Source organism: Pseudomonas sp. NBRC 111132 (assembly GCF_001320565.1).
Classification (GTDB): Bacteria; Pseudomonadota; Gammaproteobacteria; order Pseudomonadales; family Pseudomonadaceae; genus Aquipseudomonas; species Aquipseudomonas putida_P.
This window is the reverse complement of sequence record NZ_BCBI01000030.1, coordinates 1-57,671: the sequence shown is the minus strand read 5'-3', so window position 1 is coordinate 57,671 and position 57,671 is coordinate 1. Positions and strand designations below refer to the sequence as shown.

Here is a 57,671-nt window from a genome sequence, read left to right as displayed (position 1 = left end):
TGCAGTTCGGCATTTGCCCGAACACTGGCCGTATGGTCGTGATCGAGATGAACCCGCGCGTTTCGCGTTCGTCCGCCCTGGCTTCCAAGGCTACCGGCTTCCCGATCGCCAAGATCGCCGCCAAGCTGGCCATTGGCTACACCCTCGACGAGCTGCAGAACGACATCACTGGCGGCCGCACCCCGGCTTCCTTCGAGCCGTCGATCGACTACGTCGTTACCAAGCTGCCACGCTTCGCCTTCGAGAAATTCCCGAAAGCCGACGCCCGCCTGACCACCCAGATGAAATCCGTGGGTGAAGTCATGGCCATCGGCCGTACCTTCCAGGAATCCCTGCAGAAAGCCCTGCGCGGCCTGGAAGTCGGTGCTTGCGGCCTCGACCCTAAAGTCGACCTGGCCAGCCCGGAAGCTGCCAGCATCCTCAAGCGCGAGCTGACCGTGCCGGGTGCCGAGCGTATCTGGTACGTGGCTGACGCCATGCGTTCGGGCATGACCTGTGAAGAAATCTTCGCCCTGACCGGCATCGACATGTGGTTCCTGGTGCAGATGGAAGATCTGATCAAGGAAGAAGAGAAGGTCAAGACCCTGGCCCTGTCGGCGATCGACAAGGACTACATGCTGCGCCTCAAGCGCAAGGGCTTCTCGGATCAGCGTCTGGCTGTGTTGCTGGGCATCACCGACAAGAACCTGCGCCGTCACCGCCACAAGCTGGAAGTGTTCCCGGTGTACAAGCGCGTCGACACCTGCGCCGCCGAGTTCGCCACCGACACCGCCTACCTGTACTCCACCTATGAGGAAGAGTGCGAGGCCAACCCGTCGACCCGCGACAAGATCATGATCCTGGGTGGCGGCCCTAACCGTATCGGCCAGGGTATCGAGTTCGACTACTGCTGCGTGCACGCTGCCCTGGCGCTGCGTGAAGACGGTTACGAGACCATCATGGTCAACTGCAACCCGGAAACCGTCTCTACCGACTACGACACTTCCGACCGTCTGTACTTCGAGCCGCTGACCCTGGAAGACGTGCTGGAAGTCTGTCGCGTCGAGAAGCCGAAAGGCGTGATCGTTCACTACGGCGGCCAGACCCCGCTGAAACTGGCCCGCGCTCTGGAAGAAGCTGGCGTACCGATCATCGGTACCAGTCCTGACGCCATCGACCGCGCCGAAGACCGTGAGCGCTTCCAGCAGATGGTTCAGCGCCTGAGCCTGCTGCAGCCGCCAAACGCCACCGTGCGCAGTGAAGAAGAAGCCATCCGCGCTGCGGGCGGCATCGGTTACCCGCTGGTTGTGCGCCCATCCTATGTACTGGGCGGCCGCGCCATGGAAATCGTCTACGAGCTGGACGAGCTGAAGCGCTACCTGCGTGAAGCGGTTCAGGTGTCGAACGACAGCCCGGTACTGCTCGACCACTTCCTCAACTGCGCCATCGAGATGGACGTGGATGCGGTGTGCGACGGCACCGACGTGGTCATCGGCGCGATCATGCAGCACATCGAACAGGCCGGCGTTCACTCCGGTGACTCGGCGTGCTCGCTGCCTCCTTACTCGCTGAGCAAGGAAGTGCAGGACGAAGTCCGCGTACAGGTCAAGAAAATGGCCCTGGAGCTGGGCGTGGTCGGCCTGATGAACGTGCAGCTGGCCCTGCAGGGCGACAAGATCTACGTGATCGAAGTCAACCCGCGTGCCTCGCGTACCGTGCCGTTCGTGTCCAAGTGCATCGGCACTTCCCTGGCCATGATCGCCGCCCGCGTCATGGCTGGCAAAACCCTGAAAGAGCTGGGCTTCACCCAGGAAATCATCCCGAACTTCTACAGCGTCAAGGAAGCCGTCTTCCCGTTCGCCAAGTTCCCAGGGGTTGACCCGATCCTCGGCCCTGAGATGAAATCGACCGGTGAAGTCATGGGTGTCGGTGACAGCTTCGGTGAAGCCTTCGCCAAGGCTCAGATGGGTGCGAGCGAAGTGCTGCCGACCGGCGGTACCGCGTTCATCAGCGTGCGTGACGACGACAAGCCACAAGTGGCAGGCGTTGCTCGCGACCTGATCGCCCTGGGCTTCGAAGTGGTTGCAACTGCTGGCACCGCCAAGGTTATCGAGGCGGCTGGCCTGAAAGTACGACGTGTGAACAAGGTGACCGAAGGTCGCCCGCACGTGGTCGACATGATCAAGAACGACGAAGTGTCGCTGATCATCAACACCACCGAAGGCCGCCAGTCGATCGCCGATTCCTACTCGATTCGTCGCAATGCGCTGCAGCACAAGATTTACTGCACCACGACCATTGCGGCCGGTGAAGCCATCTGCGAAGCGCTGAAGTTTGGTCCGGAAAAGACCGTTCGTCGCTTGCAAGATCTGCATGCAGGACTGAAAGCATGAGCATTACCAAGTACCCGATGACCGTCCAGGGCGCTCGCGCCCTGGAAGAGGAGCACCTGTTCCTGAGCAAGACCGAGCGCCCACGCCTGAGCCAGGCGATCGGTGAAGCACGTGAGCTGGGTGACCTCAAGGAAAACGCCGAATACCATGCTGCCCGTGAAGAGCAGGGCATGGTCGAGGCGCGTATCCGCGATATCGAAGGCCGTCTGCAGAATTCGGTCGTGATCGACGTGACCACGATCCCTCACACCGGCAAGGTGATTTTCGGTACCACCGTGGTACTGGCCAACACCGAAACCGATGAAGAGGTGACCTATCAGATCGTCGGCGAGGATGAAGCCGACGTGAAACAGGGCAAGCTCTCGAGCGGTGCGCCGATTGCCCGTGCCATCATCGGCAAGGAAGAAGGTGATACTGTCGTCGTCAAGACGCCTAGCGGCACGGTCGAGTACGAGATTGTCGAAGTCAAGCACATCTGACCGGCGCCTGCGGGCGCCATCCCTCGAGGGGATCCTCTGGCAATTGGCCCAGGTGTTCTGGGTCGGTGGCCTGTGGGTGTTCCATGTGGGGCTGGTGCCTGCGCTCAAGGTCAGTGGCCTGGCGCCGCTGCTGGTGCAGGATATCGCCGGGCAGATCGACCGCTGGTTGATCGGCGTGGCGTTGCTTGGTTTGTTGACCCAGCTTGCGGTGCTGGCGAGGGTGGACGGCCTGGCGGCCTGGTGGCGGCAGTTTCGTGGCCAGATGTTGTTGCTCGGTTTCGGTGCGTGCGTGGGGTATTACACCTTGCGCTACGGTATTTCCGTAGGCGAGCGCTGGCAGATGTTCTGTTTCCTGGTGCTGGGTTTTTCCGGCATCGTGCTGGTGGCCCAACCGGTCCCGGTCAGGGCGCGTTCACCGCGCCACTGATCGGAGCTACCGTTACTTGTAACGGTGGATGTTGGACAGCTGCTTGTTCGGCTGTGGGTTCTTGCGGTAGATCAGGGCTTTCTTGCCGATGGTCTGCACCAGCTCGGCACGGCCGGCCTTGCACAGTTCTGCAATGGTTTCGGCACGTTCTTCGCGGTCTTCCGAGCGAATTTCGACCTTGATCAGCTCATGGTCGACCAGCGCGCGCTCCAATTCGGCGATGACGCCTTCATTCAAACCGTTGCCAGCAACGATCAGGACCGGCTTCAGGTCATGACCAATGGACTTGTATTGCTTCTTCTGCTCGTTATTGAGCGGCATAATCTGACCCTTTCCGTCTGATTCTGTAAAATTGACCGGCATTTTACCCGAGGGCCACCGGCTCCGCCCAGTCAATCACGACGCATATCATCGAGGTGCCCCGTGGTACAACGTTCCAAAAGCAGCGCCAACTGGCTGCGAGAGCATTTTAACGACCCTTTTGTGAAGCAGGCGCAGAAGGATGGCTACCGCTCGCGTGCGAGCTACAAACTGCTGGAGATCCAGGAGAAGGACCGTCTGATCCGCCCTGGCATGAGTGTGATCGACCTCGGCGCCGCGCCTGGTGGCTGGTCCCAGGTGACCAGTCGTCTGATTGGTGGCCAGGGTCGCCTGATCGCTTCCGACATTCTGGAAATGGACTCGATCGCTGATGTGACCTTCATTCAGGGTGACTTCACTCACGATGAAGTGCTGCAGCGCATTCTCGAGGCGGTCGGCGATTCGCACGTAGACCTTGTGATTTCCGACATGGCCCCCAATATGAGTGGTACGCCCGCGGTGGACATACCGCGTGCCATGTTCCTCTGTGAGCTGGCCCTCGATCTGGCGACCCGCGTACTCAAGCCCGGCGGCGACTTCCTGATCAAGATTTTCCAGGGCGAAGGTTTTGACGTGTACCTGAAGGACGTGCGCAGCAAGTTCGACAAAGTGCAAATGCGCAAGCCATCTTCGTCGCGGGATCGCTCCCGTGAGCAATACCTGTTGGGCAGAGGCTTCAAAGGGGCATGAAAGGTGTGAAGCGGGGTGGCCGATAGTTAATTCCAATCGGCCACTGCGTCAGGATCGTCCGAACTTCGTGTAGTCTAGCTTTCACAAAGGGTTACAGACGGTGCCTGCGGCTGCGTAGGTAATGTAGTAAGTTAGGGCGATGAATATCATGCGAGGCACGGCTGCGTCGTGCGCCGGCCTCAGAGGGTAGCGAATTGAACGACATGGCAAAGAATCTGATCCTGTGGTTGATCATCGCAGCTGTCCTGGTGACAGTGATGAACAACTTCTCCAGCCCTAACGAGCCGCAGACCCTCAACTACTCCGACTTCATCCAGCAGGTCAAGGATGGCAAGGTCGAGCGTGTGACCGTAGACGGCTACATCATTACCGGCAAGCGCGCCGACGGCGACAGCTTCAAGACCGTGCGTCCGGCCATTACCGACAATGGCCTGATCGGCGACCTGGTCGACAACCATGTGGTTGTCGAAGGCAAGCAGCCTGAGCAGCAGAGCATCTGGACGCAGCTGTTGGTGGCGAGCTTCCCGATCCTGGTGATCATTGCCGTGTTCATGTTCTTCATGCGCCAGATGCAAGGCGGCGCAGGCGGAAAGGGCGGGCCGATGAGCTTTGGCAAGAGCAAGGCGCGCCTGCTGTCCGAAGACCAGGTCAAGACCACGCTGGCCGACGTTGCCGGCTGCGACGAAGCCAAGGAAGAGGTTGGCGAGCTGGTCGAGTTCCTGCGCGATCCAGGCAAGTTCCAGCGCCTGGGTGGCCGCATTCCACGTGGTGTGCTGATGGTTGGCCCGCCCGGTACCGGTAAGACCTTGCTGGCCAAGGCCATTGCTGGCGAAGCGAAAGTGCCGTTCTTCACCATTTCCGGTTCGGACTTCGTGGAGATGTTCGTCGGTGTCGGTGCCAGCCGTGTGCGCGACATGTTCGAGCAGGCCAAGAAGCACGCCCCGTGCATCATCTTCATCGACGAGATCGACGCCGTTGGTCGCCACCGTGGCGCCGGCATGGGCGGCGGTCACGACGAGCGTGAGCAAACCCTCAACCAGTTGCTGGTGGAGATGGACGGCTTCGAGATGAACGATGGCATCATCGTTATCGCTGCTACCAACCGTCCGGACGTACTCGACCCTGCGCTGCTGCGTCCGGGTCGCTTCGACCGCCAGGTGGTGGTCGGCCTGCCGGATATCCGTGGTCGCGAACAGATCCTCAAGGTGCACATGCGCAAAGTACCGGTTGGCGAGAACGTCAACCCGGCGGTCATTGCCCGTGGTACCCCAGGCTTCTCCGGTGCCGACCTGGCCAACCTGGTCAACGAGGCTTCGCTGTTTGCCGCACGCTCCAACAAGCGCCTGGTCGAAATGAAAGAGTTCGAACTGGCCAAGGACAAGATCATGATGGGCGCCGAGCGCAAGACCATGGTCATGTCCGAGAAAGAAAAACGTAACACTGCCTACCACGAGGCTGGCCATGCCATCGTTGGTCGCCTGGTGCCAGAGCACGACCCGGTCTACAAGGTTTCGATCATTCCGCGCGGTCGTGCCTTGGGCGTGACCATGTTCCTGCCGGAAGAAGACCGTTATAGCCTGTCCAAGCGCGCGCTCATCAGCCAGATCTGTTCGCTGTACGGTGGTCGTATCGCCGAAGAAATGACCCTGGGCTTCGATGGCGTGACTACCGGTGCGTCCAACGACATCATGCGTGCCAGCCAGATCGCCCGAAACATGGTGACCAAGTGGGGCTTGTCGGAAAAACTTGGCCCGCTGATGTACGCAGAAGAAGAGGGTGAGGTATTCCTCGGTCGTAGCGCCGGCAGCCAGCACGCCAGTGTGTCCGGCGAGACTGCCAAGCTGATCGACTCCGAAGTGCGCAGCATCATCGATCAGTGCTACGCCACTGCCAAGCAGCTGCTGATCGAGAATCGCGACAAGCTTGAAGCGATGACCGAAGCGTTGATGAAGTACGAAACCATCGATGCCGATCAGATCGACGACATCATGGCTGGGCGTACGCCACGCGAGCCGCGTGACTGGGACGATGACAAGGACTCGGGTACGCCTGCGGCCCAGAATGATCGTCCGGAATCGCCAATCGGCGGCCCAGCAGCTCAACACTAAGGGCATCTATGAGCTCAGTGCAGTACCCGACCCGGTTGCCTTGCGGCAACCGGGTTCTTGATTTGTCACGTACCCATGTCATGGGTATTCTCAATATCACCCCCGATTCCTTCTCCGATGGCGGGCGCTTCAGTCAGCGTGACGAGGCCCTGCGCCATGCCGAGGCAATGGTTGCCGCCGGCGCTACGCTGATCGACATCGGCGGCGAGTCCACGCGGCCGGGCGCACGCGCAGTATCGGTGACCGAAGAGCTGGAGCGGGTGGCGCCAATGGTTGAGGCGATCAATAGTCGCCTTGACGTGGTCATCTCGGTCGATACCTCGACGCCTGCCGTCATCCGCGAGTCCGCGCGTCTAGGCGCCGGGCTGATCAATGACGTGCGCGCCCTGGAGCGCGATGGCGCTCTGGACGCCGCGGCCGATACTGGCCTGCCGGTGTGCCTCATGCACATGCGTGGCGAGCCGGGTAACATGCAGGATGACCCGCATTACGAAGATGTGACCGCCGACGTTGCGCGTTATCTTGAGCAGCGGATGGCCGCCTGTTCGGCGGCGGGCATCGATTCAAACAGAATCATTCTTGATCCGGGCTTTGGTTTCGCCAAGACACTGGCGCACAACCTGAGCCTGTTCAAGCACATGGAAGCGCTCTATCGCCTTGGGCGCCCACTGCTGGTGGGTGTTTCACGAAAGAGCATGATCGGCCTGACGCTGGAACGTCCGGTCGGCGAGCGCTTGTACGGCAGCCTTGCGCTGGCGGCGTTGGCCATGACCAAGGGGGCGAGCATACTTCGTGTCCATGACGTGGCTGAAACTGTCGATGTAGTGCGCATGATCGCTGCAGTGCAAAACGCCGAATAAGAACATTGGAGTCCCTATGAGCAGAAAATACTTTGGTACCGACGGCATTCGTGGCCGCGTCGGCGAATACCCGATCACGCCTGACTTCATGCTGAAGCTTGGCTGGGCGGCCGGCATGGCGTTCCGCAAGCAGGGCCATTGCCGGGTGCTGGTGGGCAAGGACACGCGTATCTCCGGTTACATGTTCGAGTCCGCGCTCGAAGCCGGCCTGGCCGCCGCGGGTGCCGATGTCATGCTGCTGGGGCCAATGCCTACACCGGCCATCGCCTACCTGACGCGCACATTCCATGCCCAGGCGGGCATTGTCATCAGTGCCTCGCACAACCCGCACGAAGACAACGGCATCAAGTTCTTCTCCGGTCAGGGCACCAAGCTGCCTGACGAAGTCGAGCTAATGATCGAGGAACTGCTTGACCAGCCGATGACGGTTGTCGATTCGAGCAAGCTGGGCAAGGTGTCGCGCATCAACGACGCGGCGGGCCGCTACATCGAATTCTGCAAGAGCAGCGTGCCGAGCAGCACCAGCTTCGATGGCCTCAAGCTGGTGGTCGATTGCGCCCACGGCGCCACCTACAAGGTCGCGCCAAGCGTGTTCCGCGAGTTGGGTGCCGATGTGACCGTGCTGCATGCGCAACCAGACGGCCTGAACATCAACGAAGGCTGCGGCTCGACCCACATCGAATCGCTGCAGGCTGCCGTGCTGGTGGGCCATGCCGACCTTGGCATTGCCTTCGATGGCGACGGTGATCGGGTGCTGATGGTCGACCACACCGGCGCCATCGTCGACGGTGACGAACTGCTGTTCATCATTGCTCGCGACTTGCACGATCGTGGCAAGCTGCAAGGTGGGGTGGTCGGCACGCTGATGAGCAACCTGGGCCTGGAGCTTGCACTGAAAGACCTGGATATCCCGTTCGTGCGGGCCAAGGTCGGCGACCGTTATGTCATGGCTGAGCTGCTGGAGCGCGAGTGGCTGGTTGGTGGCGAAAACTCCGGCCATGTCGTGTGCTGCAACCACACCACCACCGGTGACGCGATCATTGCCGCTTTGCAGGTGCTGATGGCGCTCAAGCGCCGTGGCGAAACCTTGGCGCAGGCCCGTCAGGCGCTGCGCAAGTGCCCGCAGGTGTTGATCAACGTGCGCTTCGGCGCCAGCAAGGTCGACCCGCTGGAGCACCCGGCCGTCAAGGATGCCAGTGCCAAGGTCACTGAAGCGTTGGCCGGTCGCGGTCGTGTGCTGTTGCGCAAGTCTGGTACCGAGCCGCTGGTGCGGGTCATGGTCGAAGGCGAAGACGAAACCCAGGTGCGTGGCCATGCTGAAGCACTGGCCAAACTGGTTGGCGAAGTTTGTGTCTGATGGCGCTTGCCAGCGCAGATCTGGTTGGGTAAGATCTGCGCCCACTTTGACCGACGAGGTAAAGCATGCGTCGCCCTATGGTAGCTGGTAACTGGAAGATGCACGGTACCCGCGCTAGCGTCGCTGAGCTGACCGAAGGCTTGAGCAATCTCGCCTTGCCGAGCGGAGTGGAAGTCGCGGTATTTCCACCAGCCCTGTTCATCAATCAAGTGATCGATGGCTTGGCGGGTAAAGAAATTACTGTCGGCGCACAGAATTCTGCTGTACAACCCGAACAGGGTGCGCTGACCGGGGAAGTTGCTCCGGAGCAGCTGGTTGAAGCAGGTTGCAAGTTGGTGTTGATTGGTCACTCGGAGCGTCGCCAAGTCATTGGTGAAACCGACGAAGTGCTCAATCGCAAGTTTGCAGCGGCCCAGGCCAAAGGTTTGAAGCCAGTGCTTTGCATCGGGGAAACCCTTGAAGAGCGCGAGGCTGGCAAAACGCTTGAAGTTGTCGGGCGTCAACTAAGCAGTATCATCGAAGCATTCGGTGTTAAGGCTTTTGCCAATGCAGTAATCGCCTATGAGCCTGTATGGGCCATCGGCACTGGCCTTACGGCCACGCCACAGCAGGCCCAGGATGTGCACGCCGCCATCCGCGGCCAGTTGGCGGCAGAAGATGCTGAAGTAGCTGCGAAGGTGCAGTTGCTCTACGGCGGCAGCGTGAAGGCGGCCAATGCGGCCGAACTGTTCGGCATGCCGGATATCGATGGGGGTCTCATTGGTGGGGCTTCCCTGAACGCAGACGAATTCGGTGCAATTTGTCGCGCCGCAGGAAACTGAACAAATGCTGGAAACAGTCATCGTTGTTTTTCATCTGTTGGCAGCGCTGTCGCTTGTAGTGCTGGTTCTGTTGCAACAGGGTAAAGGTGCTGAAGCAGGTGCATCTTTCGGCGCGGGTGCCTCAAACACCGTGTTCGGGAGCCAAGGCTCTGCAACGTTCCTAAGTAAATTAACTGCTATACTCGCTGCCACTTTCTTTTTGACAGCACTTGGGTTAGGATACTTCGCGAAGCAACAAGCTCACCAGCTTAGCCAAGCAGGTCTTCCAGATCCAGCAGTGCTAGAAGTGAAAGAGCCGCAAAAACCGGCAGTTAATGATGATGTACCGGTGCTCCAACAGCAGAAGAGCGAAACCACCAATAACACGGGTGATGTACCTCCTCCGGCAGAAGAGCAGAAGTAACGGGTTTCAAGTAGTAGTATTGCCGAGGTGGTGGAATTGGTAGACACGCAACCTTGAGGTGGTTGTGCCCATAGGGTGTAGGGGTTCGAGTCCCCTTCTCGGTACCAATTAAAGCTTGAGAGCCCGCTTTAGCGGGCTTTCTTGTAGGTGAATGTTTGGATTTGACCCTCAGTAGGGTTCGGTCTTATACTTTTGCCCCAGCTTTGTCGCGGGGTGGAGCAGCTTGGTAGCTCGTCGGGCTCATAACCCGAAGGTCGTTGGTTCAAATCCAGCCCCCGCAACCAGCTTCAGCGGAGCCCCTTTTCAGGGGCTTTTTGCTAACCGAACAGTTTTCGGCGTCGTTGTCCAACGGCGCTTTCAGGGATGGGCGCTTCGCCCATTTTTTATTTGCACAGCATGCACGAGGGGGTTCAGGTGTCGAGCAAGCTAGAACAGTTGCAGGCCTTGTTGGCCCCGGTTGTCGAGGGTCTGGGCTATCAGTGCTGGGGGATCGAATACGTTTCCCAGGGTAAGCATTCGGTACTGCGCATCTACATCGACAAGGAAGGCGGCATTCTGGTGGAGGACTGCGAAGCGGTCAGTCGTCAGGCCAGCGCAATCCTCGATGTGGAAGATCCAATCAGCAGTGAGTACACCCTCGAGGTGTCTTCTCCAGGCATGGATCGCCCACTGTTCACTCTGGAACAGTTTGCCTCGCATGCCGGCGAACAAGTGAAGATCAAGCTGCGCTCACCCTTCGAGGGTCGTCGTAACTTCCAGGGCCTTCTCCGTGGTGTGGAGGAGCAGGATGTGGTGGTCCAGGTGGACAACCAAGAGTTCCTGTTACCGATCGACTCGATCGACAAGGCCAATATTATTCCCAGTTTTGACTGAGACGTGCCGGGCCCGGCGGACTATCCGGGCCTAATGGCTTGCGCAAGGCGAGGCGTACGATGAGCAAAGAAGTACTGCTGGTTGTTGAATCGGTATCCAACGAAAAAGGTGTACCGCCCGGCGTCATTTTCGAAGCGCTGGAAGTGGCCCTGGCCACTGCAACCAAAAAACGTTTTGAAGACGAAGTCGACCTGCGTGTGGAAATCAATCGCCACACCGGTAGCTACGAGACTTTCCGTCGTTGGACCGTGGTCGACGAAGCCGATCTTGATGATCCGGCAATCGAGACCTGGCTGGACAAGATCAAGGACACCCACCCTGAAGCCAAGGTCGGTGACGTGATCGAGGAGAAGATCGAGTCCATCGAGTTCGGTCGTATCGCCGCCCAGACCGCCAAGCAGGTCATCGTGCAGAAGGTCCGTGAGGCCGAGCGCGCCCAGGTGGTCGATGCCTACCGCGAACGCGTGGGCGAGATCATCTCCGGTACCGTTAAAAAGGTTACCCGCGACAACGTCATCGTTGACCTGGGCAACAATGCCGAGGCCTTGCTGGCTCGCGAAGACATCATTCCGCGCGAAACCTTCCGTGTTGGCGTGCGCCTGCGTGCGCTGCTCAAGGAAATTCGCACTGAAAACCGTGGCCCACAGCTGATTCTGTCGCGCACCGCGCCGCAGATGCTGATCGAGCTTTTCCGCATTGAAGTGCCGGAAATCGCCGAGGGCCTCATCGAAGTCATGGCTGCTTCCCGTGATCCGGGTTCGCGAGCCAAGATCGCCGTCCGCTCCAAGGACAAGCGTATCGACCCGCAAGGTGCCTGCATCGGCATGCGTGGTTCGCGCGTCCAGGCCGTATCCGGGGAGCTGGGTGGTGAGCGTGTGGATATCGTCCTGTGGGACGATAACCCGGCGCAGTTCGTCATCAACGCCATGTCGCCGGCCGAAGTCGCGGCGATCATCGTTGATGAAGATGCCCATGCCATGGACATCGCCGTCGCCGAGGACAACCTGGCCCAGGCCATTGGCCGTGGCGGTCAGAACGTTCGCCTGGCCAGTCAGTTGACCGGCTGGACCCTGAACGTGATGACCGAGAAGGACATCCAGGCCAAGCAACAGGCCGAAACCGGTGACATCCTGCGCAATTTCATCGATGAACTGGAAGTCGACGAGGAGCTGGCCCAAGTGCTGGTCGACGAAGGCTTCACCAGCCTCGAAGAAATTGCCTACGTACCGTTGGAAGAAATGCTCAACATCGATGGCTTTGACGAAGATATCGTCAATGAGCTCCGCGCTCGAGCCAAGGACCGTTTGTTGACCAAGGCCATCGCTACCGAAGAAAAACTGGCAGACGCCCACCCGGCCGAAGACCTGCTCTCCCTCGAGGGCATGGACAAGGACCTGGCGGCTGAACTGGCGGTGCGCGGCGTGGTTAACCGCGAAGACCTGGCCGAGCAGTCGATCGACGATCTGCTCGACATCGACGGCATCGACGAAGAGCGTGCCGGCAAGTTGATCATGGCCGCCCGAGCCCACTGGTTCGAGTAATTAGGCGCGGCCTGAGGAGAGAAGTGCATGACGCAAGTCACGGTGAAAGAACTGGCCCAAGAGGTCGAGGCACCGGTAGAGCGCCTGCTGCAGCAGATGCGTGAGGCAGGTCTGCCGCACACCGACGCCGGTCAGGTAGTGACCGACAATGAGAAGCAGACCCTGCTGACTCATTTGAAAAGCAGCCACAAGAGCAAGGCGGAAGAGCCGCGCAAGATTACCTTGCAGCGCAAAACCACCAGCACCCTGCGTGTCGCCGGTAGCAAGAGCATCAGCGTAGAAGTACGCAAGAAGAAAGTTTTCGTGCAGCGCAGCCCGGAAGAAATCCAGGCTGAGCAGAAGCGTGAGCTGGATGAGCGCCGCGCGGCTGAAAATGCCGCTCGCGACAAGGTCGAGGCCGAAGTTCGCCAGCGCAACGAAGAGCAAGCCCGTCGTCAGGCGGCCGACTCCGCTGTAGCCGCCCCTGCGCCTGCCGCCAAGCCAGAGCCGGCTCCTGCCGCTGCCCCGGCCCCGGTAGTCGCCGACGCTCCGGCCTCCGAAGACGCTGCAGCCCGTGCTGCCGAGCGCAAGAAGGACGAGACCCGTCGCAACGAAAGCCGTACTCGCGATGACGACCGTCGTCGTGGCGAGGCGCCTCGTGTGTCGATCAAGGTCAAGGTCAAGGAGAAGGAAAAGGCGCCGACTCCGCGTGCTGCTCCGCGCACTACCGACGAAGAGAGCGATGGCGCTCGTCGTGGTCGTGGCGGCAAGGGCAAGCTGAAAAAGCGTAATCAGCACGGCTTCCAGAACCCGACTGGCCCCGTCATCCGTGACGTGACCATCGGCGAGACCATCACGGTCTCCGAGCTGGCCAACCAGATGTCCGTCAAGGGCGCTGAAGTGGTCAAGTTCATGTTCAAGATGGGTACTCCGGTCACCATCAACCAGGTGCTCGACCAGGAAACCGCTCAGCTGATCGCAGAAGAGCTGGGCCACAAGGTCACCCTGGTCAGCGACACCGCGCTGGAAGACTCCCTGGCCGAATCGCTGAAATTCGAAGGCCAGACCGAGTCGCGTGCACCGGTGGTTACTGTCATGGGTCACGTTGACCATGGTAAGACCTCGCTGCTCGACTACATCCGTCGTGCCAAGGTTGCCGCTGGCGAAGCCGGTGGTATCACCCAGCACATCGGTGCCTACCACGTGGAAACTGACCGCGGTATGGTCACCTTCCTCGACACCCCGGGCCACGCAGCTTTCACCCAGATGCGTGCACGCGGTGCCAAGGCGACCGACATCGTCATCCTGGTGGTGGCAGCGGACGACGGCGTGATGCCTCAAACCCGCGAAGCCGTTCAGCATGCCAAGGCAGCTGGCGTTCCGCTGGTGGTTGCGGTGAACAAGATCGACAAGCCAGGTGCTGACCTCGATCGCATCCGCAACGAACTGTCCGTCGAAGGCGTAACCTCCGAGGACTGGGGTGGTGACACTCCGTTCGTCAAGGTTTCGGCGAAGATGGGTACCGGCGTCGACGAACTGCTCGAAGCTGTCCTGCTGCAGGCCGAGATTCTCGAACTGACTGCAACCCCGACCGCTCCAGGTCGTGGCGTGGTCGTCGAATCGCGCCTGGACAAGGGCCGTGGCCCAGTGGCGACCATCCTGGTTCAGGACGGTACCCTGCGTCAGGGCGACATGGTTCTGTGCGGTTCCAACTATGGCCGCGTGCGTGCCATGCTCGACGAGAACGGCAAGCCTGTGAAGGAAGCCGGCCCGTCGATCCCGGTCGAAATCCTCGGCCTGGACGGTACCCCGGAAGCCGGTGACGAGCTGTCCGTGGTTGCCGACGAGAAGAAAGCCCGTGAAGTTGCCTTGTTCCGTCAAGGCAAGTACCGCGAGGTCAAGCTGGCCCGTGCTCACGCCGGCAAGCTGGAAAACATCTTCGAGACCATGGGTCAGGAAGAGAAGAAAACCCTCAACATCGTTCTCAAGACCGATGTGCGTGGTTCTCTGGAAGCACTGCAGGGTTCGCTTGGCGGCCTGGGCAACGACGAAGTGCAGGTGCGTGTGATTGGTGGTGGCGTCGGTGGTATCACCGAAAGCGACGCCAACCTGGCACTGGCTTCGAACGCAGTACTGTTCGGCTTCAACGTGCGTGCCGATGCCGGTGCGCGCAAGATCGTCGAGCAAGAAGGTCTGGATATGCGTTACTACAACGTGATCTACGACATCATCGAAGACGTCAAGAAGGCCCTGACCGGCATGCTCGGCAGCGATGTTCGCGAGAACATCCTGGGTGTCGCCGAAGTGCGTGACGTGTTCCGTTCGCCGAAGTTCGGCGCCATCGCTGGCTGTATGGTCATCGAGGGTACCGTTTACCGCAACCGTCCGATCCGCGTACTGCGCGACGACGTTGTGATCTTCGAAGGCGAGCTGGAATCGCTGCGTCGCTTCAAGGACGACGCCTCCGAAGTGCGTTCGGGCATGGAGTGCGGTATTGGCGTCAAGAGCTACAACGACGTCAAGGTCGGCGACAAGATCGAAGTCTTCGAGAAAGTCCAGGTGGCTCGTACCCTTTAAGGGCGAGCGAGCCGCAAGCGCCCGCTACAGGGCGGCTTGCGGTACCTCTTCAGGTAGCGCCCGGTCAGGCATTCGTCTGTCCGGGCGTTTGCCGCTTTAAGTTACAGGTAGCAAGAATGGCCAAAGAATATAGCCGTACCCAACGTATTGGCGATCAGATGCAGCGCGAGCTGGCCGAACTGATCCGTCGCGAAGTCAAGGACCCACGCGTCGGTCTGGTGACCATCACCGCCGTGGACGTCAGCCGTGACCTGGGCCATGCCAAGGTGTTCATCACCGTCATGGGCGAGGAAACCCCGGACGCCGTGCAGCAGTCTCTCAAGGCATTGAACAGCGCTGCCAGCTTCCTGCGTCTGCACCTGGGGCGTTCGATGCAACTGCGCAGCGTGCCGCAGCTGCACTTCCACTTCGATGAAAGTGTCAGCCGTGGTGTGCACCTGTCGGCGCTGATCGAGCGTGCAGTGGCCGAAGACCGCCTGCACAAGGATGCCGACGAGTCGGGCACCAAGGAGTAAGTGGTGGCCCAGGTCAAACGTATCCGCCGCAATGTCAGCGGCATCATCCTGCTCGACAAGCCGCTGGGCTTCACGTCCAACGCCGCCCTGCAAAAGGTGCGCTGGCTGCTCAATGCGGAAAAGGCCGGCCACACCGGTAGCCTCGATCCGTTGGCAACCGGCGTGCTGCCGCTGTGCTTCGGCGAGGCGACCAAGTTTTCGCAGTACTTGCTCGATTCCGACAAGGGCTACGAAACCGTCATGCAGATGGGGCAGACTACCAACACCGGCGATGCCGAGGGCGAGGTACTGCAGACCCGCGACGTGACCGTTGGTCGCGCCGATATCGAGGCGCTGCTGCCACGTTTTCGTGGCCCCATCAGCCAGATACCGCCCATGTACTCGGCGCTCAAGCGTGATGGCCAGCCGCTGTACAAACTGGCGCGTGCAGGAGAGGTAGTGGAGCGCGAGGCGCGTTCTGTTACTATTAACCGCTTGGAGTTGCTCGAGTGCGAAGGCACCCGTGCACGGTTGAGCGTAGGATGCAGCAAAGGCACCTATATCCGCACCCTGGTGGAGGATATCGGTGAAGCCCTAGGCTGCGGCGCTTATGTCGCCGAGCTGCGCAGGACCCAGGCCGGGCCCTTCGCGCTGGCACAGACGGTTACCCTCGAGGAACTCGAACAGGCCCATGCCGACGGTGGCAACGAAGCGCTCGACCGCTTCCTGATGCCATCTGACAGCGGGCTGCAGGACTGGCCGATGGTCAGCCTGTCGGAACACAGTGCGTTCTACTGGCTGCATGGGCAGGCGGTACGCGCGCCGGACGCGCCACAATTTGGCATGGTCCGGGTACAGGATCATAATGCGCGCTTCATCGGTATCGGTGAAGTGAGCGAAGACGGGCGCATTGCGCCGCGTCGGCTGATTCGGTCGGAATGACCGAAACCGCGGGGCCAGGCTGTTGCCGGGTCTCACGGAATCAAGGGTGGCTGTCAGTAGGCACGGTCACACCTTTTTTATTAATACAGGGATTTGTCCCTGGCCTATTGGACCCCGCATGCGGGATCCGTTATCAGGAGAAGCCAAATGGCCCTCAGCGTTGAAGAAAAAGCTCAAATCGTTACCGACTTCCAGCAAGCCGCTGGCGACACTGGTAGCCCAGAAGTTCAGGTTGCTCTGCTGACCGCGAACATCAACAAGCTGCAAGGCCACTTCAAGGCCAACGGTAAAGACCACCACTCGCGTCGTGGCCTGATCCGTATGGTAAACCAGCGTCGTAAGCTGCTGGACTACCTGAAGGGCAAAGACACCACTCGTTACAGCGCCCTGATCGGTCGCCTGGGCCTGCGTCGCTAATAGCGGCCTGGTCAGTGGTGTGCATGGCGTGTCTCATGCATTGGCAACGCTGCCTGGCAGCGTTGTCTATGAGCATGTCATGCGTATCTCCGAGGTTGGCAGCCTGGTGAAGTTGAGCGGTTTTCCGCTCTTCAGCCAGGCTCCCAACCTCGTGTTGTATCTGGACGGTCAATGGGGCCGATTCCCCGTTCTGCCCAAGAATTCGCAAGAAACCAGTTCCCCCAAGAGCCACTGAAAAAGGTAGGAAACCGTGAACCCGGTAATCAAGACTTTCCAGTTCGGTCAATCGACCGTTACTCTCGAAACGGGCCGTATCGCCCGTCAGGCAACCGGCGCCGTGCTGGTTACCGTCGACAACGACGTCACCGTGCTGGTGACTGTGGTAGGCGCCAAACAGGCTGATCCAGGCAAGGGCTTCTTCCCGCTGTCGGTTCACTACCAGGAAAAGACCTACGCCGCCGGCAAGATCCCGGGTGGCTTCTTCAAGCGTGAAGGCCGTCCTTCCGAGAAAGAGACGCTGACCTCGCGCCTGATCGACCGTCCGATCCGTCCGCTGTTCCCGGAAGGCTTCATGAACGAAGTGCAGGTTGTCTGCACCGTGGTTTCCACCAGCAAGAAGACCGACCCGGACATCGCTGCGATGATCGGTACCTCGGCTGCCCTGGCCATTTCCGGCATCCCGTTCGAAGGCCCGATCGGCGCCGCTCGCGTTGCTTTCCACGAAAGCACCGGCTACCTGCTGAACCCGACCTACGAGCAACTGGCTGCCTCGAGCCTGGACATGGTCGTTGCCGGTACCGCCGACGCCGTACTGATGGTTGAATCGGAAGCTCAAGAGCTGACCGAAGACCAGATGCTGGGCGCTGTACTGTTCGCCCACGACGAATTCCAGGCTGTGATCCAGGCTGTCAAAGAGCTGGCCGCCGAAGCTGCCAAGCCGACCTGGGACTGGAAACCTGCAGTTGCCAACACCGAGCTGTTCAACGCTATCCGCGCCGAGTTCGGCGAAGCGGTTTCGCAGGGCTACACCATCACCGTCAAGGCCGACCGCTATGCGCGTCTGGGCGAGCTGCGCGATCAGGCGATCGCCAGGTTCTCCGGTGAAGAAGGCCAGCCTTCGGCTTCCGAAGTGAAAGAAATCTTCGGCGAAATCGAATACCGCACCGTTCGCGAAAACATCGTAAACGGCAAGCCACGTATCGACGGTCGCGACACCAAGACCGTTCGCCCGCTGAACATCGAAGTCGGCGTGCTGCCGAAGACTCACGGTTCGGCGCTGTTCACCCGTGGCGAAACCCAGGCCCTGGTCGTTGCGACCCTGGGTACTGCCCGTGACGCCCAGCTGCTGGACACCCTCGAAGGCGAGAAGAAAGACCCCTTCATGCTGCACTACAACTTCCCGCCGTTCTCGGTAGGTGAGTGTGGCCGTATGGGCGGTGCTGGCCGTCGCGAAATCGGCCACGGCCGTCTGGCTCGTCGTTCGGTTCAGGCCATGCTGCCTGCCGCTGACGTGTTCCCGTACACCATTCGCGTGGTTTCGGAAATCACCGAATCCAACGGCTCCAGCTCCATGGCTTCGGTCTGTGGTGCTTCCCTGGCGCTGATGGACGCTGGTGTGCCGATGAAGGCACCGGTTGCCGGTATCGCCATGGGCCTGGTCAAGGAAGGCGAGAAGTTCGCGGTCCTGACCGACATCCTGGGTGACGAAGACCACCTGGGCGACATGGACTTCAAGGTAGCCGGTACCGCCAAGGGCGTGACCGCGCTGCAGATGGACATCAAGATCAACGGCATCACTGAAGAGATCATGGAAATCGCCCTGGGCCAAGCCCTGGAAGCGCGCCTGAACATCCTCGGTCAGATGAACCAGATCATTGGCCAGTCGCGTACCGAACTGTCGGCCAACGCCCCGACCATGATCGCGATGAAGATCGATACCGACAAGATTCGTGACGTTATCGGCAAAGGCGGCGCCACCATTCGCGCCATCTGCGAAGAGACCAAGGCCTCGATCGACATCGAAGACGACGGCTCGATCAAGATCTTCGGCGAAACCAAGGAAGCGGCAGAGGCTGCCAAGCAGCGCATCCTGGGCATCACCGCAGAGGCCGAGATCGGCAAGATCTACGTCGGCAAGGTTGAGCGCATCGTCGACTTCGGCGCCTTCGTCAACATCCTGCCTGGCAAGGACGGCCTGGTGCACATCTCCATGCTGAGCGATGCTCGCGTCGAGAAAGTCACCGACATCCTCAAAGAAGGCCAGGAAGTCGAAGTGCTGGTACTGGACGTGGACAACCGCGGCCGTATCAAGCTGTCGATCAAGGACGTAGCCGCGGCCAAGGCCTCGGGCGTTTAAGCGACGGTTGCACGCAACACGGAAAGGGCCCTTCGGGGCCCTTTTTTCATGCGCGACGGGAACCTTTAGCGGACTTGCATCTTGCATGCAGGTTTCCCACGCTGATTGCAAAATGCACGAACGCTCAAGTGATGGCGTTTAGCTAAGTCATTGATTTATAAAGGTTCAAGCGAAGCGGTAAAGCTGGCACAGCACATGCAACTACCCTCATACCTGACGCCAGGACATACGGCGCAGACCTTTCGAAAAACAGGAGTGACCCACATGAAGAAGTTCGCCATTGCTGCCGCTACTGCCACCGCTCTGACCCTGACCATGGCTAACGCGGCATTCGCCCAGCAATCTACCCAGGCGCCGATGACTCTGGCGGCTGGTGAGGTGACCAAAGCCAAGGAAGCTACCTCCGACACCTGGATCACCACCAAGGTGAAGGCTGACCTGATGACCGAGAAAGGTGTGCCTGGCAGCGACATCAAAGTCGAAACCAACAAGGGTGTCGTGTCGCTGTCGTCCGATGTGGCGGTGACCGATGCACAGAAAGAGATGGCTGTTGCCATCGCCAAGAAGATCAAAGGTGTGCAGGCCGTTTCGGCTGATGGCCTGAAATCCGAGTAAGGAATGTCCCGTCGGCCAAACGGATTTGGCCACTTATGCACAAAGCCCCGGCCTGAGCCGGGGCTTTTTCATCTCAGCTAGTACATCGGGTTGCGCGTGATCACATCGCTTTCGAAGCATTCCTGTTTGGCGATCAGGGGCTCGACCAATGGGCGGCTATCGCGGAAATGTGCGGTCTGGGTGTGCGCGTCATACGCCGCATCATCGCGATAGATTTCGTAGAGGTAGATCACGTCTGGGTCGAACCGGTCCTGCGACACATCGAACACCAGGCAGCCTGGTTCGCTGGCGACGGAAGCTGCGGCATTGACTTTGATCGCGGTCAGGAAAGCTTCGGCGCAGCCGGGCTTCACTCGGGTCTTGATGAACAAGCTATACACAAAGCGCTCCTTTTGTTTTAAATTCTGTTTTGAATTGTATACAAAAATGGAGCCCCGCCAATGTCCGAATTGCCTGCACGCCCTGGCCGCCTGAATGGCCTGCGCCACATCGCTTTGCTGGTACCCAACCTTGAAGAGTGTGAGCGTTTCTACGTCGATGTGCTGGGCATGGAAGTGCTGAACCGCGCCAACGAGGACCTGGTGTACCTCACCTGCGGTAACGACAACCTGTCGCTGGGGCGGGGGGCCGGGGCGGCCAATGGGTTGCAGACCCTGGATCACTACGGGTTCATCGTGGACAGCGTGGAGGAGTTGGAGGCCTGGTACCAGTACTTCAAGGCCCATGGCGTGACCTTGCTGGACCGGCCTTTCAACCATGGTGACGGGGCGCGCAGCTTCCACCTGCTGGACCCGGCGGGGAACAAGGTGCAGCCGCTGTATCACCCGGCGGTGTCGGGGCAGCGGTTGGTGAGTGCCTGAATTGATATCACCTGATCGGGCCCCTTCGCGGGTAAACCCGCTCCCACAAGGACTGTGCAGTACCTGTGGGAGCGGGTTTACCCGCGAAGAGGCCGGGCCTGCCTTAAGCGATTATTCGGCATCCAGATGCATCGGCGTCACCACCCGGCCATCGCTTTCAGGCTGCCCCAGGCTGGTATCGATGAAATACACCCGGTCATCTTCCAGCTTGCCCTTGTCCACTAGGTAATCCTTGATACTGCTGGCCCGCTCCTGGCCCAAGGTACGCAGCAGTGCGGTGCTCTCTGCCCAGGACTTGATCACAGCCTCGCGCAGCTTGGCGGTGCGCTCGTCGCGGCCCAGTTGCTCCCATTCGGCAGGCGGCTGCTGTTTAAGGCGAGTGCGATAGATGCCCTCAAGCATTGCCGGCTTGTCGCTGTCGTCGACCACCAGCATCGAGGCATTGGCCGGTACTTTGTCGCCACGGCGCTGCAGGATCTTGTACCAGGTGGCCTGGTACTCACGCTCCAGGCGTTGCTGGGCGATCAGCGGGCCATCGCTGGCCTGGGCGCTGGTGCCTTCGATTTCCAGACGCAGTTCCGGGCGCTCTTTAAGTGCTGATGCCAGTTTGTCCAGGGACGACTGGGCATCGCCGCTGAGTTCGCTGGAACCCGGGGCGAACGCCACGTTGCCGAGGTCTTCCGCGCCCCCGCCGCTAATCAGCCCACCAATGAACTTGAACGGCGCCTGTGCCGCACGCAGCACCAGGTTACGCAGGGTTTGCCAGACAATCGGCATCACGCTGAACTGCGGGTTGTTGAGGTCGCCGGTGACCGGCAGTTCGATCGAGATCTTGCCCTCGGTATCCTTAAGCAGTGCCACTGCCAGGCGGATCGGCAGGTCGACCGCGTCCGGGCTGTCGACTTTTTCACCCAGTTGCAGCTGCTCCACCACGACCTTGTTTTCGGCCTTGAGCTGGCCGTTGGTGATCAGGTAGTGCAAGTCGAGGTTGAGCCGGCCTTTGCGGATGCGGAAGCCGGCAAATTTGCCGGAGTAGGGCGTCAACGTGGTCAGCTCGACGCGCTTGAAGCTGGTGGCGATGTCCAGGCTGGCCAACGGGTTGAACGGGTTGAGAGCGCCCTTGATGGTAACCGGTGCGTAGCGGTCGACCTTGCCCTTGACGTCCACTTTGGCCGGCAGCGGCTTGCGGTTGTCGATGGTGCCGATTTGGCCATTGAGCTGCTGGATGGCCGTGGCGAAGTTGGGGGTGAGCGACAGGTCGGCGAAGTTGGCCGAGCCGTCGTTGATGTCGATCTGGCCGATGTGAATGCCCAGTGGCTTGGCGCTGCTGGCCGAGGCCGGCTTTGACGTGTTGCTCGCCGGGGCGCCGGCCGGCTGTGGGATCAGCAGGTCATTGACGTTGGTGGTGCGGTCTTCGTTGATGATGAAACGCGCATAGGGCTGCAGCAGGGTTACCTTGTCGATCGACAGTGCATCGCCGTGCACGTAGGACAAGCCGTCGACGTTCACTTGCTGCCATTTGACGAAGTCGCGGCTTTTGATGGTGTCGAGGGTGTGCAACTGGCTGACTTGCGCCTTGCCGGTGACATTGAACGCCAGCGGCGCGGTGTTCTTCAGGTCTACCTTGAGGTCGCTGGAAAGCATGCCGCTGCGCAGCTCCAGCAGGATGAACGGGCTGATGTAGGCTTGGGCCACGCGCAGGTCGATGTCACGGGTGCTCACATCCAACTTGGCCCAAATTGGCGCCAGGTTGACCTGGCCAGCCGCTTGCAGCTTGCCTTGCTTGCCCACGCCGGTGTCGAGCTTGAGGGTGAAGGGCGACTGGTTGAGGCTGTCGAAACCTTGCAGGTCGGCGTTGAGAGGGCCAATGTCCAAGGCTACCGGTTCTTTCTGGCTGCGGTCCGCCAGGTGCACCAGGTAGTTGCGCAGTTGCACATCCTTGAGCAGCACTTGCCAGGGTTTGCTGGGCGCCTTGGCGGCTTTCTCTTCAGGCGTAGGCTCGGCGGCGGCAGGTTCGGCCTTTTCCTTTGGCGTGGCCTTGGCCGGTTGGCTGGCGAACAGCTTCTGCCAGTCGAGTTGGCCGTCCTTTTCCAGTGCGGCCCAGGTTTCCAGTTTTTCGCTGCGGATCTTGCCCACGGTGACCAGTTGCTTGACCAGATCGACAGAGGTTTCGCTCACCTCCAGGCTGGCCAGGCGTGCCAACGGGCGGCCATCCGGCGCCTTGATGGCGAACGGCGCGATGCGCACGGAGGCGTTGTCCAGTTGCAGCTCAGTCTGCTGGGCGAGGTTGAGCTTGTAGTGGGTGTCGAGGCTGATCACGCCGTCTTCCAGCACCAGCGGCACGGCGTCACGGACATAGGGCCAGAACGCCTTCATCTTGCCTTCGGTGACCTTCAGCGTGCCTTCGGAGGCGATCGGCGCCAGGCTGAGGGTGCCTTTCCAGTCGATACGCCCGCCGTTGGGGCCGAGGGCCACCAGGGACATGTCGGCATTGTCGTTGGGCAGGGTGCTGAGGTTTTTCAGCTCCAGGTTCATGTTGTCGTAGAGGAATTCGATCGGCTCGCTAGGGCGCTGGTCCTCGAAGTGCAGGTAGCCGTCGACCAGCTTGATGCTGCCAATACGCAACGGGAACGGGTCGCTGGGCGGCTCGTCAGGTTTGGCCTCACTGGCGGGCAGCTTGAACAACCCGGTCAGGTTGAGGGCCCCGTCCTTGGCGAACAGGACTTCGTTGCGTGGTTTGTCGAGTTCGACCGCTTCCAGGTGCAGGGCTTTGGTCCACAGGCTGTCGAGCGAGAGGTTGGCGTACAACCGCTCGAACGCGACTTGCTCTTTGCCCGGCTCGCCGATCTGCAGGCCCCACAGCGTCAGCTCGAGGCTGAAGGGGTTGAGTTCGATCCGCTCGAGGTGGGCCGGCACGGTCGCGTACTGGGCCAACTGCTGGTTGGCGATGCGCAGCGCGACACCGGGAAGAATAAGGAAGCCGAGCAGGCTATAGAGGGCTACCAGGGCCACGATTGCGCCAGCGGCGCGAGTCAATCCTTTGTACATGTGTCGCTTCGTCTGTCTAAGCAGGAGTGCTTGGAGTATGGCACGTTAAATCAGTTCCGCAGGGGCGACCATTTGACCTCACTCAATGCCCATGCGCCGTTTGGCCCGGTGCGCCGAGCCGTCGCGCATTGCCCAGCGCAGTACTGGCGCTGTGTGCCTGAGGCCCAGGCGAATCAGGCGCTGCTGCAAAGGCCCATGTTGCAGGCCGAGCATGGCCTGTGCCCAGCCCGGTAGCAGGTCGATACCGGCGTGCAGCATCAGCTTGCCCACCGGCTGTGCCAGGCGGCTGGGGGCAGGGGCGTCGAGCAGGACTCGTATCACTTCATGGCTGCGCGCATCGCAGTGCAGCTGGGGGTGCATGCGTTGCAGATAGTCTTCCACCTGTTGGCACGAACGCGGCACGTCACGGGCGCCAAGGCGCTCGGCGATCAGGGCGATTTCGTTGTAATAGGCATCCTGCTCGGTGCGCGGCAGCTGCGGGTTGCGGTAACGCAGATGAGCGGCGAGGAAACTGCTGACCTCCGCCACATGCACCCAGGTCAGCAGGTCCGGGTCGCTGGCCGCATAGGGGCGGCCGTCCGGCGCGGTGCCGGTAACTTGCAGGTGAATGGTGCGCACTTTGTCGATCAGCCATTCGGCGTCGCCCGTGGCGCCGAACGTGGTGCCGGAAATGAACTGGCTGGTGCGGCGCAGGCGGCCGAGAAGGTCTTCGCGGAAATTGGAGTGGTCCCACACGCCGGCCAGGGCCAACGGATGCAACAGCTGCAGCATCAGGGCGCTGATGCCGCCGACCAGCATGCTCGGGAAGTCGCCATGCACCCGCCAGCTGATGCTGTGCGGGCCGAACAGGCCAGGGTCGCCCTTGGGCGATTCCAGGTCGAGCTGGCCGAGGGCCAGCCCGGTGAGGCTCATGACCTGGGTTTCGATACGGCGACGAAGGGCTTCCATGGGGACCTGCGGTGCGGGGCGGCCATGAACAGCGGCCGCCGGTTACTGGTTAAGGCGTTTGTCGATCAGGCCCTGTACCACGCTGGGGTCGGCAAGGGTCGAGGTATCGCCCAGGTTGTCCAGCTCGTTGCAGGCGATTTTGCGCAGTATACGCCGCATGATCTTGCCTGAGCGCGTCTTGGGTAGCGCCGGCGCCCACTGAATCAGCTCGGGTTTGGCGAAACTGCCGATTTCCTTGCTTACCAGTGCCAGCAGCTCGGCCTTTAGCGTGTCGTCTGGCGTCACGCCATTCATGGTCGTGACGAAGGCGTAGACGCCCTGGCCCTTGAGGTCGTGGGGGTAACCGACCACGGCTGCCTCGGCGACGCTGTCATGCAGCACCAGTGCGCTTTCTACTTCGGCGGTGCCTATGCGGTGCCCGGACACGTTGATCACATCGTCGATGCGCCCGGTGATCCAGTAGTCGCCATCGGCGTCGCGGCGGGCACCGTCGCCGGTGAAGTAGTAGCCGGGCATGGGTTTGAAGTAGGTGTCGACCATGCGCTGATGGTCGCCATAGACGCTACGGATCTGCCCGGGCCAGCTGGCCTTGATGACCAGAAGGCCAGCGCCGGGGCCTTCGATCAGTTTGCCTTTTTCGTCCAGTAGCGCCGGTTGCACGCCAAACATGGGCTGTGTGGCGCAACCGGGTTTGAGTGCCTGCGAGCCGGGCAGCGGGGTGAGCATGATGCCGCCGGTTTCGGTCTGCCACCAGGTATCGACAATGGGGCAGCGCTTCTGCCCGACCGCCTCGAAATACCATTCCCAGGCTTCAGGGTTGATCGGCTCGCCGACGCTGCCCAACAAGCGCAGGCTCTTGCGCGAGGTGCCCTGCAGCGGCGCGGAGCCCTCGCGCATCAATGCGCGCAGGGCGGTCGGGGCGGTGTAGAAAATGTTTACCTGGTGCTTGTCCACCACCTGCCAGAAGCGTGAAGTGTCCGGGTAGTTGGGTACGCCTTCGAACATCAGCGAGATGGCGCCATTGGCCAGCGGGCCATAGACGATGTAGCTGTGGCCGGTAACCCAGCCGACATCGGCAGTGCACCAGAAAACCTCGCCGTCACGGTAGTCGAACACTACCTTGAAGGTCATTGTCGCTTGCAGCAGGTAGCCGCCGGTGGTGTGCAGCACGCCCTTTGGTTTGCCGGTGCTGCCGGAGGTATAGAGGATGAACAGGGGGTCTTCGGCCGCCATCGGCTCGGGGGGGCAGTCGTCGCCGGCCGTTTCCGTTACTTCGTGGTACCAGAGGTCGCGGCCTTCGGCCCAGGCCACATCGCCGCCGGTGCGGCGCACCACCAACACGCTGCTGACCGCTGGGCAGCTGGCCAAGGCCTTGTCGACGTTCTGTTTCAGCGGGACACGCTTGCCGCCACGCACGCCCTCATCGGCGGTGATCACGGTGCGGCAGTCGGCGTCGAGAATGCGGTCGCGCAGGGCGTCGGGGGAAAAACCGCCGAACACTACCGAATGTATGGCCCCGATGCGGGTGCAGGCGAGCATGGCGAAGGCGGCTTCGGGGATCATCGGCATGTAGATGCACACCCGGTCGCCTTTCTTGACCCCGCGCGCCTTCATTGCATTGGCCAGGCGGCAGACCTGGCGGTGCAGCTCGCGGTAAGTGATGGCCTTGGAGTCTTTTGGGTCGTCACCTTCCCACAGCAGGGCCGTCTGCTCGCCGCGCTGGGCTAGATGGCGGTCGATGCAGTTATAGCTGACGTTGAGCTGTGCACCGTCGAACCAGCGGGCCTTGCCGGTATTCAGGTCGCATTGCTGCACGCTCGACCAGGGCTTGATCCAGTCCAGGCGTTTGGCCTGCTCGGCCCAGAAGGTGTCAGGATCGTCGACCGACTGGCGGTACAGGCGATGGTATTCGTCGGGGGTGAGGGTGGCGGACTGGCTGACGGCCAGGGCCTGGGGATAGTTGCGGATATCGAACATGGCGGGTGGTCCTGCTCTTGTAAGGGGCGATGGACTGCAACGGCTATTCGATAGGACAGTGTAGCTGGGAGAGGTGTTCAACCTTGCAGGCCTCTTCGCGGGATTGCCCGCGAAGAGGTGCGTACAGGCTTTAGATCACCCGCGGTGGCGGCCGCGGAAGTAGTTGATCAGCCCTTGGGTGGAGCCATCTTCGGCGCTTTCTTCCAGGCTGCCGACCAAGCGCTGGTAAACGCCCTTGCCCAGCTCCTTGCCCAGCTCAACGCCCCACTGGTCGAAGGCATTGATACCCCAGATCACGCTCTGCACGAACACCTTGTGCTCGTACATCGCCACCAGAGCGCCCAGGCGGCGAGGGCTGATACGTTCGACCACCAGGGTGTTGCTCGGGCGATTACCCGGGATCACCTTGTGCGGTGCGAGCTTCTCGATATCCGCTTCGTTCAGGCCTTTGCCGCGCAGCTCGGCTTCAGCCTCCTCACGGGTTTTACCCAGCATCAGCGCCTGGCTTTGCGACAGGCAGTTGGCATACAGCCACTGGTGATGGTCGGCCACCGGGTTGAAGCTCACGACCGGCACGATGAAGTCGGCCGGAATCAGCTGGGTGCCCTGGTGCAGCAACTGGTGGTAGGCGTGCTGGCCGTTACAGCCCACGCCACCCCAGATAACCGGGCCGGTGTCGGTCTTCACCGGGGTGCCGTCCTGCAGCACGCTCTTGCCGTTGGACTCCATGTCCAACTGCTGCAAGTGCTTGGTGATGTTGCGCAGGTAGTGGTCGTACGGCAGGATCGCGTGGCTGTTCGCGCCCCAGAAGTTGCCGTACCACACACCTAGCAAGGCCAGTAGCACCGGCATGTTCTTGTCGAAGGGGGCGGTCTGGAAGTGCTGGTCCATGGTGTAGGCACCGGACAGCAGTTCCTTGAAGTTGGCCGTGCCGATGGCCAGGGCGATCGGCAGGCCGATGGCCGACCACAGCGAGTAGCGCCCGCCTACCCAGTCCCACATCGGGAAGATGTTCTCTTCGCGGATACCGAACGCCACCGCAGCGGCCTTGTTGCTGGAAACCGCGATGAAGTGGCGGTACAGCTCGGCTTCCGAGCCGCCCTGGGCCAGGTACCAGGTACGCGCGGCCATGGCGTTTTTCAGGGTCTCGAGGGTATTGAACGACTTTGACGAGACGATGAACAGGGTGGTTTCGGCGCGCAGGTTGGCCGAGAGCTCGTGGAATTCACTGCCGTCGATATTGGCCAGGTAATGGCAGCGCACGCCGCGCTGGGCGTAGGGCAGCAGCGCTTCGGAGACCAGCTCGGGGCCGAGGAACGAGCCGCCGATACCGATATTGACCACGTCGGTAATCGGTTTTTCGCTGTAGCCGCGCCACAGGCCGTCGTGGATGCGCCCGACCAGTTCGGTGATCTGGTTGAGTACCTTGTGCACTTCCGGCATGACATTCACGCCGTTGACGCTGAGCTTGTCGCCTACGGGCCGTCGCAGGGCGGTGTGCAGCACCGGGCGGCCTTCGGAGGCATTGATGATTTCGCCGGCGAACATCGATTTGATGGCGTCCTGCAGGCCCACTTCGTTGGCCAGGTTCACCAGCAGGTCGCGGCTTTGTTCGGTGATCAGGTTTTTCGAGTAGTCGAGGAACAGGCCGCAGCAGCTCAGGGAGAACTGGTCGAAGCGTTGGGCATCGGCGGCGAAGGCTTCGCGCATGCTGAAGCCTTGCATGGCGTCGCGGTGTTGCTGAAGCGCCTGCCAGGCGGGCAGGGCCGTCACATCGTGGGGTGTACGGTAATACGCCATTGCGCGGGGTTCCCTTGGTGCGTGGTGAGGCCTTGGACACGGCAGTTATTGCCGGGTTCAGGCTGGCATCATTATAGGCAAAGGCCACTTGCAGGGAATGGGTATGGCGGGGGAATTTGGCGGGCGCCCGTGGGAGCGGGCTTGCCCGCGAATGGGCTGCAAAGCAGCCCAATGCCGTTACGCAGTCTTTTCTTCCAGATGCAGGTACAGGTTGTCGATCAACCGCGTGTTACCCAGGTACGCCGCCGCGATCACCACCAGGTCTCGATCGTCGATCAGTGCCGGGCGCAGGCTCACGGCATGGCGCACTTCCAGGTAATCCGGCCGGAAACCCGCAGCGTTCAGTTGCGCCTGGCCTTCTGCGACCAGCGCGGCAAAGTCGCGCTGGCCACGGCCGATGCCCGCTGCAATGTGCTGCAACGTGCGGTAAAGCGCTGGCGCGGCAGTACGCTGCTCAGGCGTGAGGTAGCCATTGCGCGACGACAGCGCCAGGCCATCGTCGGCACGCACGGTGGGTTCGCCGATGATCTGGATCGGCATGTTCAGGTCGCGCACCATGGCGCGGATCACCGCCAGCTGCTGGAAGTCCTTCTCGCCGAACACGGCAAGGTCTGGCTGAACCATGTTGAACAGTTTGCTGACTACCGTGGCCACGCCTTCGAAATGCCCTGGTCGGCTGGCGCCGCACAGGCCTTCGGAAAGTTGGGGCACGCTGACGCGGGTTTGCACGCTCATGCCGTCGGGGTACATCTCTTCCACGGCGGGCGCGAACAGCAGGTTGCAGCCGGCCTGCAGCAGGCGTTCCTGGTCGGCGGCCAAAGTGCGCGGGTACTTGTCGAGGTCTTCGTTGGCGCCGAACTGCAGCGGGTTGACGAAGATGCTGGCGACCACAAAATCGGCGCGCTGCGCGGCCTTGGTCACCAGCGCCGCGTGGCCGCTGTGCAGGTTGCCCATGGTCGGCACGAAGCCGATACGTTTGCCTTCACCGCGGGCGCGGGCTACTGCCGCGCGCAGTTCGCGGACGGTCTTGACTGTATTCATGCACTGAACCCGTGTTCGCTGCCTGGGAAGCTGACTTGCTTGACGGCCTCGACATAAGCGACGAGGGCGCTGTGGATATCTGGCTGGCCTTGCATGAAGTTTTTCACGAACTTCGGTACCCGGCCACTCAGCGACAAGCCGAGCATGTCGTGCAGCACCAGTACCTGGCCATCGGTGGCGCTGCCCGCGCCAATACCGATTACGGGAATGCCCACGGCGTTGGTGATTTCCGCCGCCAGTTCGCTGGGTACGCATTCGAGCAGCAGCATGGCCGCACCGGCCTGCTCCAGGGCAATCGCGTCGGCGCGCATCTGCCGGGCCTGGGCTTCCTGGCGGCCTTGCACTTTGTAGCCGCCCAGCACATTGACGGTTTGCGGGGTCAGGCCCATGTGCGCGCACACCGGCACGCCACGCTCGGCCAGCAGGCGGATGGTTTCGGCAAGCCAGGCTGCGCCTTCGATCTTGATCATGTGGGCACCGGCTTGCATCAGCGTGGCGCTGTTGGCAAAAGCCTGCTCCGGGGTAGCGTGCGCCATGAAAGGCAGGTCGGCGAGGATCAGCGCACCGTCGTTGCCGCGTTTGACGCAGGCGGTGTGGTAGGCCATGTCTGCCGTGGTTACCGGCAAGGTGCTGTCGTGGCCCTGCAGGACCATCCCCAGTGAGTCGCCCACCAGCAACACTTCAACGCCGGCCTGGCTGGCGGCCTTGGCGAAGGTCGCGTCGTAGCAAGTCAGCATGGTGATTTTTTCACCCTTGGCCTTGAGGCCATTGAGGGTGGTAAGGGTTACTTCAGGCATGTAGGAAATTCCTCGTTCAGGCGCTGTAAAAAACGACTGCATTCAACGCGTGTAGTCATCTTCCGGAGCGGCACATCATCGCGTGTGATGTTCGGGTACAGGTCCGTCCGGGCCTAAATACGGGTATGCGGCACTTTGGTGCCACACGGGACGCCTATAGTCGTGAGCGAGGTAAGGGAAGTCAATCACCCTGTTACCGCATTGTTACGATCAGGGTGTTACTGGCGTTACCGCTGCTGGGTGGCAGGCTGGAACGCCCGGTTTACAGGCGTTCCAGGCCGACGAACGGGCAGCCGTCGAGCAGTTGTGCGAGCGCGCGGCCATCGGCCAGGCGGAAATCGCCCGGTACCAGTTCGGCCAGCGGGTACAGCACGAAGGGGCGGGCATGCATGTGGTAATGCGGCACTTTCAGGCGTGGCTCGTCGAGTACCTGGTCGCCGAACAGCAGAATGTCCAGGTCCAGCGTGCGCGGGCCCCAGCGTTCCTTGCGCACGCGACCCTGGTCGTTCTCGATGGCCTGCAGGGCATCGAGCAGGGCCAATGGCGCCAAGGTTGTGTCCAGCGCGGCCACGGCGTTGGTATAGCGCGGCTGGCCAGGCAGCAGCGAGTCGCTGGTGTAGAGTGCCGAGGCCGCTACCAGGCGTGTGGCCTCGACCTGGTCGAGCGCCTGCAAGGCGCTACGCAACTGCTCGGCAGGTGCGTCCAGGTTGCTGCCCAGGCCTACATAGGCGCGAATGGTCACTCGAACGCCTCGTCGCCACCGCGTTTGCGTTTGCTGCCGCTGCGCTTGCGTTTGCGTGGGCCGGCGCCGGTGCCTTCGTCACGGTTGCCCAGCTCGCGGATCATTTCGCGGCGCTCGCTGTCGTTGGCATCCTGGTAATCGGTCCACCACTGGCCGAGGTCGTCGGTTTCTTCCCCAGCGTTTTCGCGCAACAGCAGGAAGTCGTAACCGGCGCGGAAGCGCGGGTTGTCCAGCAGCATGTCGGCGCGCTTGCCGCTGCGGCGTGGCAGGCGCTCCTGCATGTCCCAGATCTCGCGGATCGGCAGGGTAAAACGCTTGGGAATGGCGATGCGCGCGCATTGCTCGGCGATCAGGTCGTGAGCCGCTCCGTTCATGGCCGGGATCGGCGGCACACCCTGGTTCTGCAGGTGCAGCACGCGGGCTGGCAGGGCTGGCCACAGCAGTGCAGCGAACAGGAAGGCCGGCGTCACCGGTTTGCCCTGCTTCACGCGCAGGTCGGTGTTGTTCAGCGCCTGGCTGATCAGCGTGTGGGTGTAGGTTGGGCGCTCGTCCAGGGCATGGGCGCTGGCAGGGAACAGCGGCTCGAACAACTCCAGGTCGACCAGCATTTCGAAGGCGATAGCACCTTGGCCGCTGAGGAACAGCTTGAGGCACTCTTCGAACAGGCGCGCGGGCGGAATCTCGCGCAGCATCGGGGCCAGGCCGCGGATCGGCTGGAAGGTGTGCTTTTCGATGCCAAAGTCGAGCTTGGCGGCAAAGCGCACCGCACGCAGCATGCGCACCGGGTCTTCCTGGTAACGGTGGGTCGGGTCGCCAATCAGCCGCAGCAGGCGATTGCGCACATCGTGCACACCGTTGGCGTAATCGAGAATGCGCTCGCTGACCGGGTCGTAGTACAGGGCGTTGATGGTGAAGTCGCGGCGTTGCGCGTCCTCTTCCAGGGTGCCGTACACGTTGTCTCGCAAGATGCGACCACTGGCGTTATGCGACGAACGGTGGGCGTCGCCCTGGTCGTCTTCCGAGTGGTGGGCGCGGAAGGTGGCGACTTCAATGATCTCACGGCCGAAATGCACGTGGACCAGCTTGAAGCGGCGACCAATGATGCGCGCGTTGCGGAACTCGGCACGAACCTGTTCGGGGGTGGCGCTGGTGGCGACGTCGAAGTCCTTCGGCGTGATGCCCAGCATCAGGTCGCGGACACAGCCACCGACCAGGTAAGCCTGGTAGCCGGCGCTTTGCAGGCGCTCCACGATGTTCACCGCATGGCGGCTGAACTGGTGGCGCTGCAGCGAGTGCTGGCTCTTGTTGATCACCTCAGGCGTGGTGCGCCTGTGGTGCGGGCCCGGTACGGGCGGGCGGAAAGACTGGAACAGCTTCTTCAGCATGGGATGCACTGTGTGAAGGAATGTTCGGCCAAGAATAGGAGAATGGCCGCATGATGGGCGGGGATTCTAGCATTTACTCGAGGAATGGTGTAGGCGGGTGGCAGGATGCCTGCCAGAAGGGTAGAAACGACAAGGGGAGCCTAAGCTCCCCAAGAAGTCGTTGCGTGCTCTTATTGTTTTTTTTGCTGGGCTTCTTGTTTTTGTTGAGCGCCCTGTCCACAAATCTCGAAGCTTGTGGACGACCCCTAAACCAGGGGTTAAGAGCAAACGGATTGCTTTGGCCGCTGATGTCACGTTGATCTGTCGATCCAACCAGTTCAGGCGCTGCTTTTTAGTGCAGTTTTTGTTGTTCTCTGCCTGGTCGTGGGGCAAGCCCCAAACACGCATCCTCTCCAAAAGAATCAGTTAGCTGCGCCTCCGCCGTCTTGTTTTTATTGTGCGTGAGCCGTTTCGTCTTGTTCTTATTGTAGGTTGCAGTGCTTGTTATTGTTTTTGTACTAAGCATATAGCAGGTGCCGTGCCAACTTTTTGAAACCTAGCAAAATCAAGGGGTTGAGGTGTTCTGGTGATTTTCGTGACGCCGAAAATGTCGAAATTTCGTTACCGTACGCCTCGGGAACTGTTACGGCGGAAAGGTTGGGTAACAGATTTTTGCGGGAACTGATGTGTTACCGGGGGGCTTTGAAGCCAGGTGTGCTCGCCATGTCCCGTTCAGGGCCTATGCGATCGAGCGCCGCCCGCGCGGCGCTCGATCGCATAGGCGCCGCAATTGCTGCGGCGTACCGTGCGCAGGCTGGTTATTCGCTGGTAGCGTTGCTTTTGCGCCGCGGGATGCCCAGGCGCTGACGGCGTTCCCACAGGCACTTGCGGCTGACGCCCAGCTTGCGTGCCAGTTCGGTCTCGGTCATGTGGTCCTGGTGTTCGAGCACGAAGTGCTGGAAGTAGTCTTCCAGCGACAGGTCCTCGGTCGGCTCGTGGCTGGCACTGGCCGCACTGGCCACCACCAGGGCGTTGTCGAGGATGTCGTCTTCTTCCAGGTCGCTCAGCTCGATGTCGATACCCAGCAGGTCGGCGGAAATCTCTGCGCTCTCGCTGAGAATCACCGCGCGCTCCACGGCGTTTTCCAGCTCGCGCACGTTACCCGGCCAGCTGTAGTGTCGAATGGCCTGCTCGGCTTCGGCCGAGAAGTGCAGGTCGTCGCGACCGATGCGCGCACTCTGGCGAGCGAGGAAGGCGCTGGCGATCTCGTTGACGTCGCTGCCGCGCTCGCGCAGGGCCGGCAGCTTCAGGGCGATCACGTGCAGGCGGTAATAGAGGTCTTCACGGAACTGGCCGGCCTTGGCCAGGTTCTTCAGGTCGCGGTGGGTCGCGGCGATCAGGCGCACATCCACCTTTTGCGACTGTACCGAACCCACCCGGCGAATCTCTCCTTCCTGCAGCACGCGCAACAGGCGAGCCTGGGCTTCCAGCGGCAGCTCGCCGATTTCATCGAGGAACAGCGTACCGCCATCGGCGGCTTCCACCAGGCCGGCGCGCCCGGCGCTGGCACCGGTGAACGCGCCTTTTTCGTGGCCGAACAGTTCGGACTCGATCAGTGTCTCGGGGATGGCCGCGCAGTTCACTGAAATCATCGGCGCCTTGGCCCGGCGCGACAGGTTGTGCAGGGCGCGGGCCACCAGCTCTTTACCCGTGCCCGACTCACCCTGGATAAGCACATTGGAGTCGGTGGGTGCGACTTTGCGGATCTTGCTGTACATGTCCTGCATGGGCGGGCACGAGCCGATGATGCCGATTTCGCCATTGGCCGCTGCCGCGCTGCTTTTATCGGCTGGGGCAGCCTTGCCATTGCTGGCGCGTGGCTCGGCAGCGGGTGCGGCGGCCGGGGCGTTTTGCCGGTCACGCAGGATGCGCGCCACCGCTTGCAGCATCTCGTCATGGTCGAAGGGCTTGGCGATGTAGTCCACCGCGCCCATTTTCATCGAGTCCACCGCCGAGCGCAGGCTGGCGTAACTGGTCATGATCAGCACCGGGGTGCCCTGGCCGAGCTTGATCAGCTCGGTGCCGGGAGCGCCTGGCAAGCGCAGGTCACTGACGATGAGGTCGAAGGTGGCAATGCTGAAGCGTTCCTGGGCTTCCTGCACCGAGCCGGCTTCGCTGACCTGGTACTGGTTCCGCTCAAGCAGGCGACGCAGGGCCGAGCGGATGATGGTTTCGTCTTCGACGATCAGAATGTGCGGCATTGATTCAATTCTCTCGACGGTCTCGAATTTCAGGGGACGTCGCTACGACATGCCGGGGCAGGGTCACGCGGATCCGGGTGCCACGTTGCCGTTCGATATCGGCCGGGCTGTCGATGGTGATTTGCCCATAATGCTCTTCCACGATGGAATAGACCAGAGCGAGCCCCAGTCCGGTTCCTTCGCCCGGGTCCTTGGTGGTGAAGAAGGGTTCGAACAGGCGGTCCTGGATGTTCTTCGGAATCCCGCTGCCCTCGTCTTCGACGATCAGGTCGACGGTGTGCTCACTGGTCTCGCTACGCACGCGCACGGCACTGCCGGCGGGCGAGGCGTCGCGGGCGTTGGAGAGCAGGTTGATCAGCACCTGGGCCAGGCGCTGCGGGTCCCCTTCGGCCCAGTGGTCTGGGTCGCAGAGGTTGAAGAACTGTACTTCGAAATTGCGCCGGTTCAACGCCAGCAGACCGATGGCATCCTGTGCCACTTCGGCCAGGCACACGGGTTCCTCGCTGTTCTGGTGGCTGCCACCGGCATGGGCGAAGCTCATCAACGACTGGACGATGCGCGACACGCGCTTGGTCTGGTCGAGGATTTGGCTGGACAGCTCGATGATTTCGCCATCGCCTTCGCGTTCTTCACGCAGGTTCTGCGCCAGGCAAGCGATGCCAGTGATCGGGTTGCCGATTTCGTGGGCCACGCCGGCGGCCAGGCGGCCGATACTGGCCAGGCGCTCGGAGTGCACCAGCTTGTCCTCCAGTGCCTGGGTCTCGGTCAGGTCTTCCACCAGCAGCACCAGGCCACTGTTACCGGGGGCCAACGGCTCGTCGATGGCCGCCTTGTGCAGGTTCAGCCAGCGCGGCTGGCCGTCCAGCGCCAGGCGCTGCTTGTGCAGGTGCTCGTCGGGCACGTCGATGAACCCTTGCAGCAGGCCGCGCCAAGGCTCGTCTATGGTGACCAGGCGCGAACCGACCACATGCTTGGCGGCAATGCCGGTAAGCTCTTCCATGGCCTTGTTCCACATCAGGATTTCCTGGTCCTTGGCCAGCGAGCAGACGCCCATGGGTAGCTCCTGCAGGGTTTGGCGGTGGTAGCGGCGCAGGGCATCGAGCTCGGCGGCCAGGCCGGTCAGACGCGAGTGGTAGTCTTCCAGGCGGCTTTCGATGAAGTGGATGTCTTCGGTCACGTAGTTTTCGTTACCGGACTTGTACGGCAGGAACGTCTCGACCATGTCCTGGGCCACGCTCGGCCCCATCAGGCCGGACAGGTTGGCCTCGATGCGGTCGCGCAGGCGGCGCAGGGCATAGGGGCGGCGCTCGTCGAACGGCAGGTAGAGGTCGCGCAGGGCTTGCTCCACTTCCTTTTGTGCGGCCTTGGCCCCCAGCGGTTTGGCCAGCTGAGTGGCGAACTCCTGGGGCGAGGCGGCGTGCAGCTCGCGGCGTTGCGGGCGGCGCACGTTGTCCACCGCGCAGGCTTCGGCCGCACTGACCTCTTCGTTGCTGGCGTTGGTGAACAGCGAGATCAGGGTGAACAACAGCACGTTTGCCGCCAGCGAGGCGATTGCCGCCATGTGCCAGCTGGTGTCGTCCAGCACATAGATCATGTCCAGCAACGGAATGTAGAAGCCCTGCAGGTTGCCCAGCAGCGGCAGCAGCATGGTCACCATCCACACCAAGGTGCCGGCCAGCAGCCCGGCGATGAAGCCGCGGCGGTTGGCGGTCGGCCAGTACAGTACCGACAGCACGCCAGGCAAAAACTGCAAGGTGGCGACGAAGGCGACGATGCCCAGGTTGGCCAGGCTCTGGTGGTTGTTCTGGGTCAGGTAGAACATGAAGCCGGCGGTGATGATGGCGACGATCAGTGCCCGTCGGGTCCACTTCAGCCAACGGTAGATGTTGCCCTCGGCCGGGGGTTGGTACAGCGGCAGCACCAGGTGGTTCAGGGCCATGCCCGACAGCGCCAGGGTGGTGACGATGATCAGGCCGCTGGCCGCCGACAGGCCGCCAATGTAGGCCAGCAGTGCCAATGCCTGGTTGTTGGCGGCAATCCCCAGGCCCAGGGTGAAGTACTCGGGGTTGGTGCTGGCGCCCAGGCGCAGGCCGGCCCACAGCACCAGCGGTACGGCCAGGCTCATCAGCAGCAGGAACAGCGGCAGGCCCCAGCTGGCGCTGACCAGCGAGCGCGGGTTGAGGTTTTCGGTGAAGGCCATGTGGTACATGTGCGGCATGACGATGGCCGAGGCGAAGAACACCAGCAGCAGGGTGCGCCATGGGCCTTCCTGCAGCGGGGTGTGCAGGGCGGCAAGGGCGGTCTGGTTCTGTAGCAGCCAGACTTCCAGCTCATGCGGGCCGCCGAATACGCCATACAAGGCGTACAGGCCGATACCGCCCAGGGCCAGCAGCTTGATCACCGACTCGAAGGCGATGGCGAAAACCAGCCCTTCATGTTTCTCACGCGTGGCAATGTGCCGCGAGCCGAAGAAAATGGTGAACAGGATGATCAGCGTACAGAAGGCAAACGCTACCCGGGCCTTGACCGGCTCACCGGTAAGGATGCTGATCGAATCGGCCACCGCCTGGATCTGCAGAGCCAGCAACGGCAGCACACCGATGAGCATGATGATGGTGGTCAATGCCCCGGCCCAGGTGCTGCGGAAGCGGAACGCCAGCAGGTCGGCCAGCGATGACAGCTGGTAGGTGCGGGTGATCTTGAGGATCGGGTAGAGCAGCACCGGTGCCAGCAGGAAGGCGCCGGACACCCCCAGGTAACAGGCGAGGAAGCCGTAGCCATACTGGTAGGCCAGGCCCACCGAGCCATAAAAGGCCCAGGCACTGGCGTACACGCCCAGCGACAGGGTGTAGGTAAGCGGGTGGCGAATGATCGAACGCGGGATCAACCCGCGCTCGCTGATCCAGGCCACGCCGAACAGCACCATGAGGTACCCGGCGCTGATCAGGATCATCTGGGTCAGGCTAAAGCTCATCGGCATCTCGTTGGCTCTGCAGGATGAAGGTGACGACGATCAGGATCAGCCAGAGCAGGTAGGGGCGGTACCAGGCTCCGGTCGGCTCGATCCACCAGTCCATGATGGCCGGGGAGAACAGGTAGATCCCCACGACCAGAAGCAGGACCAAACGATAGATGTACATGCTGGCCTCGATGGTTGGGCGCTGCGGGCTTGGACTTATTATTGGCGCAAATGGCGGGGGGGATGCTAGCGGGAATCCACAGTGTTCGCCAAGATTTTGAATTCATTGGGCTTTTGTTTTCGAGAGATGGTTTGCCCGTGCCCGCGAAGGGGCTGGTAGAACCTCAGCGCAAATCAGCCTCTGGCACTGTAGTTTTCTGCGCAATCGCCTCTGGCCGCCACTGTTTACGGGCTACCGCCAGTACCTCAGCCGGCGTTGCCACCAGCAGCTCCGGGTCGGTGTCCTGCCCCAGCGCCCGCAAGGCCCGCAGCAACAACGGCGTTGCATGCTCCACCTGCAGCGGCGGCGAACGGTAGGACTTGCCCAGCTTGTGCCCGTCAGGCTGAACGATCAGCGGAATGTGCAGGTAACGCGGCTGCGAGAAGCCCAGCAGCTCTTGCAGGTACAGCTGGCGCGGGGTGTTGTCGAGCAGGTCGGCGCCGCGCACGATGTCGGTAACACCCTGCCAGGCATCGTCCAGCACCACCGCCAGTTGGTACGCATACAGCCCGTCACGGCGCTGGATGACAAAATCGCCCACCTCACGGCCCAGGTGCTGCTGGTACTCACCCTGCACCCGATCGGTGAAGCGGTAGATCAGTTCCGGCACCCGTAAACGGATTGCTGCGCCTTCACGGGCATGCCCGGCATTGCGGCACAAGCCGGGGTAGATGCCGTTGTAGCCTTCAAGCTGCTTGCGCGAGCAGGTGCAGGCATAGGCCAGGCCCATGTTGAACAGGCGGTCTACCACGGCGGCATAGGCATCGTGTCGCTGGCTCTGGAACACCACTTCGCCATCCCACTCCAGGCCATAACGCTCCAGGGTCTGCAGGATGGCATCACGGGCGCCAGGCATTTCCCGGGGTGGGTCGGTGTCTTCCATGCGCAGCAGCCAGCGGCCGTTGACGGCGCGGGCATCGAGCCAGGAGGCGAGGGCGGCGACCAGCGAGCCAAAATGCAGGAAGCCGCTGGGGGTGGGGGCGAAGCGCCCGATGTAGCTGGAGTTGGTCATGGTCAGGCTGGGCACATAAATGAAACGGGGCGCATCAAGCGCCCCGTTCAGGTGGAAGAAAGATCAGCCTTTGCCGACCGTTTTTTCCTTTTTCTCGGCGATTTCCTTGCAGTCGAAGCACAGGTCTGCGGTAGGACGGGCTTCCAGACGGCGCAGGCCGATTTCGATACCGCACGATTCGCACCAGCCGTATTCATCGGCCTTGATCTTGTCGAGGGTCTTGTCGATTTTCTTGATCAGCTTGCGTTCGCGATCGCGATTACGCAGCTCCAGGGCGAATTCTTCTTCCTGGCTGGCGCGGTCGGCCGGGTCGGGGAAGTTGGCTGCTTCGTCCTTCATGTGGTCCACAGTGCGGTCCACACTGGTCATCAGCTCTTGCTTCCACGCGCCAAGAAGCTTGGTGAAGTGCTTTTTCATGGGCTCGCCCATGTACTCTTCACCCTTGGTTTCTACGTAGGGCTCGACACCGTACATGGTCTGGGCTTTTTGCTTTTCTACGGTGGACATGAATAGACCGCCTCTCACTCATCTGATCCAATGCGCAGGCTGCTCCATCTCCGGCACCCGCCGGCCCTGCGACTGCGAGCCGCCGAACTTACCAGATAGATCGGGGGTGCGCTACCCCGCCTGTTACTGGCAATTGACAGCGGCGCAAGCCACACGTTCGGTGGTGTGCAGAGGTAGAATCTCCAGTTTAGACCCAATTGAGAGAAGGTCATGGCCCACCCCTACAGTGCGCGCAGCCGCGCCATCGAACCCTTCCACGTCATGGCGCTGCTGGCCCGGGCCAACGAGCTGCAGGCGGCCGGGCACGACGTGATCCACCTGGAAATTGGCGAGCCGGACTTCACCACCGCCGCGCCCATCGTCGCCGCCGGCCAGGCCGCACTGGCCGCCGGGCACACCCGTTACACCGCCGCACGCGGCCTGCCGGCACTGCGCGAAGCGATTGCCGGCTTTTATGGCCAGCGCTATGGCCTGAGTATCGATCCGGAGCGCATTCTCATTACCCCAGGTGGCTCTGGCGCGCTGCTTCTGGCCAGCAGCCTGTTGGTCGACCCGGGCAAGCACTGGCTGCTGGCCGACCCGGGTTACCCGTGCAATCGCCACTTCCTGCGCCTGGTAGAGGGTGGGGCGCAGCTGGTGCCGGTGGGCCCGGAGGTGAATTACCAGCTGACCGCTGACCTGGTCGAGCGTTACTGGGACAAGGACTCGGTCGGTGCGCTGGTCGCTTCACCGGCTAACCCGACCGGTACGGTGCTGGGGCGCGAGGCGCTGGCCAGCCTTGCCAAAGCCACCCACGAGCGGCATGGTCACCTGGTGGTGGACGAGATCTACCATGGCCTCACCTATGGCATGGACGCACCTAGCGTGTTGGAAGTGGACGACTCGGCGTTCGTCCTGAATAGTTTTTCCAAGTATTTCGGCATGACCGGTTGGCGCCTTGGCTGGCTGGTGGCCCCACCCGGCGCGGTGGCTGACCTGGAGAAGCTGGCACAAAACCTGTACATCAGTGCACCGAGCATGGCCCAGCATGCCGCGTTGGCGTGCTTCCAGCCCGAAACCCTGGCCATTTTCGAAGAGCGCCGCGCCGAGTTCGCCCGCCGTCGCGACTATTTGCTGCCCGCCCTGCGCGAACTGGGCTTCCGCATTGCCGTCGAGCCGCAGGGCGCGTTCTACCTGTATGCCGACATCAGCGCATTTGGCGGTGACGCGTTCGCCTTTTGCCGACACTTCCTGGAGACCGAGCACCTGGCCTTCACGCCGGGCCTGGACTTCGGCCGCCACCTGGCCGGGCACCATGTGCGCTTTGCCTACACCCAGAGCCTGCCGCGCCTGGAAGAGGCGGTGCAGCGTATTGCCCGTGGCCTGCGGAGCTGGCAAGGCTGATGCGTTTCTTTCCCCCTCTTGAACAGGGCCGCCTGCTGCGCCGCTACAAGCGCTTTCTGGCCGATATCGAACTGACCAGCGGCGAGCAGATGACCATCCACTGCCCGAACACCGGTTCCATGCTCAACTGCATGCGTGAAGGCGGGCTGGTGTGGTTCAGCCGCTCCAACGACCCCAAGCGCAAGCTGCCGGGCACCTGGGAGATCAGCGAAACCCCACAAGGGCGGCTGGCCTGTGTGAATACTGGGCGGGCCAATGCGCTGGTCGAAGAGGCGCTGCGGGCCGGCACCATCGCCGAGTTGGCCGGCTTTACCGCGCTCAAGCGTGAAGTGGCCTATGGCGAGGAAGGCAGCCGCATCGACTTTCGTTTGGAGTTCGACGGGGCCCCGGTTTATGTCGAGGTCAAGAGCGTGACCCTGGGCTACCCCGACACTGCAGTCGCAGCCTTTCCCGATGCGGTGACGCAGCGCGGTGCCAAGCATTTGCGCGAGCTGGCGAAGTTGGCGCGGCAGGGGGTGCGGGCGGTGCAGCTGTATTGCGTGAACCTGACCGATGTAGAAGCCGTGCGCCCGGCCGAGGAAATCGATGCGGCGTATGCCCAGGCGCTGCGTGCCGCTGTGGCGGATGGGGTGGAGGTGCTGGCCTACGGCACCCGGTTGGATGCCGAAGGCATCGTCATCGACCGCCGCTTGCCAGTGCTGCTTAACCCCTGAACCAGATGCCCTGGCTGTCTTCGAGGCAGCCCAGGGCCTGCAGTTGATCACCCTCACAGGGGCCGGCCACGCATTCGCCGCTTTCTATCAGGAACAGCGCGCCATGATGGGCGCAGTGGATGAGGCTGGCGCCGTCGTCCAGAAACGCGTCTTCTGCCCAGTTCAGCGGGATGCCCCGGTGTGGACAGCGGTTGCGGTACAGGTAAACCTGGCCCTGGCGGCGCACGCCGAACAGTTCGAGCCCGTCTACGCTGAAGGCGCGGCTTTGGCCTTCGGCCAGGCCGTGGGAGTTACAAAGGAAATGCATGGCAAGGACGACTCGTGAAACACGTGATGGCTTGACGCTTCAATGCGAATAATTATCAAATTGCCCGCATTCGCTGCGCCCGACTGTCTATGGTGCGCAGTTCCGTCGCTCGCCACAAGGCGTGCGGCCCGCCTTCAGAAGGAACCCGATGATGCGCCGTCCCGCCGCTTTGCTCGCCTTATGCGCAAGCCTTGTGCTTTCTACCCAGGCCTTGGCGGCCGAACTGCCGCAACGCTGGGTCAGCGCGGGTGGCGCCCTGAGCGAGTGGATAGCCGCGCTGGGCGGTGAAGCCCGCCTGGTCGGAGTGGACACGACCAGCCAGCACCCGGCTTCGTTGAAATCGCTGCCTAGCGTGGGTTACCAGCGTCAGTTGTCGGCCGAAGGCATTCTCAGCCTGCGCCCGGATGTGCTGGTGGGCACCGAGGAAATGGGGCCGCCACCGGTACTGGCGCAAATCCACAAGGCGGGCGTGCGGGTCGAGTTGTTCTCCAGCAAGGCCGAGCTGGCGGCGGTGGACGAAAACCTCAAGCATCTGGGGCAGTTGCTCGGCGCAGAGCAGCAGGCTGCGACGCTGGCGACGGACTACCGCCAGCAGCTTGATGCGTTGCACGCCAAGGTCAAGCAGGCCCAGGCCGGGCAACAGGCGCCTGGGGTGGTGTTGCTGGTCGGCCATGCCGGCGCCAAGCCGCTGATTGCCGGGCAGGGCACGGCGGGTGACTGGCTGTTGGGCCAGGCTGGCGGGCGCAACCTTGCAGAGCACCAGGGCTACAAGAACTTCTCCAACGAAGCACTGGCGGCGCTGGACCCGGATGTGATCGTGTTTTCCGACCGGGCGCTGGCCGATGAGCAGGCCTTGCAGGCGCTGTTGAAAGAAAACCCCGCGCTGGCCGCTTCGCGGGCGGTGCGGGAGAAACGCCTGGTGTCACTGGACCCGACGCTGCTGGTCGGCGGGCTCGGGCCTCGCCTGCCAGCGACCTTGCAGTCGCTGGCAGCCACTTTCTACCCGGCAGCCCAGGCTAGCTTTGCGCAATGAAACAGCGGGTCCAGCCACGTACATTGTTCATTAGCCTGAGCCTGCTGTGCCTGTTGGCCGTCTGGCTGTCACTTGCGCTGGGCCCTGTCAGCCTGCCGCTGCTCGACACCCTGCGCGCCGGCCTGCGCCTGTTGGGGCTGCCGATTGCTGCTGATGGCCTGCAGCAGGCCGAGATGATTCTTGGCCAGATCCGCCTGCCGCGTACCCTGCTGGGGTTGGCGGTGGGTGCGGTGCTGGCGCTGTCCGGGGTGGCCATGCAGGGGCTGTTCCGCAACCCGTTGGCCGACCCTGGGCTGGTAGGGGTTGCAGCCGGGGCAGCGATGGGGGCAGCGGTCGCCATTGTCGGCGGCGCCTGGTTTGGTGGCATGCCGGATGCTTTCGCGCCTTATCTGCTGTCGTTCTGCGCTTTTGTCGGGGGGCTTGGAGTAACTGCGCTGGTCTACCGTCTGGGCCGTCGTGATGGCCAGACCAACGTCGCCACGATGTTATTGGCCGGTGTGGCCATGACCGCGCTGGGGGGCGCGGCCGTGGGGCTGTTTTCTTACCTGGCCGACGACGCCACCCTGCGCACACTGACCTTCTGGAACCTGGGCAGCCTCAATGGCGCCAGTTACGAACGCTTGTGGCCATTGTTGCTGGTGGCGGCCGGTGTGGCGATGTGGTTGCCACGGCGGGCCAAGGCGCTTAATGCCCTGCTGTTGGGTGAGTCAGAGGCGCGTCACCTGGGCGTTGACGTGGAGCGGCTCAAGCGTGAGCTGGTGTTCTGCACCGCGCTGGGCGTGGGCGCGGCAGTGGCTGCTGCGGGGCTGATCGGTTTTATCGGCCTGGTCGTGCCACACCTGGTACGCCTGCTGGCCGGGCCCGATCACCGCGTGGTGTTGCCGGCCTCGCTGCTGGCCGGCGGTGTGTTGATGTTGTTCGCCGACCTGGCAGCGCGCCTGCTGCTGGCGCCTGCCGAGCTGCCGATTGGCATCGTCACGGCATTTATCGGTGCGCCTTTCTTTCTGTTCCTGCTGATACGAGGGCGCAGCTGATGTTGCAAGTAGAGGGCCTGTATCTGCGCAGGGGCAGCAATGAGGTACTGCACGACATTCACCTGCAACTGCAGCCAGGGCAAGTAGTGGGCGTGCTTGGCCCCAACGGTGCCGGCAAGAGCAGCCTGCTGGGTGTGCTGTGCGGTGAGCTGGCGCCCGACCATGGGCGGGTGACGCTGCAAGGGCGACCTTTGGCCGATTGGGCTGGGCAGGAACGAGCCAGGCGCCTGGCGGTATTGCCGCAAGTGTCCAGCTTGGGTTTCTCGTTCCGGGTCGAGGAAGTGGTGGCCATGGGGCGTATGCCACATGGCACCGGGCAGCGGCGTGATGCAGAAATTGTCCAGGCAGCCTTGCAGGCGGCAGATGCCTGGCACCTGGTGGCGCGCAGTTACCTGGCGTTGTCTGGCGGCGAGCGGCAGCGGGTGCACCTGGCCCGCGTACTGGCGCAGCTGTGGCCAGGGGAAGAGGGCAGCATATTGCTGCTCGACGAGCCGACCTCGATGCTCGACCCGCTGCATCAGCACACAACCCTGGAAGCCGTGCGCCGCTTCGCCGACAGTGGTGCCGCAGTGCTGGTGATCCTGCATGACCTGAACCTGGCGGCGCGTTACTGTGACCGTATCCTGTTGCTGGAGCAGGGGCGCTGCCATGCGTTTGCCTCCCCTGAAGAAGTGCTGACGCCAACGGCGTTGAGAGCAGTCTACGGTCTCGATGTGCTGGTGCAGGCGCACCCGGAGCGTGGGCATCCGCTGATCATTGCCCGCTAGGAGGCATTGCCGATGCGTCACCTGCTGCTGTCCGGTTTTTCGTTTTGCCTGATGTTGTCATTGGGCGGCTGCCAGGCCAGCTTGCCGCCATTGCCCGCTTGGCAGAGCAGTGAAGGGCGCACGCATGCCGAGTTGGGGCACATCATCGACCTTGCCGATGGCCAGATGATCAGCGCTCGGCAGTTGGTGCAGCGCCTTGCTGTCGCACCCCGTGTGCTGGTGGGCGAGAAACATGACAACCCTGATCATCACGCGCTGCAGCTTTGGCTGCTGCGTGCATTGCAGGGCCAGCGTGCGCAAGGTAGCCTGTTGCTGGAGATGCTGCAGCCCGAGCAGCAACCGCTGGTCGACAAGGTGCAGGGGCAGCCTTTGCCGGCAAACCTGCCCAAGGCGCTGGCCTGGCAGGAGGGCTGGGATTGGCAGATGTACGGGCCGATTGTCAGCGAAGCCTTGCAGCAGCGGGTGCCTTTGCTGGCAGCCAACATTTCACCCGGCGAAATGCGCCAGGCCTATCGACAGCCGGCTCCGCTGCAGGGCGAAAAGTCCAATGCACCGGCGGTAAGGGCCGCCCTGTTGGAGCAGGTGCGCGCCGGGCATTGCGGCATGCTGCCGGAAAGCCAGCTGCCGGCGATGCTGGCCGTGCAGCAGCAGCGCGACCGCCGGATGGCCGAGCGCCTGCTGGCGGCGCCGCAGCCGTCGCTGCTGTTCGCCGGGGCCTATCACGTGCGCAAGGACCTGGGCATACCTTTGCACCTGGCAGACCTGGGGGCGTCGGGGGAGAGCAAGGTTTTGCTGCTGGCTGAGGTGGGCGAGCAGGTCGCACCAGGCGAGGCCGATTATGTGTGGTACACGGCAGCGATGCCGGAGCAGGATTACTGCGCGCAGCTGCGGCGGTAGCCCTGTAGAAATCACAGGCAAAAAAAGACCCGGCAAATTGCCGGGTCAATAACCGTGATTAGCCTGATGAGGAGATAATCTGAGAGTCCGAACCAGGGGCTCTTAGCTTATCCAACCAGTCTCGCGACCAGTTGTGATAATCATAACGATTCTCATTTAACAGTCAATCCCCTTACCAGGATTATTTTGGATTTTTTTGCGTAGGGCTTTTCGCGTCCAGTTGTTGGTTTAGCGCTTCCTTACGTTCGAGCGGCAAATCGTTCCAGTGCATGTCCAGCAGGGCGCCTTCGATGGCGTACAACAGCACCTTGGAGGCGCGGAACCCTCGTGTCTTCACGGCCTGGTATGCACCCACCGCACCCAGGCGGCGCAGATCCGATGCGCTGTGGATGCCGGCGGCATGCAGCCACTGCGCAGAGGTCTTGCCAAGGTTCTTCAGGTGCTGCAATTCATCGTTCATCGAGCCTCCTTGCGATGGCTGAACGGGGAATGGGGATAAATCGCGAGCAGGTCAGAAAGGAGTGTAGCGGGGGTTAAGAATTACGCGGCCTTTTGCCATCGGGGGCGATGAGAGGACCTGTACCGGCCGCTACACGGGCTTGCCCGCGAAGTGGCCGGTAAAGGAAAACGGCGAACTTACAGGCCAGGCAAGCGCTGACGAACCTGTTCGATCACCTGGTCCATGCTGCCAGCGTCCTGGGTGTCGACCCGGGTGCTCTGCACCAGCTCCTGCGCATCCAGTGCTTCACGGCTGGCCTGTTGGGCCTTGACCACGTCCAGGGTGGCATCCGACGGGTCGCTGTTTTCGGCCTGACGCTGCTCCAGCCAGCTGGCGATGACCGCCTCTGGTGCATGGCAGTCGAGGATCAGGAACGGTACGCCGGTCTGGCTGGCGACGTCTGCCGCAGCCTGGCGCTGTTCATGCTTGAGGTAGGTGGCATCCAACACCACCGGGAAGCCGGCTCGCAGAATGGTTGCTGCGACTTGATGCAGGCGTTGGTAAGTGGCGGCACTGGCACCCTGGTCATAAATGCCGGAGGCCAGCTGACCGGCGTTCTCTTGTGGCTGTTCGCCGAACAGGCGCTTGCGCTCGACATCGGAGCGCACGCGAATGGCGCCCAAGGCTTCGACCAGGCGCATTGCCACGTGGCTCTTGCCCACTGCCGAGACGCCATGGGTGATAGCCAGCAGCCGCGAAGGGATGGCGCTGTAGCTTTCCGCCAGGTTGGCGTAGTTGCGGTAGGTGCGCAAAGTCGTGGCCCGTTGCACGCCATCGGCATTGGCCGGCATGCTGAACAGTGCGACCTTGGCCCGCACCAGGGCGCGATAGGCTTTATAGAAGTTCAGCACTTCCAGGCCTTCATAATCGCCGGTCAACTCCAGGTATTGGCTGATGAAGCGTCGTGCCAGGCACTTGAGGCCGCGATCTTCCAAGTCCATGGCGAGGAAGCCGGTGTCGGCCCACACATCGGTCATGCGGAACGGTTCGTTGAACTCGATGCAGTCGAAGATCACCACCTGGCCGTTGATCAGGGTGGCGTTGCCCAGATGGATGTCGCCATGGCACTCGCGGGTGAAGCCATTGGCCTTGCGCGAGGCGAACAGGCCTTGCAGCCGCTCGAAACTGCTCCGCGCCCAAGCTTGCAGGTTGTCCAGTTGCAGCAGGTCGGCCTTGTCGCTAAGGAATGGGCGGATCTGCTCGAAGTTCTGCTCGACCGGGGCCATGACGCTTTCAGGCGAGCCGTAGGGCTGTTCGGCAGCTACCTTGGGCGTCTGCAGGTGGAATTCAGCGATCTGCCGGGCCATTTGGTCGATGTGCATGGCGTTCAGCTCGCCATTGGCCTGCAGGGTGCTGAGCATTTGCCCCTGGGGGAACTGGCGCATCTTCAGTGCGTATTCGATAGCTTCGCCGTTACCACCGATCTGCGGTGCATCAACACTGCCGGTGATCGGCAGCACTTCCAGGTACAAGCCTTCGGTCAGGCGCTGGTTCAGGCGCAACTCTTCGTTGCAAAAATGCTGGCGCTGGTCCAAGCCGGTAAAGTCAAGGAAGCCAAAGTTCATCGGTTTCTTGATCTTGTAGGCGTACTCGCCGGTGAGCAGTACCCAGGAGATATGCGTCTCGATGAGCTGGAACCCATCCACGGGGTGAGGGTACAGGGCTGGGTTCTGCAACGCAGTGATAAGAGCTTGGCTCACGGCAAATCCTTCCGGGGCAAGGGAATTCGAATGCGCCATTATGGTCAATGGTGCCGTCCCTGCCTACCGCTGGGCCGTCTGCCCAGCCTTTATAAAGTGCGTATAATCCGCCGCCATGACCCGAACTCGAAATCCCCGCACCCCTCAGAAACGCCCGACCGGCCGCTCCCGCGCCTGGCTGGGCTGGGCTTTGAAGCTCAGCCTGGTAGGCCTGGTGATCGTTGCCGGCTTCGCGGTTTACCTCGATGCCGTCGTCCAGGAGAAGTTCTCCGGCAAGCGCTGGACCATCCCGGCCAAGGTGTATGCCCGGCCGCTGGAGTTGTTCACCGGCCAGAAACTGAGCAAGAACGACTTCCTCACCGAGCTCGATGCACTCGGCTACCGACGCGAAAGCGCGGCCAACGGCCCAGGTGCGGCGGCGGTCAACGGCAATACCGTCGATCTCAATACCCGTGGCTTCCAGTTCTACGAGGGCATGGAGCCGGCGCAGTTCGTTCGCGTGCGTTTCTCAGGGGATTACGTGGCGGGCCTTTCTGCTGCCAATGGCAAGGCGCTCGACGTTGTGCGCCTGGAGCCGCTGATGATCGGCGGCATCTACCCGAAGAACCTTGAAGACCGCATCCTGATCAAGATCGACCAGGTCCCCAAATACCTGCTCGAAACCCTGGTGGCGACGGAGGACCGCGACTTCTACAGCCACTACGGTGTGTCGCCCAAGTCCATCGCCCGGGCCATGTGGGTCAACACGTCGTCCGGCTCGATGCGCCAGGGCGGCAGTACCCTGACCCAGCAGTTGGTGAAGAACTTCTACCTCAGCAGCGAGCGCAGCCTCAGCCGCAAGCTGACCGAGGCGATGATGGCGATGCTGCTCGAACTGCACTACGACAAGCGTGAAATCCTCGAGGCGTACCTCAACGAGGTGTTCGTCGGCCAGGACGGTCAGCGTGCCGTGCACGGCTTTGGCCTGGCCAGTCAGTTCTTCTTCAGCCAACCACTGTCGGAGCTGAAACTGCACCAGATCGCCCTGCTGGTGGGCATGGTCAAAGGCCCGTCCTACTACAACCCGCGGCGTTACCCTGATCGCGCCCTGGCTCGGCGCAACCTGGTGCTCGACCTGGTGGCCGAGCAGGGCGTGGCCAGCCAGGCGGAAGTCGATGCAGCGAAGAAGATGCCGCTGGGTGTGACCAAGCGCGGCAGCCTGGCCGACAGCTCGTTCCCGGCCTTCCTCGACCTGGTCAAGCGTCAACTGCGCCAGGACTACCGCGACGAAGACTTGACCGAAGAAGGCCTGCGCATTTTCACCAGCTTCGACCCGATCCTGCAGATGAAGGCCGAAACCTCGATGAGCGAGACCTTCAAGCGCCTGGCGGGCCGCAAGGGTGCCGACGAAGTGGAGTCGGCAATGGTGGTGACCAACCCTGAGACGGGTGAAGTGCAGGCACTCATCGGCAGCCGTCAGGCAGGTTTTGCCGGCTTCAACCGGGCGATCGACGCCGTGCGGCCGATCGGCTCGCTGGTCAAGCCGTCCGTGTACCTGACAGCGCTGGAGCAGCCAAGCAAATACACCCTCACCAGCTGGGTGCAGGACGAGCCATTCTCGGTCAAGGGCGCCGACGGCCAGGTCTGGCGCCCACAAAACTACGACCGTCGCCCGCATGGCACCATCTACCTGTACCAGGGGCTGGCCAACTCGTACAACCTGTCTACCGCCAAGCTCGGGCTGGAAGTGGGTGTGCCCAATGTGATCAAGACCATTGGCCGGTTGGGGGTGAATGTCGACTGGCCAGCGTTCCCGGCCATGCTGCTGGGGGCCGGCGGCATGTCGCCGATGCAGGTCGCGACCATGTACCAGACCATCGCCAACGGCGGCTTCAACACCCCGATGCGCGGCATCCGCAGTGTGCTTACCGCTGAGGGCGAGCCGCTCAAGCGCTACCCGTTCCAGATCCAGCAAACCTTCGACCCGGGTGCCATCTACCTGGTGCAGAACGCCATGCAACGGGTAATGCGCGAAGGTACCGGGCGCTCGGTGTACAACACCTTGCCACGTTCGCTGACCCTGGCGGGCAAGACCGGCACCAGTAACGATTCGCGTGACAGCTGGTTCTCCGGCTTCAGCCAAGACCTGCTGGCCGTGGTGTGGATGGGGCGTGACGATAACGGCAAAACGCCATTTACCGGCGCCACCGGTGCCCTGCAGGTGTGGACCAGCTTCATGAAGAAAGCCGACCCGCTGCCGCTGGACATGCCGCAACCGGACAACGTGGTGCAGGCCTGGATCGACCCCTACACGGGCCGTGGGTCTGATGGCAGCTGTCCGGGAGCAGTGCAGATGCCGTATATTCGCGGCAGTGAACCGCCCGCCGGCGCGACCTGTGGCGGCGAGGAGAATCCTGCCGAGTCGGTCATGGACTGGGTCAAGGGCTGGATGAATTAAGCACAGGCTGCATTGATGAGGTGTGACGTGAACAAGTGGCTGTTTCCTGCCGTGACGGCGTTGGCTGTGCTCCAGGGGTGCTCCAGCGTCCCGCGCGGCAATATTCCGGTGGTCGATTCGAGCACCCGCGTGTCCAACAGCGAACGCGTGACGGCCAACCGCTCGGCGGGCGGCTATAGCACCGGCACCGCCCAGGCGCAGACGCTTGCGGAGGATTCCGGCGTTACCGTGATGATTCCGCAGGGCGCAGGCGCTTCGGGTATCCAGACGTTCCCGGCGGCCAATGGCGCAGCGCCGATCAGCACCTCGCCGATCACCCCGGGGCCGATCAGCACTGGCCCTGTCAGTTCGGCGCCGATGACCACCAACCCCAACCCGATTGCCGACGAGCCGTTCGACATCGCGGCGATGAACAACGCCCCGCAAAGCACCAGCGCACCAACCGGTATTCCGCGTAGCACCGCTGCTGCCGGTGGCCTGTCGGCCGACGAGCAGTTGGACGGGCCGGTGCTGGCACTGCTGACCACCGCCAAGACCCAGCAGGGCAGTGGAGACTTCAACGGTGCCGCCTCGAGCCTGGAGCGTGCCCAGCGCATTGCGCCGCGTGAGCCGCAAGTGTTGTACCGCCTGGCCCAGGTGCGCCTTTCGCAAGGTGATGCCGCGCAGGCCGAGCAACTGGCGCGCCGTGCCCTGACTTACGCCAACGGCCGCCCAAGCCTGCAGGCGGAGCTATGGAACACCATCGCCCAGGCCCGTGAAAAGCAGGGTGACAGCGCTGGCGCTGCGCTGGCCCGGCAAAAGGCGCGGGTCAATTCGTGATGATCGAGCAGCGCATTCTGGATATTGCCGACCACCTGCTGCTGATCGAGCGTGAACTGCAGGTGCAAGGCTGGTGGGACGACGAGCCACCAAGCGACGAGGCACTGGCCAGCACAGTACCGTTCGCCGTCGATACCCTCAGTTTCGAGCAGTGGCTGCAATGGATCTTCCTGCCACGCATGAAGATCATTATCGAGTTGGGCCACCCGCTGCCCAATGCCTCGAGCATCCTGGTCATGGCCGAAACCGTGTTTACCGACCGGCCGGAGCAAAGTCGCGAGCTACGCCGTCTGTTGGCAGCTTTTGACCAATTGATCGCTCCTTCCGCCTGATTTCTTCAGTTTTTTCGTCAAGGGCCGCAGATTGTGGCCCTTTTTTTTGGAAATCTTATTAAATCTGCTGCTGAAGCGATTTTTAGTGGTGGCAGGAATTCATCTTGGGGAAAAATTGGCAATAATTTTTCTTGACTTGTTGGCGCCGAATCACAAGAATCCAACTTCCGCTGTAGAGGGACTGCCAGAAGCAGACCCGCTAAGCAGATCATGAGGTGCACACCCGCGCCGACCTGTTACACCCCGCAACGCGTTACCTCGCGCTGGGTGGGAAATCCCCGCAACACTCTGGGGGGCTCCCAATACTTGCTCAGTCAGTGCTGACGTTTTCGCTCATGCTCTGCTTGGCAGTAAACCTATTAAGACCCGTCCACTAGGGACGGTATTCTGGCGTTTTAGAGGTGAACAACGTGGAGCTTTTATCTGGCGCTGAGATGGTCGTCCGCTTCTTGCGTGACGAAGGCGTTAAGCACATCTACGGGTACCCTGGTGGTGCTCTCCTGCATGTTTACGACGCACTGTTCAAAGAACCGGAAGTGGAACACATCCTGGTTCGTCACGAGCAGGCGGCAACCCATATGGCGGACGGCTACGCCCGCGCCACCGGCAAGGCCGGTGTGGTGCTGGTAACCTCCGGCCCAGGCGCGACCAATGCCATCACCGGCATTGCCACCGCCTACATGGACTCGATTCCGATGGTCATCCTGTCCGGCCAGGTGCCTAGCACCATGGTGGGCACCGATGCCTTCCAGGAAACCGACATGATCGGTATCTCGCGGCCGATCGTGAAGCACAGCTTCATGATCAAGAACCCGACCGAGATCCCGGAAGTTCTGAAAAAGGCTTTCTACCTGGCGCAATCCGGTCGCCCAGGTCCAGTCGTGGTCGACATTCCAAAAGATATGACCAACCCGGCTGAGAAGTTTGAATACGTCTACCCGAAAAAGGTCAAACTGCGCTCCTACAGCCCAGCGGTCCGCGGCCACTCCGGCCAGATCCGCAAGGCTGCCGAGATGCTCCTGGCTGCCAAGCGCCCGATCGTCTACTCCGGCGGCGGCGTGATCCTCGGTGGTGGCTCTGAAGCCCTGACCGAAATCGCCAAGTCGCTGAACCTGCCGGTCACCAACACCCTCATGGGGTTGGGTGGCTTCCCGGGTACTGACCGCCAGTTCCTCGGCATGCTCGGCATGCACGGTAGCTACACCGCCAACATGGCCATGCACAATGCCGACGTGATCTTCGCGGTGGGTGCTCGTTTCGACGACCGCGTGGTAAACGGCCCGGCCAAGTTCTGCCCGAATGCCAAGATCATCCATGTCGATATCGACCCAGCGTCGATTTCGAAGATGATCAAGGCCGACGTGCCAATCGTCGGCCCGGTCGACAGCGTGCTCAGCGAAATGCTCGGCATCCTCAAGGAAATCGGCGAGCAGCCCGACAAGGCGGCGCTGGATGCCTGGTGGAAGCAGATCGACGAATGGCGTGGCAATGGTGAGATGTTCCCCTATGACAAGGGCGACGGTAATGTCATCAAGCCGCAGAAAGTCATCGAGACCCTGTGCGAAGTGACCCATGGCGACGCCTTCGTCACCTCCGACGTGGGCCAGCACCAGATGTTCGCGGCGCAGTACTACCGCTTCAACAAGCCAAACCGTTGGATCAACTCCGGCGGCCTGGGCACCATGGGCTTCGGCTTCCCGGCGGCGATGGGCGTCAAGCTCAACTTCCCGGACCAGGACGTGGCCTGCGTGACTGGCGAAGGCAGCATCCAGATGAACATCCAGGAGCTGTCCACCTGCATGCAGTACGGCCTGCCGGTGAAGATCGTCAACCTGAACAACGGTGTGTTGGGCATGGTCCGCCAGTGGCAGGACATGGCTTACAACGGTCGTCACTCGCACTCGTACGTCGAGTCGTTGCCTGACTTCATCAAGCTGGCCGAGGCCTATGGCCATGTGGGCATCCGCATCACCAGCCTGAAGGACCTCAAGCCGAAGCTGGAAGAAGCGTTTGCGATGAAGGACCGCCTGGTGTTCATCGACATCGCGGTTGACCGCAGTGAGCACGTCTATCCGATGCAGATCAAGGACGGCTCGATGCGTGACATGTGGCTGAGCAAGACGGAGCGTACCTGATATGCGGCACATCATTTCCCTGCTGCTGGAAAACGAACCAGGTGCGTTGTCCCGTGTGGTCGGCCTGTTCTCCCAGCGCAACTACAACATTGAAAGCCTGACCGTGGCGCCGACCGAAGACCCGACCCTGTCGCGTCTGACGCTGACCACCGTTGGCCATGACGAAGTGATCGAACAGATCACCAAGAACCTGAACAAGCTGGTCGAAGTGGTCAAGCTTGTCGACCTGTCGGAAAGCGCCCACATCGAGCGCGAACTGATGCTGGTCAAGGTCAAGGCCACCGGTGCCCAGCGTGCCGAGATCAAGCGCACCACGGATATCTTCCGTGGCCAGATCGTCGACGTGACCGCCAGCGTGTACACCGTACAACTGAGCGGTACCAGCGACAAACTGGACAGCTTCATCCAGGCGATCGGCACTGCATCGATTCTCGAAACCGTGCGCAGCGGCGTTACCGGCATTGCCCGTGGCGACAAAGTGCTCAGCATCTAAATTCAAAAATTAGCGATGGCTCCGCAGGGGCCGAGATATAACCAGGGGTATTTTCATGAAAGTTTTCTACGATAAAGACTGCGACCTTTCCATCATCCAGGGCAAGAAAGTCGCCATCATCGGTTATGGCTCCCAGGGCCACGCTCAGGCGTGCAACCTGAAGGACTCCGGTGTAGACGTTACCGTCGGTCTGCGTAAAGGTTCGGCTACCGTTGCCAAGGCTGAAGCCCACGGCCTGAAAGTTGCTGACGTTGCTACCGCTGTCGCTGCGGCTGACCTGGTCATGATCCTGACCCCAGACGAGTTCCAGGGCGCTCTGTACAAGAACGAGATCGAGCCGAACATCAAGAAGGGCGCTACCCTGGCCTTCTCCCACGGCTTCTCAATCCACTACAACCAGGTTGTTCCGCGTGCCGACCTCGACGTGATCATGATCGCGCCGAAAGCCCCGGGCCACACCGTTCGCTCCGAGTTCGTCAAAGGCGGCGGCATCCCTGACCTGATCGCTATCTACCAGGACGCTTCGGGCAACGCCAAGAACGTCGCACTGTCCTACGCTTCGGGCGTGGGCGGCGGCCGCACCGGCATTATCGAAACCACCTTCAAGGACGAGACCGAAACCGACCTGTTCGGTGAGCAGGCTGTTCTGTGCGGCGGTACCGTCGAACTGGTCAAAGCCGGTTTCGAAACCCTGGTCGAAGCTGGCTACGCGCCAGAAATGGCCTACTTCGAGTGCCTGCACGAGCTGAAACTGATCGTAGACCTCATGTACGAAGGCGGCATCGCCAACATGAACTACTCGATCTCCAACAACGCCGAATACGGTGAGTACGTCACTGGCCCGGAAGTCATCAACGAAGAATCCCGCAAGGCCATGCGCAACGCTCTGAAGCGCATCCAGGACGGCGAGTACGCGAAGATGTTCATCTCCGAAGGTGCTACCAACTACCCATCGATGACCGCCAAGCGTCGCAACAACGCCGCTCACGGCATCGAAATCATCGGCGAGCAGCTGCGCTCGATGATGCCTTGGATCTCGGCTAACAAAATCGTCGACAAGACCAAGAACTAAGTCTTATCGAAAGATGAAAAACGCGGCTTCGGCCGCGTTTTTTCGTTCTGGCAGCCCGCTTCTGGTATAAAGCAGACCAGTGGCCTGCTGTCAGAACCTGTTTCGCGGGCCCGTGTCGAACATTTTCCATCCTGTTGCAAGGTACCCTCCATGAGCGAACGTCCCGAAGAGCCGAACAAGCCCTCCGACGCCGAAAGCCTGCTACCTGTCGATGAGCACGTTGAAGAAGGGCATGACGCCGAAGGCCGCAAGGTGCGCCACCGCGGCATCTACCTGTTGCCCAACCTGTTCACCACCGCCAACCTGTTTGCCGGCTTCTATTCCATCATCAGCTCGATGAGCGCACAGAGTGCCCTGAGTGCCGGTGACCCACGCGAGGCGAGCAAGTACTTCGCCTTTGCCGCCATCGCCATTTTCGTGGCCATGGTGCTCGATGGCCTGGACGGCCGTGTTGCGCGCATGACCAATACTCAGAGTGCCTTCGGTGCCGAGTATGACTCGCTGTCTGACATGGTCGCCTTCGGTGTGGCCCCGGCCTTGCTGGCCTTTGGTTGGGCGCTCGGTGACATGGGCAAGGTTGGCTGGATGGTCGCCTTCATCTATGTAGCCGGTGCCGCGTTGCGCCTGGCGCGCTTCAACACCCAGGTCGGTACTGCCGACAAACGCTACTTCATCGGTTTGGCCAGCCCGGCTGCCGCGGGTGTGGTGGCGGGTACCGTATGGGCGTTCAGCGACTACGGAATCCAGGGGTCCAAGCTGTCTTTCCTGGTGGCGCTGCTGGTGGCTGCTGCCGGTATGCTGATGGTCAGTAATATCAAGTACAACAGCTTCAAGGAGCTGGACCTCAAAGGGCGTGTGCCGTTCGTGGCGATTCTGGCCGTGGTGCTGGTATTTGCCGTGGTATTCAGCGACCCGCCACGCATCCTGCTGCTGATCTTCCTCGCCTACGCGGCATCGGGGCCGATCCAGTTCCTGCTGAAGGCGCGCCGGCGCAAAGCGTGAAAATCGCTTAACGCTGGAATAACCTTCCGGCTCCATAGTCTTACGGGTACATCCGTTACTCAGTGCTATGGAGCCGCCCATGCTCATCAAGCTTCCCAGGTCTTCCGAGTGCAAGGCGTCGGAGATTACCCCCGAAGGCCTCTATCTTTCCCGTCGTACCCTGCTGGGTGGCTCATTGGCCGGCTTGGCGCTGGGCGCGCTGCCGGGCGGGGTGGGGGCTGCGGAAGTTTCGCGTTATGCCGATGTGCAGGCCGGCACCGGGCCGGCCTGGTTCACTGACAAGCTTGCCGCCACGCGCTGGCAGGCGGTGACGGTGAACAATGAGGTGATCACGCCATTCAAAGACGCCACCCACTACAACAACTTTTACGAGTTCGGTCCCGACAAGGGTGACCCGGCTGCCAATGGCGACAGCCTTAAGACCGAGCCGTGGTCGATTGTGGTGGATGGTGAGGTGGGCAAGCCCGGGCGCTATGCACTGGAAGACTTCGTCAAACCTTACCAGCTTGAAGAGCGGATTTACCGTCTGCGTTGCGTAGAGGCGTGGTCGATGGTCATTCCCTGGCTGGGGTTTCCGCTCGCGCAGGTGCTCAAGCAGGTCGAGCCGACTTCCAAGGCGCGTTATGTGCGCTTTGAGACCTTGAAGGATCCCGAACACATGCCGGGGCAGCGTTCAGGGTTTGCCCTGATCGACTGGCCCTATAGAGAAGGTTTGCGTCTGGATGAAGCAATGCACCCATTGGCTATCCTGGCGGTGGGCATGTATGGACGGGAGTTGCCCAACCAGAACGGCGCGCCGCTGCGGTTGGTGGTGCCATGGAAATATGGTTTCAAGAGCATCAAGTCGATCGTGCGTATCAGCCTGGTGGCCGAGCAGCCTGGCACTACCTGGGAAGGGTTGGCGCCGGATGAATATGGTTTCTATGCCAATGTGAATCCGACTGTCGATCACCCGCGCTGGAGCCAGGCTCGCGAACGACGGTTGCCCAGCGGGTTGTTCAGCCCCAATGTGCGGGAGACGCAAATGTTCAATGGCTACGCTGATGAGGTTGCGTCGCTGTATACCGGGCTCGATCTGCGGAAGAACTATTGATGCGCTATCCCTGGTTTCGCCTGGCCATCTTCGTTGTGGGGTGCCTGTTCCCGGCATGGTGGTTATATGAGGCAGCGATGAGCCTGCTGGGGCCTGATCCCGGGAAAATCATGATGGACCGCCTTGGGCTTGGGGCGCTCACCTTCCTGCTGGTGACCTTGTGCATGACCCCGTTGCAGAAGCTGACGGGGTGGTCGGGGTGGATCGTAGTGCGTCGGCAGCTGGGGTTATGGGTGTTTGCTTATATAGTGCTGCACATCCTGGCCTACCTGTTCTTTATCCTGGGGCTGGATTGGGGGCAGTTGGCGGTGGAGCTGCGCAAGCGGCCCTACATCATTGTGGGCGCGTTGGGCTTCCTTGGGTTACTGGTGCTGGCGATTACCTCGAACCGCTATAGCCAGCGGCGGTTGGGGGCGCGGTGGAAGAAGCTGCACAGGTTGGTGTATGCGGTGCTTGGGTTGGGGTTGCTGCATTTTCTGTGGATTGTGCGCTCGGATCTGAGGGAGTGGTCGATCTACGCGCTTATTGGTGCTGTGCTGATGGTGCTGCGTATACCGGCTGTAGCGCGTGGTCTTCCCAGGGTTGCCCGTGCGCGAGGCAGGGCAGTCTGAAATATTGTTGAAATTAAAGGTTGACGGGGTTTCGAATCCCCTTATAATGCGCCCCACTTCCAGCGACATCGGAACGACAAACTCCTTGAAATTCAATGAGTTAAGTAGTTAAGGTGATGCTGGAGGGGCTACGATCA

The 57,671-nt window shown here is 61.6% G+C and carries 51 protein-coding genes and 2 tRNA genes (1 of these 53 running past the window's edge); 35 read left to right on the top strand and 18 right to left on the bottom strand.

Annotated features, from left to right (window positions below; genetic code table 11):
* The 3 genes in view from carB to APH35_RS15750 are tightly spaced (at most 2 nt apart) and all read left to right on the top strand, a layout consistent with a single transcriptional unit that may run on beyond the window.
* A protein-coding gene (gene carB, locus APH35_RS15760) for a carbamoyl-phosphate synthase large subunit (protein ID WP_012274252.1) crosses the window boundary here: on the top strand, positions 1-2,372 show its 3' portion. Its footprint begins 850 nt before the window's first position; 2,372 of the gene's 3,222 nt are visible here — the last part of the coding sequence; the start codon falls outside the window, past its left edge; its stop codon occupies positions 2,370-2,372.
* Positions 2,373-2,374: 2 nt separating this feature from the next.
* Positions 2,375-2,851, top strand: coding sequence for a transcription elongation factor GreA (gene greA / locus APH35_RS15755; protein WP_024717413.1), 477 nt, complete (start codon positions 2,375-2,377; stop codon positions 2,849-2,851).
* Entirely contained in the window at positions 2,829-3,278 is a 450-nt protein-coding gene (locus tag APH35_RS15750) for a hypothetical protein (RefSeq protein ID WP_012053750.1), read from the top strand. Before greA ends, APH35_RS15750 begins: the two co-directional genes overlap by 23 nt.
* A gap of 12 nt (positions 3,279-3,290) precedes the next feature.
* Here APH35_RS15750 and yhbY read toward each other — a convergent pair whose 3' ends face one another.
* The gene (gene yhbY / locus APH35_RS15745) at positions 3,291-3,599 is read right to left on the bottom strand and encodes a ribosome assembly RNA-binding protein YhbY (RefSeq protein ID WP_003249945.1); all 309 of its coding nucleotides are present in this window, start codon (positions 3,597-3,599) and stop codon (positions 3,291-3,293) included.
* A 102-nt stretch (positions 3,600-3,701) separates the two neighbouring features.
* On the opposite strand from yhbY, the gene rlmE reads away from it, so the two are divergent.
* The 16 genes from rlmE to APH35_RS15665 all read left to right on the top strand — a co-directional run bounded on the left by rlmE (position 3,702) and on the right by APH35_RS15665 (position 19,671).
* Positions 3,702-4,328 (top strand): 23S rRNA (uridine(2552)-2'-O)-methyltransferase RlmE, encoded by a 627-nt coding sequence (rlmE, locus tag APH35_RS15740; protein WP_012274251.1) that lies wholly within the window; start codon positions 3,702-3,704, stop codon positions 4,326-4,328.
* A gap of 203 nt (positions 4,329-4,531) precedes the next feature.
* The gene (gene ftsH, locus APH35_RS15735) at positions 4,532-6,436 is read left to right on the top strand and encodes an ATP-dependent zinc metalloprotease FtsH (RefSeq protein WP_012274250.1); all 1,905 of its coding nucleotides are present in this window, start codon (positions 4,532-4,534) and stop codon (positions 6,434-6,436) included.
* A gap of 8 nt (positions 6,437-6,444) precedes the next feature.
* Positions 6,445-7,296 carry a dihydropteroate synthase gene (gene folP / locus APH35_RS15730; protein ID WP_012274249.1) on the top strand — a complete coding sequence of 284 codons (852 nt, stop codon included), beginning with the start codon at positions 6,445-6,447 and terminating at the stop codon, positions 7,294-7,296.
* Between the two features lie 16 nt (positions 7,297-7,312).
* Positions 7,313-8,653, top strand: a complete 1,341-nt coding sequence (gene glmM / locus APH35_RS15725) for a phosphoglucosamine mutase (protein WP_012274248.1) — start codon at positions 7,313-7,315, stop codon at positions 8,651-8,653.
* Positions 8,654-8,718: 65 nt separating this feature from the next.
* The gene (gene tpiA / locus APH35_RS15720; protein WP_012274247.1) at positions 8,719-9,474 is read left to right on the top strand and encodes a triose-phosphate isomerase; all 756 of its coding nucleotides are present in this window, start codon (positions 8,719-8,721) and stop codon (positions 9,472-9,474) included.
* 4 nt (positions 9,475-9,478) lie between these two features.
* Positions 9,479-9,877: a preprotein translocase subunit SecG gene (secG, locus tag APH35_RS15715; protein ID WP_012274246.1), complete on the top strand. Its 399-nt coding sequence runs from the start codon at positions 9,479-9,481 to the stop codon at positions 9,875-9,877.
* A 21-nt stretch (positions 9,878-9,898) separates the two neighbouring features.
* Positions 9,899-9,984, top strand: a tRNA-Leu gene (locus tag APH35_RS15710).
* Positions 9,985-10,084: 100 nt separating this feature from the next.
* Positions 10,085-10,161: transfer RNA gene (locus APH35_RS15705), tRNA-Met, on the top strand.
* Positions 10,162-10,291: 130 nt separating this feature from the next.
* The gene (gene rimP / locus APH35_RS15700; RefSeq protein WP_012274245.1) at positions 10,292-10,750 is read left to right on the top strand and encodes a ribosome maturation factor RimP; all 459 of its coding nucleotides are present in this window, start codon (positions 10,292-10,294) and stop codon (positions 10,748-10,750) included.
* 59 nt (positions 10,751-10,809) lie between these two features.
* Positions 10,810-12,291: a transcription termination factor NusA gene (gene nusA / locus APH35_RS15695; RefSeq protein ID WP_009685349.1), complete on the top strand. Its 1,482-nt coding sequence runs from the start codon at positions 10,810-10,812 to the stop codon at positions 12,289-12,291.
* A gap of 27 nt (positions 12,292-12,318) precedes the next feature.
* On the top strand, positions 12,319-14,847 hold the full coding sequence (gene infB, locus APH35_RS15690; RefSeq protein WP_012274244.1) for a translation initiation factor IF-2: 2,529 nt from the start codon (positions 12,319-12,321) through the stop codon (positions 14,845-14,847).
* 116 nt (positions 14,848-14,963) lie between these two features.
* Entirely contained in the window at positions 14,964-15,362 is a 399-nt protein-coding gene (gene rbfA, locus APH35_RS15685; RefSeq protein ID WP_012274243.1) for a 30S ribosome-binding factor RbfA, read from the top strand.
* A gap of 3 nt (positions 15,363-15,365) precedes the next feature.
* Positions 15,366-16,283, top strand: a complete 918-nt coding sequence (gene truB / locus APH35_RS15680; RefSeq protein WP_012274242.1) for a tRNA pseudouridine(55) synthase TruB — start codon at positions 15,366-15,368, stop codon at positions 16,281-16,283.
* A 147-nt stretch (positions 16,284-16,430) separates the two neighbouring features.
* Positions 16,431-16,700: a 30S ribosomal protein S15 gene (gene rpsO / locus APH35_RS15675; protein WP_012274241.1), complete on the top strand. Its 270-nt coding sequence runs from the start codon at positions 16,431-16,433 to the stop codon at positions 16,698-16,700.
* A gap of 250 nt (positions 16,701-16,950) precedes the next feature.
* Positions 16,951-19,056: a polyribonucleotide nucleotidyltransferase gene (gene pnp, locus APH35_RS15670; protein ID WP_060515077.1), complete on the top strand. Its 2,106-nt coding sequence runs from the start codon at positions 16,951-16,953 to the stop codon at positions 19,054-19,056.
* Between the two features lie 264 nt (positions 19,057-19,320).
* Complete coding sequence (locus APH35_RS15665; protein WP_012274238.1) at positions 19,321-19,671, top strand: BON domain-containing protein; 351 nt, start codon at positions 19,321-19,323, stop codon at positions 19,669-19,671.
* A gap of 77 nt (positions 19,672-19,748) precedes the next feature.
* Here APH35_RS15665 and APH35_RS15660 read toward each other — a convergent pair whose 3' ends face one another.
* Positions 19,749-20,051, bottom strand: coding sequence for a putative quinol monooxygenase (locus APH35_RS15660; RefSeq protein WP_060493849.1), 303 nt, complete (start codon positions 20,049-20,051; stop codon positions 19,749-19,751).
* A 60-nt stretch (positions 20,052-20,111) separates the two neighbouring features.
* On the opposite strand from APH35_RS15660, the gene APH35_RS15655 reads away from it, so the two are divergent.
* Complete coding sequence (locus APH35_RS15655; protein WP_012274236.1) at positions 20,112-20,531, top strand: VOC family protein; 420 nt, start codon at positions 20,112-20,114, stop codon at positions 20,529-20,531.
* Between the two features lie 111 nt (positions 20,532-20,642).
* Here the strand turns inward: APH35_RS15655 and APH35_RS15650 are convergent, their stop codons facing one another.
* From APH35_RS15650 to dksA, 13 genes are all read right to left on the bottom strand, one after another.
* Entirely contained in the window at positions 20,643-23,579 is a 2,937-nt protein-coding gene (locus APH35_RS15650; protein WP_060515076.1) for a DUF748 domain-containing protein, read from the bottom strand.
* A gap of 78 nt (positions 23,580-23,657) precedes the next feature.
* On the bottom strand, positions 23,658-24,527 hold the full coding sequence (locus APH35_RS15645) for an oxygenase MpaB family protein (protein ID WP_060515075.1): 870 nt from the start codon (positions 24,525-24,527) through the stop codon (positions 23,658-23,660).
* A 42-nt stretch (positions 24,528-24,569) separates the two neighbouring features.
* Positions 24,570-26,504, bottom strand: a complete 1,935-nt coding sequence (acs, locus tag APH35_RS15640) for an acetate--CoA ligase (RefSeq protein ID WP_060515074.1) — start codon at positions 26,502-26,504, stop codon at positions 24,570-24,572.
* Positions 26,505-26,639: 135 nt separating this feature from the next.
* On the bottom strand, positions 26,640-28,304 hold the full coding sequence (gene pgi / locus APH35_RS15635) for a glucose-6-phosphate isomerase (RefSeq protein WP_012274232.1): 1,665 nt from the start codon (positions 28,302-28,304) through the stop codon (positions 26,640-26,642).
* 177 nt (positions 28,305-28,481) lie between these two features.
* Complete coding sequence (panC, locus tag APH35_RS15630; protein WP_060493846.1) at positions 28,482-29,345, bottom strand: pantoate--beta-alanine ligase; 864 nt, start codon at positions 29,343-29,345, stop codon at positions 28,482-28,484.
* Positions 29,342-30,142: a 3-methyl-2-oxobutanoate hydroxymethyltransferase gene (gene panB / locus APH35_RS15625; protein ID WP_012274230.1), complete on the bottom strand. Its 801-nt coding sequence runs from the start codon at positions 30,140-30,142 to the stop codon at positions 29,342-29,344. The genes panC and panB overlap by 4 nt, the downstream gene beginning before the upstream one ends.
* Positions 30,143-30,404: 262 nt before the next feature.
* The gene (gene folK / locus APH35_RS15620; RefSeq protein ID WP_012274229.1) at positions 30,405-30,884 is read right to left on the bottom strand and encodes a 2-amino-4-hydroxy-6-hydroxymethyldihydropteridine diphosphokinase; all 480 of its coding nucleotides are present in this window, start codon (positions 30,882-30,884) and stop codon (positions 30,405-30,407) included.
* A complete protein-coding gene (locus APH35_RS15615) occupies positions 30,881-32,269 on the bottom strand; it encodes a polynucleotide adenylyltransferase PcnB (RefSeq protein WP_060515073.1) in 1,389 nt (462 codons plus the stop codon). Before APH35_RS15615 ends, folK begins: the two co-directional genes overlap by 4 nt.
* Positions 32,270-33,066: 797 nt before the next feature.
* On the bottom strand, positions 33,067-34,509 hold the full coding sequence (locus APH35_RS15610) for a sigma-54-dependent transcriptional regulator (RefSeq protein WP_012274227.1): 1,443 nt from the start codon (positions 34,507-34,509) through the stop codon (positions 33,067-33,069).
* A gap of 4 nt (positions 34,510-34,513) precedes the next feature.
* Entirely contained in the window at positions 34,514-37,489 is a 2,976-nt protein-coding gene (locus APH35_RS15605) for a sensor histidine kinase (RefSeq protein ID WP_177335378.1), read from the bottom strand.
* On the bottom strand, positions 37,473-37,649 hold the full coding sequence (locus APH35_RS28845; protein WP_003250005.1) for a hypothetical protein: 177 nt from the start codon (positions 37,647-37,649) through the stop codon (positions 37,473-37,475). Before APH35_RS28845 ends, APH35_RS15605 begins: the two co-directional genes overlap by 17 nt.
* A 163-nt stretch (positions 37,650-37,812) precedes the next feature.
* The gene (gluQRS, locus tag APH35_RS15595) at positions 37,813-38,700 is read right to left on the bottom strand and encodes a tRNA glutamyl-Q(34) synthetase GluQRS (RefSeq protein ID WP_060493845.1); all 888 of its coding nucleotides are present in this window, start codon (positions 38,698-38,700) and stop codon (positions 37,813-37,815) included.
* A gap of 63 nt (positions 38,701-38,763) precedes the next feature.
* Positions 38,764-39,207 carry an RNA polymerase-binding protein DksA gene (gene dksA, locus APH35_RS15590; RefSeq protein ID WP_012274224.1) on the bottom strand — a complete coding sequence of 148 codons (444 nt, stop codon included), beginning with the start codon at positions 39,205-39,207 and terminating at the stop codon, positions 38,764-38,766.
* 210 nt (positions 39,208-39,417) lie between these two features.
* Here dksA and APH35_RS15585 point away from each other — a divergent pair, with 210 nt between their 5' ends.
* The gene (locus APH35_RS15585) at positions 39,418-40,590 is read left to right on the top strand and encodes a pyridoxal phosphate-dependent aminotransferase (protein ID WP_012274223.1); all 1,173 of its coding nucleotides are present in this window, start codon (positions 39,418-39,420) and stop codon (positions 40,588-40,590) included.
* On the top strand, positions 40,590-41,303 hold the full coding sequence (sfsA, locus tag APH35_RS15580; RefSeq protein ID WP_012274222.1) for a DNA/RNA nuclease SfsA: 714 nt from the start codon (positions 40,590-40,592) through the stop codon (positions 41,301-41,303). The genes APH35_RS15585 and sfsA overlap by 1 nt, the downstream gene beginning before the upstream one ends.
* Here sfsA and APH35_RS15575 read toward each other — a convergent pair.
* Positions 41,293-41,610, bottom strand: coding sequence for a Rieske (2Fe-2S) protein (locus APH35_RS15575; protein WP_060515071.1), 318 nt, complete (start codon positions 41,608-41,610; stop codon positions 41,293-41,295). The genes sfsA and APH35_RS15575 overlap by 11 nt on opposite strands.
* Before the next feature lie 148 nt (positions 41,611-41,758).
* On the opposite strand from APH35_RS15575, the gene APH35_RS15570 reads away from it, so the two are divergent.
* From APH35_RS15570 to APH35_RS15555, 4 genes are read left to right on the top strand one after another with little or no spacing between them, the layout of a single operon-like run.
* A complete protein-coding gene (locus APH35_RS15570) occupies positions 41,759-42,643 on the top strand; it encodes a heme/hemin ABC transporter substrate-binding protein (RefSeq protein ID WP_012274220.1) in 885 nt (294 codons plus the stop codon).
* 50 nt (positions 42,644-42,693) lie between these two features.
* On the top strand, positions 42,694-43,677 hold the full coding sequence (locus tag APH35_RS15565; protein WP_171577278.1) for a FecCD family ABC transporter permease: 984 nt from the start codon (positions 42,694-42,696) through the stop codon (positions 43,675-43,677).
* The gene (locus APH35_RS15560) at positions 43,677-44,444 is read left to right on the top strand and encodes a heme ABC transporter ATP-binding protein (RefSeq protein WP_012274218.1); all 768 of its coding nucleotides are present in this window, start codon (positions 43,677-43,679) and stop codon (positions 44,442-44,444) included. The genes APH35_RS15565 and APH35_RS15560 overlap by 1 nt, the downstream gene beginning before the upstream one ends.
* Positions 44,445-44,456: 12 nt before the next feature.
* Positions 44,457-45,341 carry a ChaN family lipoprotein gene (locus tag APH35_RS15555; RefSeq protein WP_060515070.1) on the top strand — a complete coding sequence of 295 codons (885 nt, stop codon included), beginning with the start codon at positions 44,457-44,459 and terminating at the stop codon, positions 45,339-45,341.
* Between the two features lie 181 nt (positions 45,342-45,522).
* On the opposite strand, the gene APH35_RS15550 is transcribed toward APH35_RS15555, so the two are convergent.
* Complete coding sequence (locus APH35_RS15550) at positions 45,523-45,801, bottom strand: TfoX/Sxy family protein (protein WP_012274216.1); 279 nt, start codon at positions 45,799-45,801, stop codon at positions 45,523-45,525.
* Between the two features lie 176 nt (positions 45,802-45,977).
* Positions 45,978-47,540, bottom strand: a complete 1,563-nt coding sequence (locus APH35_RS15545) for a bifunctional aminoglycoside phosphotransferase/ATP-binding protein (protein WP_012274215.1) — start codon at positions 47,538-47,540, stop codon at positions 45,978-45,980.
* Positions 47,541-47,655: 115 nt separating this feature from the next.
* Here APH35_RS15545 and mrcB point away from each other — a divergent pair, with 115 nt between their 5' ends.
* The 9 genes from mrcB (at position 47,656) to msrQ (ending at position 57,534) form a co-directional block, all read left to right on the top strand.
* Complete coding sequence (mrcB, locus tag APH35_RS15540; RefSeq protein ID WP_012274214.1) at positions 47,656-49,977, top strand: penicillin-binding protein 1B; 2,322 nt, start codon at positions 47,656-47,658, stop codon at positions 49,975-49,977.
* A gap of 15 nt (positions 49,978-49,992) precedes the next feature.
* Positions 49,993-50,796, top strand: coding sequence for a tetratricopeptide repeat protein (locus APH35_RS15535; RefSeq protein WP_012274213.1), 804 nt, complete (start codon positions 49,993-49,995; stop codon positions 50,794-50,796).
* Positions 50,796-51,128, top strand: coding sequence for a YqcC family protein (locus APH35_RS15530; protein ID WP_019099850.1), 333 nt, complete (start codon positions 50,796-50,798; stop codon positions 51,126-51,128). The genes APH35_RS15535 and APH35_RS15530 overlap by 1 nt, the downstream gene beginning before the upstream one ends.
* 410 nt (positions 51,129-51,538) lie before the next feature.
* Positions 51,539-53,263 carry an acetolactate synthase 3 large subunit gene (locus tag APH35_RS15525; protein WP_012274211.1) on the top strand — a complete coding sequence of 575 codons (1,725 nt, stop codon included), beginning with the start codon at positions 51,539-51,541 and terminating at the stop codon, positions 53,261-53,263.
* A 1-nt stretch (position 53,264) separates the two neighbouring features.
* Positions 53,265-53,756 carry an acetolactate synthase small subunit gene (gene ilvN / locus APH35_RS15520; protein ID WP_003250040.1) on the top strand — a complete coding sequence of 164 codons (492 nt, stop codon included), beginning with the start codon at positions 53,265-53,267 and terminating at the stop codon, positions 53,754-53,756.
* Between the two features lie 55 nt (positions 53,757-53,811).
* Entirely contained in the window at positions 53,812-54,828 is a 1,017-nt protein-coding gene (gene ilvC / locus APH35_RS15515) for a ketol-acid reductoisomerase (protein WP_003250043.1), read from the top strand.
* Positions 54,829-54,978: 150 nt separating this feature from the next.
* Positions 54,979-55,830, top strand: coding sequence for a CDP-diacylglycerol--serine O-phosphatidyltransferase (gene pssA / locus APH35_RS15510; protein ID WP_003250045.1), 852 nt, complete (start codon positions 54,979-54,981; stop codon positions 55,828-55,830).
* 79 nt (positions 55,831-55,909) lie between these two features.
* Complete coding sequence (msrP, locus tag APH35_RS15505) at positions 55,910-56,923, top strand: protein-methionine-sulfoxide reductase catalytic subunit MsrP (protein WP_012274210.1); 1,014 nt, start codon at positions 55,910-55,912, stop codon at positions 56,921-56,923.
* Positions 56,923-57,534 (top strand): protein-methionine-sulfoxide reductase heme-binding subunit MsrQ, encoded by a 612-nt coding sequence (gene msrQ, locus APH35_RS15500; RefSeq protein WP_012274209.1) that lies wholly within the window; start codon positions 56,923-56,925, stop codon positions 57,532-57,534. Before msrP ends, msrQ begins: the two co-directional genes overlap by 1 nt.
* Positions 57,535-57,671 lie beyond the last annotated feature (137 nt).

Coding starts and splice junctions, on each gene's coding strand:
- APH35_RS15665 (WP_012274238.1), top strand. CDS start 19,321: ATGAAGAAGTTCGCCATTGCTGCCGCTACTGCCACCGCTCTGACCCTG.
- pssA (WP_003250045.1), top strand. CDS start 54,979: ATGAGCGAACGTCCCGAAGAGCCGAACAAGCCCTCCGACGCCGAAAGC.
- sfsA (WP_012274222.1), top strand. CDS start 40,590: ATGCGTTTCTTTCCCCCTCTTGAACAGGGCCGCCTGCTGCGCCGCTAC.
- APH35_RS15615 (WP_060515073.1), bottom strand. CDS start 32,269: ATGCTGAAGAAGCTGTTCCAGTCTTTCCGCCCGCCCGTACCGGGCCCG.
- APH35_RS15575 (WP_060515071.1), bottom strand. CDS start 41,610: ATGCATTTCCTTTGTAACTCCCACGGCCTGGCCGAAGGCCAAAGCCGC.
- ilvC (WP_003250043.1), top strand. CDS start 53,812: ATGAAAGTTTTCTACGATAAAGACTGCGACCTTTCCATCATCCAGGGC.
- panB (WP_012274230.1), bottom strand. CDS start 30,142: ATGCCTGAAGTAACCCTTACCACCCTCAATGGCCTCAAGGCCAAGGGT.
- mrcB (WP_012274214.1), top strand. CDS start 47,656: ATGACCCGAACTCGAAATCCCCGCACCCCTCAGAAACGCCCGACCGGC.
- secG (WP_012274246.1), top strand. CDS start 9,479: ATGCTGGAAACAGTCATCGTTGTTTTTCATCTGTTGGCAGCGCTGTCG.
- acs (WP_060515074.1), bottom strand. CDS start 26,504: ATGTTCGATATCCGCAACTATCCCCAGGCCCTGGCCGTCAGCCAGTCC.
- APH35_RS15585 (WP_012274223.1), top strand. CDS start 39,418: ATGGCCCACCCCTACAGTGCGCGCAGCCGCGCCATCGAACCCTTCCAC.
- msrQ (WP_012274209.1), top strand. CDS start 56,923: ATGCGCTATCCCTGGTTTCGCCTGGCCATCTTCGTTGTGGGGTGCCTG.
- APH35_RS15655 (WP_012274236.1), top strand. CDS start 20,112: ATGTCCGAATTGCCTGCACGCCCTGGCCGCCTGAATGGCCTGCGCCAC.
- glmM (WP_012274248.1), top strand. CDS start 7,313: ATGAGCAGAAAATACTTTGGTACCGACGGCATTCGTGGCCGCGTCGGC.
- APH35_RS15560 (WP_012274218.1), top strand. CDS start 43,677: ATGTTGCAAGTAGAGGGCCTGTATCTGCGCAGGGGCAGCAATGAGGTA.
- gluQRS (WP_060493845.1), bottom strand. CDS start 38,700: ATGACCAACTCCAGCTACATCGGGCGCTTCGCCCCCACCCCCAGCGGC.
- APH35_RS15610 (WP_012274227.1), bottom strand. CDS start 34,509: ATGCCGCACATTCTGATCGTCGAAGACGAAACCATCATCCGCTCGGCC.
- msrP (WP_012274210.1), top strand. CDS start 55,910: ATGCTCATCAAGCTTCCCAGGTCTTCCGAGTGCAAGGCGTCGGAGATT.
- APH35_RS15555 (WP_060515070.1), top strand. CDS start 44,457: ATGCGTCACCTGCTGCTGTCCGGTTTTTCGTTTTGCCTGATGTTGTCA.
- APH35_RS15530 (WP_019099850.1), top strand. CDS start 50,796: ATGATCGAGCAGCGCATTCTGGATATTGCCGACCACCTGCTGCTGATC.
- dksA (WP_012274224.1), bottom strand. CDS start 39,207: ATGTCCACCGTAGAAAAGCAAAAAGCCCAGACCATGTACGGTGTCGAG.
- pgi (WP_012274232.1), bottom strand. CDS start 28,304: ATGGCGTATTACCGTACACCCCACGATGTGACGGCCCTGCCCGCCTGG.
- ilvN (WP_003250040.1), top strand. CDS start 53,265: ATGCGGCACATCATTTCCCTGCTGCTGGAAAACGAACCAGGTGCGTTG.
- APH35_RS15605 (WP_177335378.1), bottom strand. CDS start 37,489: ATGCCGATGAGCTTTAGCCTGACCCAGATGATCCTGATCAGCGCCGGG.
- ftsH (WP_012274250.1), top strand. CDS start 4,532: ATGGCAAAGAATCTGATCCTGTGGTTGATCATCGCAGCTGTCCTGGTG.
- rbfA (WP_012274243.1), top strand. CDS start 14,964: ATGGCCAAAGAATATAGCCGTACCCAACGTATTGGCGATCAGATGCAG.
- yhbY (WP_003249945.1), bottom strand. CDS start 3,599: ATGCCGCTCAATAACGAGCAGAAGAAGCAATACAAGTCCATTGGTCAT.
- APH35_RS15570 (WP_012274220.1), top strand. CDS start 41,759: ATGATGCGCCGTCCCGCCGCTTTGCTCGCCTTATGCGCAAGCCTTGTG.
- APH35_RS28845 (WP_003250005.1), bottom strand. CDS start 37,649: ATGTACATCTATCGTTTGGTCCTGCTTCTGGTCGTGGGGATCTACCTG.
- tpiA (WP_012274247.1), top strand. CDS start 8,719: ATGCGTCGCCCTATGGTAGCTGGTAACTGGAAGATGCACGGTACCCGC.
- rpsO (WP_012274241.1), top strand. CDS start 16,431: ATGGCCCTCAGCGTTGAAGAAAAAGCTCAAATCGTTACCGACTTCCAG.
- APH35_RS15650 (WP_060515076.1), bottom strand. CDS start 23,579: ATGTACAAAGGATTGACTCGCGCCGCTGGCGCAATCGTGGCCCTGGTA.
- panC (WP_060493846.1), bottom strand. CDS start 29,345: ATGAATACAGTCAAGACCGTCCGCGAACTGCGCGCGGCAGTAGCCCGC.
- APH35_RS15645 (WP_060515075.1), bottom strand. CDS start 24,527: ATGGAAGCCCTTCGTCGCCGTATCGAAACCCAGGTCATGAGCCTCACC.
- folP (WP_012274249.1), top strand. CDS start 6,445: ATGAGCTCAGTGCAGTACCCGACCCGGTTGCCTTGCGGCAACCGGGTT.
- infB (WP_012274244.1), top strand. CDS start 12,319: ATGACGCAAGTCACGGTGAAAGAACTGGCCCAAGAGGTCGAGGCACCG.
- APH35_RS15550 (WP_012274216.1), bottom strand. CDS start 45,801: ATGAACGATGAATTGCAGCACCTGAAGAACCTTGGCAAGACCTCTGCG.
- APH35_RS15535 (WP_012274213.1), top strand. CDS start 49,993: ATGAGGTGTGACGTGAACAAGTGGCTGTTTCCTGCCGTGACGGCGTTG.
- nusA (WP_009685349.1), top strand. CDS start 10,810: ATGAGCAAAGAAGTACTGCTGGTTGTTGAATCGGTATCCAACGAAAAA.